We start from the raw sequence: 57,671 nt of genomic DNA on the forward strand, positions 1-57,671 counted from the left end.
CGGGTCAGCAGCACCGCTTCGCCGACAGTGAAATTCAACGTCCGCGAGTAGCTGACACGTTCCGGCGTGGAGCCTGCCGCCACCCTGAGGATTTCATACATCGCGTCCACAGTGCCGCCGCGATTGGGTTCGATGTGGGTCTGGACGAAGGTCGGGTTCAGGGTGAAATCGATGGCTTTGCCGGCATTGAGCGAATTGATCGGCACCGAGTCGCTGGTCTTGCCGGTTTTCGAGCCGCGCCAGGTATAGGTGACCTTGTCACCCGCTTTGGTGGGTTCGGCGGCAGCCGGGGCGGTCAGTTTGCTCGATCCGCCGGGCAGGTCGTCGGGTTCGAGTGTTCCGCCGGCCTCACCGAGGACGATGGGCGCGACCAGTTCCAGCAGCGGTTCACCCACCCGCAACAGGGCATGGTGCAGTGACTCGCGCCGAATGATGCCTCCATCGCTGCCCTCGGCCATCAGCACGTAGAACAAATCCAGCGTGCCGCCCTCGATGGCTTTGAGGTGTTTGCCTTCGACGATGATCGGGATCGGTTCTTTGTCGTCGATATCGCCCTTGCTAAGGGTGTGCCAGTTCAGTTCCGGGTCGTAGACGCCGAAATCCTGGCGGGTGCCGACCCAGCGCAGAATGATGACCATGCCCACCTGCATCATCGGGTCAAAGGGGATGACGGCGGTGGTGTACACCCGATCAGGGTCGAGTGCCCCTTGTTGCGCATCCACGGCAATCGGCGCGAGCAGGCGTCGGGTTGCTCCGATGATACTGACGAAGCGCCCCTTGGAGGCGCGATCATCAGACCCGCTGCGTTCCACGCGATAACTGAACACGGCCTGGGTTTTGGCCAGCAAACGTATGTCGGCGCTTGGCAGGGCCAATTCGTAGATGTTGCCCACGCTGATGAGCGGCTCGCCGCGGACTTCAACGCTGATCGGTTCGCCGTCCAGCGTGGTGCCCTTGCCCAGGCCGATGATCACATCACCGATCCGGAAGTCGGGTGCGTCGACCAATACCTGCAAGGTCAGCGGCGCATCCCCCAGTTTGTCCATGTCCACAACGCTATTGAAGGCCTCTTTGACCATGGGAGGCGACAGGCGCGTGTTGCCGGTATCGACGGCAATCCCTACTGCGGCGCACCAGTCTTCGGAGCGGTTGTCGACAATGTCGTGTACTTCAAAGGCTACGGCCAGGCTATCGGTATCGCCGGCGGCGAGGATGGTGGCCTTGTCGACATGGATGACCAGTGGATGGCCTTGCGGGTCATCGATGTGATCCTGGGTCACCCGTGGCGAATACACAAACCAGCCACCCCAGGTCAATTTGCAGCGGTCACCCACGGCCATGTTGGGGTAGGGCAACAGGCTGCTGCTGCCGGGTTTGGCCTTGATGATGATGTCGAGGCCGGTTTCGGCGGTTTCCTTGTCCACGCCATCGTTGATGATCCGCGGATCGATGTACATGTACAGCTCGGAATGCCCCGGGATACTGCCGTTTTCATCCTTGCCGCCGGGCCGTTCGAGTTTGACGAAGATATCGACCGGAGGCAGCGAAATTTCCGGAGTCTGTTCGAATACCTTGACCCGATACTGCAGCGTATAGGTCCCGGTCACGAAGCGCTGGGGCGGGACATACAGGGTGACACGCTCGCCGACATCCCCTGGCTTGACGAGGGTGGTCTGGTCGACCTGAATACCGTCGAGCAGCAGCTCGATGTGGTCACCTAAACCCATACGGTCCCAGGGTGGACAATAGACTTTCAGCCCCTTGTCGGGCGCCAGCAACTGCGCGGCGGCAATATTGATCCCCCACACCCCCCCCTCCAGGGCCGGCTGCGTACGGTCGGGTATTTCCAGCTGCCGCAGAGACTTTGGGGCCGGGAGGCGAGGGGGCTGAATAAGCATGCTGAAGACTCCAGAGTCGTGGGGGGCAAAGGCTCTGGGTTATTTAGGGGCAGGTGGCGAGCGTTGGCTACTGTCAGAAATTACAGGTAGGGAGGTATTTGCGATGAACGGTCGTGAGCCCTGGCCACTGGCTCGCCGCCTATCAATGTGGGAGCGGGCTTGCTCGCGAACAGGCCGGCACATTCAACATCACAGGTGACTGAACCGGCGCTTTCGCGAGCAAGCCCGCTCCCACAGGGGGTGGGTGTTTCAGATGAAGACAATTTCGTAGGGCAGGCGCATCCGTTCCAGGATCACCGGCGGCAGCATCGGCGCGATGCCGATCGCCGGTTCGCCCTTGAGCTGGCTGGCATAGGCGTGGGTGGCGTGGCTTTTGCGCGCCACGGTCCAGGTGTCGAGGCGCAGTTTGCGTGCACGATCCCAAGGGATCAGGCTCTGCTCGCGCTCCGGCCAGTGCCAGGCCCAGACCGCCACGTCGTGATAGGTGGCTCCGGCTTGCGCCGCCGCGTTGGCACTGGCACGTCCGACCGCTTCGTGGTCGTCGTTGCCGTCGTTGCGCCAAGTGCTGAACACCACGTCGCCGGGGCGCAGATAACGTGAGATGAAACTGCTGATTTCCGTCTCGCGCTCGAGCAGCGCGTTGTCGGTGAACCCGCCGCGCACCCATTTCAGACTGTGCATCGGCAGGCCGAGCCGACGCAGGGCTTCGACGCTCTCTTGCGGACGGAACACGCTCAGGCGTTTTTCCGACCACTGTCGCGAGCCGGGATGGCTGGCGCTGCCATCAGTGATCGACAGCAGTTGCAGCGGATGACCGAGGCTGGAGAGCAATTGCAGGAGCCCGCCACAGGTCACCACTTCATCACCCGGATGCGGGGCGACGACGACGGCGCGAGCACCGGGGGGAACGAGGCTATGGGTGTTGATGACGGGGATGTTGTCCAACTGCGGGGAACTGTTCCAGATCTGTACCGGCGGCGGGTTTTCGTTGAGGAATAACGGTTTCATGGGTGCTACGTCCTTGTCGAGTCAGGCCCTCAATCGAATCTGCACCGTAGAAAGGCAGGTGCGCTCGACCCGTGAAGGCGAATGGATTGCTGTGCGACGCTCCGAACCCTGGATTGCCGCGCAGCAGAGTATTGCTCATGAAAACCGGTTCGTCGCGTCACAGATCAATCTGATCCGCTTTTTTTATGTCTAACTGTACCAATTTTCGCAGGTAGTCCCCGAATCCGCCCCGGGCACGGCTGTCCAGACGGGCGCTGGTATGCACTTGCGGGCGATGGCTCCAGGCGATGTCGGCACCGAGCAATTCCAGTTGCCGCACCAGTTGCACGTCCTCATCACAGGTCAAGGGGGCGAACCCCCCGGCCCAACGATAAGCATCGGCACTGACCCCGAGATTGGCGCCGTGGATATGGCGATGCCCGTCCCGCGCCTGATAGTGACTGTGATAGCGGATTTGCGCGCTTTCGTCGAATGTCGGATCCCAATGTTCGACAGTTACCGTGCCGCACACCGCGTCCGCCCCCAGCCCCAACTGTGCCACCAGCCAGTCCTCGGCCACACGGCTGTCGGCGTCGGTGCAGGAGATCCAGCGCGCGCCACGCTCCAGCAACACCTGCGCGCCAGCGGCCCGGGCCTGGCCAACGTTACGCGCGTCGATGTGCAGACTCAGTACCGGAAAGCCGCTGACGATCTGCGCCGAGCGATCGGTGCAGCTGTCGAGCACCACCAGCACTTCAACCGGCTCGCCGGCCAGCAGCCCGTGTTTACTGGCGCGCACGGCGGCCGTCAGGCACTGCTCCAGCAGGTCTTGCTCGTTGTGCGCGGGAATCAGAATGCCGATCATCGCAGGCCCTCCAATGCGGCCACCGAGCGCGGCTCACGGCTCCAGACTTCAAGGATAAAGTCGGACTCCTGATGCAGCGCCAGACGCGGTAGCGGTAATTGCTCGTGAATCAGGTCATGTACCTGCCGCGCGTTGAGCGGGCAGCCATCGATGGGCGGGCGCCAGTGGCAGGCCAGCAACTGGCCGTCAGCCGTCAGGGATTCACTGATGCGGCGGATCACTTCTGTCAGATCCTGGGCATCGAGGTAGTAGCCGATTTCGCTAAATACAATCAGGTCGAATTTTTCCTCCGGCCAGTCACCGGGCAGGCGACTTTGGCGCACCTCGGCATGGTCAAACAGGCTCAACCGGGTACGCGCCAGATTCACCGCGGCACTGGCGGTGTCGCAACACAGCAGGCGGTCGCAGCGCTCGGCGAGTTCGGCGCTGAGTTCGCCATTAGCGCAGCCGGGCTCGAAGATCGCCCGATAATGCGCGCGGGGCAGGGCGGCGAGGGTGATAGCGCGTTTGCGCTGTTCGTACCAGCGCTCGCGGAAGGCCCAGGGATCATCGTTAGCGCTGAACAATCCGTCGAAGTAACGATCATCGACGCTCATAGGAACACCACTTCGAACGGTTGCAGCAGACGATCCAGCACGTACGGGGCCAATACCGGTTGCAGCCCGGCTTGCGGATCGCCCTCCAACTGACTGGCGAACGCATGCACCGCGTGGCGTTTGCGCGCCACTTGCTCGGCGGACAACAGAATTTTGCGCGCGCGCTGCCATGGCACCGAGGCGTCTTCGGGTGAGGCCCAGTGCCAGGTCCATACCGGCAATTCGTGGCAGGTGGCGCCAACCCGCCGTGCGGCTTCGATACTGGCGCGGCCGGCGGCTTCGTGATCGCAGTGGCCGTCCTCGCACCAGGTGCTGAACACCACGTCGCCGGGGCGCAGGTGGCGTTCGATGAACGCGACCAGCGACGGCTCATCTGCGGCGACCTGGCTATCGCTGAAACCGCCGCGCAGCCATTTCATCCGGTGCAATGGCACGCCGAGGCGGCGCAGGGCTTCAGCCGATTCCTGCGGCCGCACCACGCTCAGGCGTTCGACTGGCCAGCGCTCGGAACCGGGATGACTGGCGCTGCCATCGGTGACCGAAATCAGTTGCAACTGACGCCCGGCGGCGGCCAGCAACTGCAACATTCCGCCGCAGCCGAGCACTTCGTCGTCCGGGTGCGGGGCGACGATCACCGCCCGCGCGCCCGGTGGCACCAGACTGAGGACATCGACGCTGTCCAGCGCCGCCAGGTGCCGGGAATGTTGCCATTGCAGCAACGAAGTCCCTTGGTGGCCGATGATCGGATCGGGCTTATTAGCGGCATTCATAGCGTCCAGGCCTCCTCGGGGTGTTCAGCCAGCGTTTGGCCAAGGGCCGCCAGATCACGCTCGGCATGACTCTGGCGCAGGAACACCGGCAGATCGGCGCTCAACCGGGCGAAGTGCCGATCCTTGCAGAACGGAGCGGCACCCAGCGCCCGACCGGTCTCGCGCATCACTTGCTCAGCCGATTGCTCGACCACGGCGCGGGCACGTCGGGCTAACAGTTCGGCATTGGCTTCGGGATGCGTATCGATGTGCAACGCACTGAAACGCAGCACATTGGCGGCTGCGTACAGCGCCGCATCGACCGTGCCGAGGTGGGCGAGGGCGTGCGGCTCCTGACGTTGCGCGCAGTGTTTACGCAGCGCCTCGGCGATCTCCCTTGCCGCGCCGTACCAGCACGCGGCGATGCCGATCCCGCCTTGCCAGAAACCCGGACGATGCAGGTAGTCGCCGGGTTCGCCAATGGCCTGGGCTTCGGCGCCGTCGAAAAGCACTTCAACGCTGCCGGTGGCGCCCATGCCGACCGCTTGCCAGCCCTGATCGGTGATGGTCACGCCCGGTTGATCAAGTGCCACTGCGACCAGTTGCTGACGGTCCTCGGCGTCCCACGCGGTGAGCAGCGCATGGCTGAGCACCGCCGCCCCGGAGCACCAGGCCTTGCGCCCGTCGAGGCGCACCATGTGCCCGGCCGGTCGCACCTGCACCCGAGCCTGCGGTGGTTCAGCCGCCCACATGCCCCAAGTGCTGCCCGGTGTGGGCGAACCACCGAGCTGTTCGATGATCGCCAGTGCGTCGGTGTGACCTTCGTAGAGTTTGCACAAGCCCAGATCATGCCCGCCGACTTCCGCCAGACGTTGAAAACGCTCCAGCGTGCGGCCGCTGCCCGGTAACGGCAACTGATCCAGACCGGCCTCGACCAGCGCCCGCAGGCAATGGCCGAGCGCTGCGGTGTCGCGATAGTCCGGCGGGCGGCGCGCCAGATAACTGTGCAGGTCCATATCAGTCTTCTTCTTCGCGTTGCAGTTCGAACAGCAGCAGCGAACGGCCGGTGACCGAATACTCATGGCCGAACTCGAAGCGTTCCTGACCGCGAATCGACGGCTGATTGGTGTCGATCATGCAGGTCCAGAAACTGCCTTCCGGCACTTCCGGCAGGCTGAAGTTGACGATGTCGTGGTGGGCGTTGACCACCAGCAGCAACGTCGCATCGGCACCTTTGCGGCGGATCCCGGTTTCCTGCGCGCGACCGTCAAGGAGCATGCCCAGGCAGCGGTTGTGCGCGTCATGCCAGTGCTCGGTGGTCATCTCGGTGCCGTCCGGCGCGAGCCAGGTGACGTCCTTGACGCCAATGTCCTCGTTGTATTCGCCGACCAGGAAGCGCCCGCGACGCAGGATCGGATAAGCCATACGCAGCTTGATCAGGCGTTTGACGAATTTGAGCAGCGCCTTGCCGTCCTCGCTCAAGTCCCAGTTGACCCAGCCGATCTCGCTGTCCTGGCAATAGGCGTTGTTGTTGCCGTCCTGCGTGCGGGCGAATTCGTCACCGGCAACGATCATCGGTGTGCCCTGCGACAGCAGCAGCGTGGCGAAGAAGTTGCGCATCTGTCGGTGGCGCAGCGCATTGACCTCCGGGTCGTCGGTCGGGCCTTCGACGCCGTGGTTCCACGACAGGTTGTTGTTGCTGCCGTCCTGGTTGTTCTCGTCGTTGGCTTCGTTGTGCTTGTCGTTGTACGACACCAGATCGTTGAGGGTGAAACCGTCGTGGGCGGTGATGAAGTTCACCGACGAGTACGGCCGCCGTCCGCGCTGGTTGAACATCTCGCCGGACGCGGTCATGCGGCTGGCGAAGTCGGCAACCTGGCCGTCGTCGCCTTTCCAGAACGCGCGCACGGTGTCGCGGAATTTGTCGTTCCACTCGACCCAGCCCGGCGGAAAGTGGCCGACCTGATAGCCACCGGGGCCGCAGTCCCAAGGCTCGGCGATCATTTTCACCTGGCGCAGCACCGGGTCCTGACGGCAGGCGACGAGGAAGCTGTGACGCTCGTCGAAACCGTCGTGATAGCGCCCGAGAATCGTCGCCAGATCGAAGCGGAAACCGTCGACGTGCATCTCGCTGGCCCAATAACGCAGCGAGTCGGTGACCATCTGCAGCACGCACGGGTGACTGAGGTCGAGGGTGTTGCCGGTGCCGGAATCGTTGATGTAATAGCGCTTGTCGTCGGGCATCAGGCGGTAGTAGGAGGCGTTGTCGATGCCGCGCATCGACAGGGTCGGACCTTGTTCGTTGCCCTCGGCGGTGTGGTTGTAGACCACGTCGAGAATCACTTCCAGATTGGCCTCGTGCAGGTGCGCGACCATCTCCTTGAACTCGGCGATCTTGCCGCTGGCCAGGTAACGCGGGTCCGGGGCGAAGAAGGCGATGCTGTTGTAGCCCCAGTAGTTGGTCATGCCCTTGTGCAGCAAATGCTGGTCGTTGACGAAGGCATGGATCGGCAGCAGTTCCACACTCGACACGCCGAGTTTGCGGATGTGTTCGAGCACGTCGTCGACCATCAACCCGGCAAAGGTACCGCGCACGTTCTCCGGCACCGAAGGGTGACGCATGCTGATGCCGCGTACGTGGGTTTCATAAATGATGGTTTTGTCCCACGGCACGCTGACCCGATGGTCGTTGCCCCAGGTGTGCGCCGGGTCGATGACCTTGCACTTGGGCACAAACGGCGCGCTGTCGCGTTCATCGAAACTGAGGTCGGCGTCGGGGTGGCCGATGGTGTAGCCGAACAGCGCCTCGGACCATTTCAACTCGCCGACCAGTTGTTTGGCGTACGGGTCGATCAACAGTTTGTTGTGGTTGAAGCGATGGCCGTTCGCCGGGTCATACGGGCCATACACGCGGTAGCCGTAGATCAGCCCGGGATGGGCATCGGGCAGATAGCCGTGATAGATCTCATCGGTGTATTCCGGCAGTTCGATGCGCTCGAGTTCGACTTCGCCGGCATCGTCGAAGATGCACAGTTCAACCTTTGTGGCATTGGCGGAAAACAGTGCAAAGTTAACCCCCAGACCATCCCAGGTCGCACCGAGCGGGAAGGGCAGGCCTTCACGGATTCTCGAAGGTTCAGCGTGCGCTGCGGGCTCGGCATTCTTTGGACGGGTCATGATTGCTCCTGCAAAACGGGTTGGTTCGAATAACGGATCAACTGTGGGAACAGAATCTGTGGTGAGGGGATTTATCCCCGATGGGTCGCGCAGCGGCCCTGCGACTGCTTCGCAGCCGATCGGGGATAAATCCCCTCACCACAGACATCTGTCCCTGACAGGGGGTGTTTGAGGTTTCTTGAGGACGAGTTGTCCCTAATGTGGCGAGCGAACCCGCCACACGGTCATTCAGTTCAATAATCCGGGTGTGTCAGTTGGCCGGGGGCTTGCGTGGGGCGCGCGGCTTTTTCTCGGCGGCTTTTTCGCCCGGTGGAATCACTTTGGCGGCGCTGGAAGGCTTGGCTTTGGCGTCGGCAGGCGCCTTAGGCTTGGCCGCCGGGGTCTTGCTTTCGCTGGCTTTGCCGGTCGCAGTCTTGCCGGCGGTTTTACTGCCCGCAGCCTTTGGCGACTTCTTCGGCGCGAGGGCCTCGGCTTCGGCCAGTTTGCGCGCCATTTCCCAATGACGCGCTTCATGACCTTCAGGTTTGCCCTCCGATTCCCAGATCTGATAGGCGAACTCGCGGATGCGTTTATCGTCGGTACTCATCGCAATGCTCCTGAACTGAACTCGTCGTTACGTAAAGAGTTGGGTAAACAGATTGACCGGGAAATCCCCCAGCGCGGCGCTGACGTTCAGCTCCCTGTTTTTTGTGACTGCGCTGCTGTGAAAAAGTCCCTTCAGGTTTGTGTCAGAGGCGGCGAACGGTAAAACCACCCGTGTATCGCCCCAGCGCAGCGCATCCACCTGTGGCACGGCACTGTTTTCCAGCAACGTCGCGCAGCGGATCGGCACGATCACGATGGCGTAGCGGCCCTCGTGCTCACGGGCGAATGCGAGCACGTTGTGCGCCTGCTCGCCCAGCACCTCCAAGGCCTGATACGTGCCCCGGCGAAACAGCTCGGCGTGTTCGGCGCGCAGGTTCAACACCTGGGCGATCAACGCTTGCTTGATACGCCCGTCACGCCAGTTCGCCAGCAGTTCCTGGAGCGGCGCTTGTCCGTCCAGAGCCTGCGCGCGCGCGGCGTAATCCACCGGCCGACGGTTGTCCGGATCGACCAGGCTGAAGTCCCAGAACTCGTTGCCCTGATACAGATCCGGTACCCCCGGCACGGTCATGCGCAGCAAGGTTTGCGCCAGACTGTTGAGGGCGCCGGCCGCAGCAATGCTGTTGACGGTCTTGCTCAGCGCGGCGCGCAGCAGCTCGCCTTCTGCACCGGTGAGCAGGCGTTGGGTGAACGTCTGCGCAGCGTTTTCGTAGGCTTCGTTGGGCGCGCTCCAGCTGCTTTGCAACTTGGCTTCGCGCAGGGCTTTCTGTTGCCATTGCCAGATGCGTTCGGCGTAGTCGCTGAAACCTGACTGATCGTCATCGCTCAGTTGCAGCGGCCAACTGCCGAGCAACGCCTGATACAGGATCAGTTCATCACCGGACGACGGCACTTGGTCATCGTCGCGCAACGGCCGGGCGAGGGCGCGCCACAACTCGACCTGCTCGGCGTACCAGTGGCTGCGTTCACTGAGCACCGCCAGTCGTGCACGGGTGTCTTCGCCACGTTTGTGGTCGTGAGTGGCGGTGGCCAGCAAGTTGTCGGGGAACGCGTCCAGGCGTTGCTGATTGACCGCATGGAAGTCGCTGACCGGCGCGCTGAACTGCTCGGTGTTATAGCCGACGTCGTTGCGCGACAGCAGCACCGCCGAGCGATACAACGCGGTGTCTTCCACGGCTTTGGCCGCTGCCGGCGACGTCAGTTGCTGGAAACGCACGCAGGCGTGCTTGAGGATCTTGCGCGAGCGCCCGCGCGGCTTTTGCCGCCAGGGCGTGCCACCGAGCCAGGCCGCCACACAGTCAAGCACCGGCCAGTCGCCTTCGCCCAGCGCCTGCCGCGCGCCGTCCATGGCCTGCTGGAAGAACTGTTCATCCTGCGCCGCGCGACCCAGCGCATTGATGTAAGTGCGATACACCGGGAAATGCACGATCAGCGCCTGCAACACCCGACGGATCGCGCCGAGGGTCAGGTCACGGGTCATCAGGTCATCCCGGGCCACTTGCAGCAGCGCCTGGGCGACGCTTTCAAAATCGCTGGCCAGCGAGCCGTTGAGGATCTGTTGTCTCGCCAGTTGCGCTTCTTCAATGAACGCCGCCGGACGCTCGGTGCGCCGCTGCCACAGGTCGCCGAGGACATGTTCGCCATCGGGGTCGTGTTGCAGCAACGACAGCTGATTCATGAACTCGTAACCGGTGCTGCCATCCACCGCCCAATCGGTACGCAGGGTTTCGCCGGCACCGAGAATCTTCTCGACGTAGATCGGCAAGTGCCGGCCCGGCGCAAGCAAGTCGAGGCGCCGGCGTAACTTGCGGCAGTAACCGCGCGGGTCAGCGAGCCCGTCGATGTGGTCGATACGCAAACCGTCGACCAGGCCTTCGGCGATCAACTCAAAGATCTTGCCGTGAGTCGCTTCGAAAACGGCGGGGCGTTCGACGCGCAGGCCCCCGAGCTCGTTGATGTCGAAAAAGCGCCGCCAGTTGATGTCGTCCGCAGCGGTACGCCAACTGGCCAGACGGTAGCTCTGGCGTTCGAGCAATTGATGCAGCTTGTCGAAGCCTTCTGCAGTCGTGGAGTCGTAATGCGCGAGACTTTCCTCGATCGCGGCGAGAATTTGCGGATCGCTTGCCAGCTCCTTCAATTCAGCCTTGAGCGGCATCGCCAGCGCATGGGCGTCAGTCTGGTAGCTGAGGGTGCTGAAACGATCGGCCAGGGATTTCAGCGCTTCGACCGGTTTAAGCAACTCGCCGTAGTCATTCGGGCAGATCGGAAAGTGATGCTCGTAATGCTCGACGTGGAAGCGACCTTGCTGCGCATCGAAATGCAGTTTCAGCGTGCCTTCTTGCAGCGCGACGCCATAATCGCTGCCGAGAAACGGCAGCAACAACTGGCCTTCCATCAACGGGTCCGGTGAGTGCCACTGGATGTCGAAGAACTCGCCGTACGGACTCAGGCGGCCCCATTCCAGCAGATCGAGCCACCACGGGTTGTCACCGCCGCCGACCGCCATGTGATTGGAGACGATGTCGAGGATCAGGCCCATGCCGTGTTCGCGCAGGGTGCTGACCAGACGCCGCAGCGCCGGTTCGCCGCCGAGTTCCGGATTGACCTGGGTCGGGTCGACCACGTCGTAGCCATGCATCGAACCGGCGCGGGCCGCGAGCAGCGGTGAGGCATAAATGTGGCTGATGCCGAGGCGGGCAAAGTACGGCACCAGCGGCACCGCCTGTTCCAGAGTGAAACCCTTGTGAAATTGCAGGCGCACGGTGGCGCGCAGGGGTTGGATGAGGGTCTGGTTCATTGGTCACGCTCGGCAGCTTGCAGGCGGGCACAGGCCAGCAGTTCCAGACGGCGCGCGGCATCGGCGCCATCAAGCAAGGCTTCGCTGTTGCCGGGCAGGCGTCGCGACCAGTTCGGGTGGCTGTCGATGGTGCCCGGCAGGTTGGCCTGCTCGTCGATGCCCAGCGCATCTTCCAGCGGCAGCAACACCAGCGGTGCGCGGGTATGACCGAGGAAACGCACGCTGGCATCGACCACTTGATCGGCTTCGTGGGATTCTTCGCGGAAGTTTTGCGGGTCTTGGCTCAAGGCCCCGCGCAGGCCTTCGCGCTCGCGCTGGCGATGGCGACGCCATTCGATTTCACCGTTGGGGTCGACAAATTCCAGACGCGCGTTCCAGTCGATATCGCGGCCATGCCACCAACCGTTGAGCGTCGGCAGATCGTGGGTGCTGGTGGTCGCCAGCGCGTTGTCCGGCCAGTCGAGGATCGGTTTGAAATACGTGTTGTCCTGTTCGAACAGCAGCACGCGCATGCCAAGAATCGCCCGCGCACTGAGTTTTTCCCGCAGACCGTCGGGCACGGTGCCGAGGTCTTCACCGAGGACGATCGCCTGATGCCGATGGGACTCCAGGGTCAGCAAGCGCAGCAGATCGTCAAACGGGTAATACAGATAAGCGCCATCGGCCGGGGCCGCGCCGTTTGGGATCACCCACAGGCGTTGCAGGCCCATGACATGGTCGATGCGCAGCCCGCCAGCGTGGGCGAAGTTGGCGCGCAGCATGTCGATGAACGCACGAAAGCCGTTGCGGATCAGACCTTCGGGGGAAAACGCGGAAATCCCCCAGCCCTGACCGGAGCGATTGAGAATGTCTGGCGGCGCGCCAACGGTGAGCGAGGCGAGCAGTTCGTCCTGAAAGCTCCAGGCCTGGCTGCCGGCGCCGTCGGCACCGACCGCAAGGTCAGCGATCAGGCCGATGCCCATGCCGGCGCTGCGCGCAGCCGTTTGCGCGCGCTCCAGGCAGCGGTGGATCAACCACTGGCAAAAGGCGAAGTAACTGATGCGTTCGGCGTATTCCTCGGCAAAGGCTTCGAGGGCGGCGCCGCGCGGCTCATGCCAGTGTGCCGGCCATTCGCGCCAGTCGAGGCTTTCGCCACGGGCGGCGCGCATTTCCTGAATGGCTTCGAAACGGCAGTGGTTTTCCAGGGCTTCGCCACCGGCATGGCGGAAACTGGCGAAGTCCGGATGCAACGGATGCTCGCCCGCAACGAAGCCGTCGTACAAGGCTTGCAGCAATTTCTGTTTGGCGTCGGCGGCGGTGGGCCAGTCGATCAGCTTCAAGTCTTCCAGTTGCCGGAATTGCTCGGCCAGACCGCTGGCGTCGATCGCATCGCGCAGTGCGCGTTCGCCAAGGATGGCGCCCGGTGCGGCATACAAGGCGTTGAGAAACAGGCGACTGGACGGCGAATAAGGACTGTAGCGCCCGGTGTCGGCGCTGAACATCGCATGCAGCGGACTGATTGCCAGCGCATCGGCACCGCGCTCGCCGGCCACCCGCGCCAGTTCTTCCAGCGCCTGGGTGTCGCCGAAGCCGCAGTCGCCGGGGCGGCGCAGACTGTACAACTGCGCGCTCAACCCCCAGACGCGAGGGATCGGGTTGTCTACCGCATCGCCGACGCTGAAGCAGCGCTCGGGGGCCACGGCCAGGGTGAAATATTGGTCGGCGATGTGCACCTGCTGATAACCGACCGGGATCAAACCGGGCAGTTTCGCTTCGGCGTCGAGTTTGAGGTTAAGCCGTGAACCGTCTTCAAGGTGGATTTCGCAAGGCGTTTCAGGCTCGAAATAGCGGGCCAGATCAACGCTGATTCCGACATCTGCGGTCAACAGCGGCGGCAGGTGGCGATCCTGTTGAACCTGTTGCAGTTGCAGCAGGCTGGCGTCGATTTCCTGTGCGGTATTGGCCGGATGACCCAGACCGGTGAGAACATTGCGCAGCACCGCCGGGGCGACTTTCTGCGGGCGGCCGTTGGCGTCGATCCAGTCGACGGCGAGGCCGGCGCGGCTTGCGAGTATTTCCAGTTGCGCATCGCTCATAGGCGCTCTCCATCCAGAGGTTGCAAGGGGGTTGCGGCCGTGAGGCTGACAAGCGCGCAATACGCGGGCAGTACGCCCGGTTCCGACAGGGCAACGGCGGGCGGCTGCTGAAACAGCCACACGGCGTCGGTCTGTGCAGGGTTGACCACTGGCGTATCGCTGAGGTTCAGGTCAATTCGCAGCTCGCTGCCATCACCCAGACGCCAGCGTGCACTGACCGCACCGAAGCCGAGCATGTGCGCCCCAAGCGCCTGGGTGCCGGACAGATGGGGAATGATGTAGCGGTGGCGCAATTGCAGCAGTTGCCGGTACAGCGCGAGGGTTTCCTGCTGTTTTGCGCTGCCGCTGCCGACCAGGCGAGGCTGCGAGGCGTGGAAGGTCTGCTCGGCATTCGGATCGGGAATTTTTTCGCGTTTGTGCGGATCGGCGAAGGCGCTGAACCCGGCGAATTCATTGCGCCGACCTTCGCGCACCAGATCCGCCAGTTCACCGTGGTGGCTGGTGAAGAACAGGAACGGTTGCTCGGCCGCGTACTCATCGCCCATGAACATCAGCGGAATCATCGGTGACAGCAGCAACAGCACGGTGGCGGCCTGCACCGCGCGTGGATCGGCCAGGTGATGCAGACGTTCGCCGAAGGCGCGGTTGCCGATCTGGTCGTGGTTCTGCAGGAACAGGATGAAAGCGGTGGAGGGCAGGTGTTCGCTGGGCTCGCCGCGCGGTTCGCCGTGGCGGGTGATGTGGCCCTGAAACACGAAGCCCTGGCTTAGGCAGCGCACCAGTTGTTCGGTGGGTTGCAGCGCATAGTCAGCGTAGTAGGCGTCGGTTTCGCCGGTCAGCAGCACGTGCAGGGCGTTGTGGCCGTCGTCGTTCCACTGCGCGTCGTAATCCTCTTCGAGCAGGCTCGACTGGTTTAGCTCGTTTTCCACGGTCAGCCAGACGTGGCGGCTCGGATCGATCTGCTGACGAATACGCTGCGCCAGTTCGGGCAGGAAATCCGGGCTTTCGATGGCGTGCACCGCGTCCAGACGCAGCCCGTCGAAGCGGTATTCGAGCACCCACATCAGCGCGTTTTCAATGAAGAAGTCCCGCACTTCACGGCGGCGGAAATCGATCGCCGCGCCCCATGGCGTGTGCTTGTCTTCGCGGAAAAAACCTTTGGCGTAGCGCCCGAGGTAGTTGCCGTCGGGGCCGAAGTGGTTGTAGACCACGTCGAGAATCACCGCCAGACCATGGCCGTGGGCGGTGTCGATCAGGTGTTTGAGTTGTTCCGGAGTGCCATAGGAGGCTTGCGGTGCGAATGGCAGCACGCCGTCGTAGCCCCAGTTGCGTGTGCCGGGAAACTGCGCCAGGGGCATCAGTTCGATGGCGGTAATGCCCAGCTCGACCAGACGCGCCAGATGCTGCTCGACTTCGGCAAAGCCGCCGAGCGCGCCGACATGCAGCTCGTAGATCACCGCTTCGCTCCACGGCCGGCCGTGCCAGGTGGTGTGGCGCCAGTCATAGGCCAGCGGATCGACCACCACACTGTGGCGGTCAAGGTCGCCGTCCTGGGCGCGGGAGGCCGGGTCGGGCACCTCCAGTTCACCATCGATGTTGAAGCGGTAGCGGGTGCCCGCCGGGCACCGGGTCTTGATCACGAACCAGCCATCGGCCTGCGGTAACATCGGCAAGGACTGGCCGTCTTCAAGTTCGACACTGACGTAAAACGCATCCGGTGCCCACAGCGCAAACTGAGTGTGTTCGGCGTCCTGCATGATCGCGCCGTGGGGCCAGTTTTCTTGGGTCCGTAACGGCATGGTGAAAAGCTCCCTGAGTTATTTGTGGCCGGCTTTACCCAGCGCCTTGGCGACCAGTTGTTCGTAGAGTTCGGCGTAGGGTTCGACCGCTTTGCACCAGTTGAACGGCGCGGCCATCGCTCGGCAGCGCATGGCATTGAGCAGTTCGGGAAAGGCAAAGACCTTGAATGCGCGGCTCAGCGCTTCGCGGTAGCTCTCGACAGTGGATTCGTCGAAGAGGAAACCGGTGACACCGTTTTCGATGGTGTCGGCCAGGCCGCCGGTATTGCGCGCCACGGGCAACGAGCCGAAGCGCTGGGCGTACATCTGGCTCAGGCCGCAGGGTTCATAACGCGACGGCATCAGCAGGAAATCGCTGCCGGCGAACATGCGCCGGGCGTCGGTCTCATTGAAGCCGATGCGCACGCCGATCTGCCCGGGGAAGCGCAGCGCCAGTTCACGCATGGCCTGTTCTTCTTCCGGCTCGCCACGGCCGATGATTGCGATCTGGCCGCCGTTCTGCACGATGTATTCGGACACTGCTTCAGTCAGGTCCAGGCCTTTCTGATAAACCAGACGCGAAACCACGGCGAACAGCGGGCCGCTGGAATCTTTCAAGCCAAACAGTTCACGTACATGGGCGGCATTGATCGCTTTGCCTTCCCAGTCGCCGATGGCGAACGGCGCGAACAGGTGTGGATCAGTCGCGGCGTCCCAGCTCTCATCGATGCCGTTGGGGATGCCGCTGAGCAAGCCTTGCTGGGTCTTGGCGGCGAGAAAACCGTCGAGACCGCAGCCGAAATCCGGGGTGGTGATTTCCTGCGCGTAGGTGGCGCTGACGGTGGTGATGTGGCTCGAATAGGCCATGCCGGCCTTGAGGAACGACATCTTGCCGTAGAACTCCATGCCTTCCTGTTGCAGGGCATGGGTCGGAATACCCAGCTCCGGGCACGAGCCGAGGCTGGTCACGCCTTGATAGGCGAGGTTGTGAATGGTGAACAGAGTGGGCGTGCGCTGCCCGCGCCAGTGCATATACGCAGGGGCCAGACCGGCGGGCCAGTCGTGGGCGTGCACCAGATCCGGGCACCAGTGAATTTGTGCGAGGTTGGCGGCGATGTCGGCAGCGGCCAAGCCCAGGCGGGCGAAACGAATGTGGTTGTCCGGCCAGTCGCGACCGTTGTTGGCACCGTACGGCGAGCCTTCACGCTCATACAGCTCGGGGCAGATCAGCACGTAGATCACCAAGCCGTCCGGCATGTCCATGCGCCCGATCTTGCACGGAGGCAATGCGGCATGGCCGCCGAGCTCACCGATGATGTGGATCGGGTTCTCGCTGTGCATCACCTGCGGGTAACCGGGGATCAACACGCGCACATCGTGCAGGTGCGCCATGGCGCGGGGCAGGGCGGCGGAGACGTCGCCCAGACCCCCGGTCTTCACCAGATCGGCGATTTCCGAGGTCACGAACAACACTTTCTTCTTGTTGGGATTCTGGCTGGCGACCGGCGTCAGCGTTTTGGTGCCCGGGACGTTGATCGACCGGCTGCCGGGAAGACTCACCGTGCTCGATTCACCAACCGCCTGCTGAGCACGCTCTCCCTGAATATCCAATGCCGCACTGATCATATGAATCTCCCGTGTCGTTGATCTGATTCTTGTATCGAACAAGCTGTGGCCAAATCCTGTGGCCGGGCGCAAACGCGCCACGCATCGGTGAGCAAACGCTACCCAACACGTGCAAGCAGAATGGGTGAAGGGGCCGTTGCAAGGATTGCACCAGTCGCGTTGACCCTGCCTTTCAGATGACCCGCCGCCATCTGCAAAAGTTTCGACAATTTTTCGGGTTTGTGACTGGCCGGTTTTAATCCGCGAAAGTCAGTCTAGGCCAGATGCTAGAGCGAGCGAGAGCAAACGGATAAATTGTTCGACAATCGGTTGGCAGGCAGCGAAATCCGTGGTGTGCAAGCAGGAACGCACCGACGAAGGGCAGGTTTTTTTGAGGGAGAGGGCTAAAACGGTGACTGAGCGGTCACGATTTTGTGCTAGCGGAAAGGCAGGGCGCACTGTTGTGGTGCGGGCAGTTTGTTGATGCGTTGTCTATTAAGGCCCCTTCGCGAGCAAGCCCGCTCCCACAGTTGATTTGTGTACGACACTTTTCCAATGTGGGAGCGGGCTTGCTCGCGAAGGCGTCAGTTGATTCAGCGCAATCGAAACGTTGCGATCAATTCAATAGGCGCAGCGGGCTCCCGGCGGCCCACCCCTGAATATCCTCGATCATCTGCGCAAAGAACTGCGCATAGTTCTGCCGGCTGACATACCCCACATGTGGTGTGGCCAGCACATTGTCCAATGTGCGGAACGGATGCAGTTCAGGCAGCGGCTCCTGATCGAACACATCCAGCGCCGCGCCGGCGATCTTCTGTTTCTGCAACGCCTTGATCAGCGCCGCTTCATCGACGATCGGCCCACGGGCGGTGTTGACCAGCAGCGCGGTGGGTTTCATCCAGTCCAGCGCCTGTGCGTCGACCAGCCCTCGGCTGCGCTCGCTGAGTACCAGATGCACCGAGAGCACGTCGGCCTGTTCGAACAATTCCTGCTTGCTGACGTAGGTCACGCCGGCCTGCTGTGCGCGTTCGGCGGTGAGGTTTTCGCTCCAGGCAATCACGCGCATGCCGAACACCTGGCCGAATTGCGCGACCTTCTGGCCGATGCTGCCCAGACCGAGGATGCCCAACGTCTTGCCGTGCAGGTCACCGCCCAGCCCTTGCTGCCAGCCACCGGCGCGCAGGGAATTGGCTTCGTTCAGCAGATTGCGCGTGGCCGCCATGATCAAGGCCCAGGTCAGTTCCGGCGCCGCGTGTTTGTAGCTGTCGGTGCCGCAGACCTTGATCCCGAGGCTGGCGGCCGCCGGCATGTCCAGCGCTGCGTTACGCATGCCGCCGGAGACCAGCAGCTTGAGGTTGGGCAGGCGCTGCAGCAGGTCCTGGTCGAAACGCGTGCGCTCGCGCATCACGCAGATCACCTGGTACTGGCCCAGTCGCTCGGCCAGTGTGGCGTTGTCTGCCGGGTAGTCATGCACAAACGTCACTTCGCCAATGCTGTCGAGCACCGACCAGTCGACCACGTCCCGTGCCACGTCCTGCCAGTCATCGATCACTGCAATCTGCACCGCCATCAGCCTTACCTCATCAACGAACGGGATTGGTGTTGTTCAGCCAGCCGAGCAAGGCCTGGTGAAACTTCGCCGGTTCTTCCATCTGCGGCGCGTGGCCGAGGCCGGGGAATTCCACCAGTGTCGATTGTGGAATCAGCTTGGCGACCTGCTTGCCGAGCACCTCATAGTGGCCGATTTTCGCCTTGACCTCGGGGGACGCGAGGTCCTTGCCGATGGCCGTGGTGTCGGACGTGCCGATCAACAGCAGGGTCGGCATCTTCAGGTCCTTGAACTCGTAGTACACCGGTTGGGTGAAGATCATGTCGTAGATCAGCGCGGAGTTCCACGCCACCTGGGTTTTGCCCGGGCCATTGCTCAGGCCGGCGAGCATGTCGACCCAGCGGTCGAATTCGGGTTTCCAGCGCCCGTCATAATAGGTGTTGCGCTCGTAGTCGCGAATGCCTTGGGCGGTGACTTTGAGTTCGCGCTGATACCACTGATCAACGGTGCGATACGGCACGCCGAGGGCTTTCCAGTCTTCCAGGCCGATCGGATTGACCAGCGCCAGTTGTTCGACCTGATCCGGGAACAGCAGCGCGAAGCGAGTGGCGAGCATGCCGCCGGTGGAATGGCCGAGCAGGGTGGCTTTCTGAATGCCGAGGGCCTTGAGCAGCTGTTGGGTGTTGGTCGCCAGTTGCTGGAAGCTGTACTGGTAGTGATCGGGTTTGCTGGAGGTGCAGAAGCCGATCTGATCAGGCGCGACGACCCGATAACCGGCCTCGCTCAAGGCCTTGATCGAACTGTCCCAGGTGGCGGCGCAAAAATTCTTGCCGTGCATCAGCACCACGGTGCGCCCGTTGGCCTTGCCGTGGGCGGCGACGTCCATGTAACCCATTTGCAGGGATTTACCCTGGGACTGAAAGGCAAAGTGTTTGAGCGTGTAGGGGTATTGGAAACCTTGCAGCTCCGGGCCATAGGTCTGGCCATCGGCGGGTGCAGTTTCAGTGGGCGCTGCAGCGTGGGCAAACAGCGGCAGCGCAGCGCTGAGGAACAGGCCGGGCAGCCAGCGGGATAGCGTGACGGACATAAGGGCAAACTCCATGGAAATCGGCCGATGCTGGAACGCCCGGATTAGGGCGACGTTAACCACAGGCAACGCCATGGCCGGAATGTTCAACCGAGCCAGCCCAGGGTCAGCATCGCCACCACGGCGTAACGCGCCGCTTTGGCCAGCGTGACGATCAGCAGAAAGCGCCCGAGCGGCTCGCGCATGACGCCGGCGATCAGGGTCAGTGGATCGCCGATCACCGGCAGCCAACTCAGTAGCAGCGACCAGTGACCATAGCGCTCGTAGTGTTTGCGCGCAGTGGCCATGTGGTTCGGGCTGACGGGGAACCAGCGTCGATCCTGAAAGCGTTCGAGGCCGCGCCCCAGCCACCAGTTGACCAGCGAACCGAGGACATTGCCCAGCGTCGCCACGCCCAGCAGGCCCCAGAGCCAGTAACGGTCGCTGGCGATCAGCCCGACCAGCAGCGCTTCGGATTGCAGCGGCAACAGCGTCGCAGCGCCGAACGCGGCGGCGAACAGCCCGACGTAACCGGCAGCCATCAGTGGGCCGGGTAGTCTGCCACCACCACATCTGTGCCGTCCTTTTTCAGGCCGATCACTTGATAGGCATCGCTCATGCCGTCCATTTCCATGCCCGGTGACCCCATGGGCATGCCCGGCGCGGCGATACCCAGCAGATCGTCACGCTTGCTCAGGGCCAGCACTTGTTCCGCCGGCACATGGCCTTCAACGAACTTGCCGTTGATCAGCGCGGTATGGCACGAGCCCAGGCGCGGTGGCACGCCGTGTTGCTGCTTGAAGCTGCTCATGTCGCTTTCGACATGGTCTTCGACTTTGAAGCCGTTGGCTTCGAGGTGGCTGATCCATTTCTTGCAGCAGCCGCAATTGGCGTCGCGGTGCACTTCGATCGGGATCAGCTCGGCGGCCTGGGCCAGGGAGGACAGGAGCAGGGCGCTGAGGGCGGCCAGTCGCAGGGAGGTTCGCATGGTGGGCTCTCGACAAGGATGACGGTCAAAAAGGAAAGTATTTTGACCGGATTATCCTGCCGGGCATCAACGGAGTGTTTCAAGTTGATACAAGGCAGGCTGGCAGGATGATCCTGGATCAAGCCTGACAGCCTGCTGAGCGGGAGATTACAAATCCGTCAGGCGGAATGGAGATGCGCTCTGTGGCGAGGGAGCTTGCTCCCGCTCGGCTGCGTAGCAGTCGCCAATCGGTCAATTTCGGCTTCCTGTTTATTGCGCTGCCAGAGTTGGGGCCGCTTCGCGACCCAGCGGGAGCAAGCTCCCTCGCCACAATAGACTGGTAGGGGAATCACCGAACCTTGAACCGCCCCATGATCGCGCTCACCCGGTTGTTGGCTTCCAGCAACTGGCGGGTGTTGAGTTCGCTGGCCTGGCCGCTGTGCACCAGTTCTTCGACCATGTGCCGGATCTGCACCATGCTGCGGTTGATCTCTTCGGTGACCGCACTCTGCTGTTCGGCAGCGGTGGCGATCTGGGTGCTGAGGCTGTTGATGTGGCTGACCGAACCGGCCATTTCATCCAGACCGGAGTTGACCCGCGCCGTGGCGTCAGCGGCGGACTGGCAGCTGGCCTGAGTGTTTTCCATGGCGCTGACCGAGGAACTCACGCCTTGGGTCAGGCGGGTCAACATCTCGTTGATTTCCGAGGTGCTGGCCTGGGTGCGAGCGGCGAGGGCGCGGACTTCATCGGCAACCACGGCAAAGCCGCGACCCTGTTCACCGGCCCGGGCGGCTTCGATGGCTGCGTTGAGGGCCAGCAGGTTGGTCTGCCCGGCGATTGCGCCGATCACCCCGAGAATCTCGGTGATGCGCTGCGCGTCTTGCTGCATGTTCTCGACTTTCTGGGTGGCGCTGGCCACTTCGTCGATCAAGGCCACTACGCTGTTGGTCGCTTCACCGACCACCACCCGTGAGCGGTCGGCGTTCTCGTTGGCGCGCTGGGTGAACGCTGCGGTTTCTGCGGCGTTCTGCGCGACGCTCTCGGCCGTCGAACTCATTTCGGTGATGGCGGTAACGGTCTGATCGGTTTCCGAAGCATGGCGCAGCAGAATCTGGCTGGTGTTGGCCGACGTACGCTGCAGGTCGTCCAGGCTCGAAGCCATGGCGCCGGTGGCCTGGGTGACTTCACCGATCATGTTCTGCAGGTAGGCAATAAAGGTGTTGACCGAGTGGCCGATGGCGCCCAGTTCGTCTTCGGCACGGATGGTGATGCGCCGGGTCAGGTCGGCATCGCCGCTGGACAGCAAGTCGATGTTGGCTTTCAGCGCTTTCATCCGCGACACCAGTTGGCGGATCGCATACACCTGCAACAACACCAGCAGAATCACCAGCGGAATCTGCAACAGGCTCAGGCTGCTGAGCACGTCGTCACGCTGGGCGGTGAGCATTTTCGTTGGCAGGGCGGTGGCGAGGAACCACGGCGTGCCTTCGATCGGGCGCATGAAGAAGGTGCTGGCTTCGCCGTTGTTGTCGAACTCGACGCGTTGCGCCTGATCGCGGTTCTGCAGGCCAGCCTTGACCTGACTGGCGAAGGTCGAGCCGGCTGCGAGTTCGCTGATGTTCTTCAGCACGATCGGGCCGCTGATGCGCGAGCTGTTGCTGATGATCTTGCCGTCGGCCTCGACGATCAGCATTTCGGCGTTGAGGTCTTTTTCCTTGCGCGCCACCAGATCGTTGAAGAAGCCCAGCGTCACGTCGATGGTCGACACGCCCCACGCTGCACCGTTTTTCTGGATCGCCATGGCGCAGTTGGTGCGCGGCTCGGCACTCGCGTCATCTTTATAGGCAGCGGCCCAGGCGCACTGGCCGCGCGGAGTCTGCATGCCGCCCTTGTACCAGCTCTGGTCGTAGTAGTTGGGCGCCGCGTCGCTGTTCCAGAAGGTATTCACCGCCAGTTTGCCCGAGGCGTCGCGGTGCCAGAACGTGCTGAACTTGTTGCGCCCGGCCTCACGCTGACCCGGCAGTGGCCAGATCCCGCCACCGAAGACTTTCAGCTCGCCGTATTGATCCACCAGGCCCGGCAACACTGTGTCGATGGCCGCGCTGTCGAGCAGGGGAATGGTCTGGGTGATGCTGCGCTGTTGCGCCTGGACTTTGTTCAGTTCGCCCTGAATCTGTTCGGCGACTTCGGCAATCCGGTTGAGCACCACCTGTTCTTCGGTATGCCGCAGCTTGGGGGCAACCAATTGGCTGATACCGACCACGGTCAGCACCGACAGCAGCAGGATGAACAGAACCAGAAATAACGTGTAGCGAGCCTGAATGGTGCGGAATGCGGGCATGGATACCGGTCCTTGAGCTGCGATTCTTATTGTGGGGTCGAGGGAAAAACGGCGGGGTCACACCAGCGTATCGTCGGCGAACGGGGAAGCTTTAAGTACTTTGGTGCAAGAAAGTGTCGGGCTGACGGAAGGTGCGTGTCGACTCCGATACAAATGGCTTGACCCTCTTGTCAGCCAGCGCAAAAAAAAGCTTCGCGAGCAATCGTCAAACTGCCATGAAACCGCGGCACCGTGAGCTTCTGGCAATTTGTATCGAGAATGTACAAAAATTGTAAGCGGCTGCATTAAAAGGGTTGGTGCCACCAGTTCGCCGGTAGATACTTCCCGGCATTCAAGTAGTCCAGCAAGGACATTTCATGGTTATTTCACAGGGAGTCTTCTCATGACGATCGGCATTGTCGGCGGCTGGGAGAGCAAGGCAGGGGTGCTGGTTCGCAATACAGGCGCGAAGAAGGAGGTCAAGCAAAGCCTCAAGGTGCAGCAGATGCTCGCCAAGGTCGGCACCAATCCGACCGCGCTGAACACTGCCGAAATGGACAAGCAGGGCCTGCGCAAAAATATCAAGGGGTTCGATCCGGCGAATGTCTCGGTCAAGCAACTGAGCAATCTGAGTGTTTTCCTGCGTGAGCGCGGGCTGATTTCCGACATCACCTCCTTTACATTGCTCAATGCCGGCGACAAGTTCGACCGTTTCGGCGTGACCAAAGACCCTGATGCAAAATTCAATGCGCTGGAGTATTTCGCCACCCAGCTCGACGCCATTCAGAACAATGGCCTCAATGGCAATGCCTACGGCAAGAACCTGATCCCTGAATACAAAAAGGCGATCTATGTGCTGCAGAACCTGAAAACCTACGGTGAAGGCAACGCGGCGAAACCGGTGGATCAAGGCGTCAAGTCCAAGGCCTGAGCCGGTCACCCACGGCCCACCCATTGATTGGGTGGGCCGTTTTCGTTTTTAGTCCTGATACCTTTCGCCGGCCTGCTGCGCCTGATCCTGCAGGTGCTGCATGTGTGGACAGTGCAGGCTCAGCGTGGAGGCCTGGTAGCCACGATGAAACAGTGCCAGCCAGCCGTCGCTGTGGTCATCGGGGACAATCCCGGTGAAAGCGAAACCGGCATCGGCCAGTTTGCGCAGCGAGCTGGAAAACCCTTGGGCGAGTCTGAGTCTGATCGAAATCAGCCAGTGCGCCGGCAGTTGTCCCAATTGCTCGAGCAGGTTGTCATCGAGGGCCTTGAGCAGCAGGTCGTAGCGCCCGGATACGTGATCGAAGCGGATCTTCGGGCCTTTCCATGGCACGGTATGGTCGGTGGTACCAAACACCGCCTCCAGACGCGACATCAGCTCGCGGCAATCCTGCGGCCAGGCGAGTGCCGGCAGCGGGCGCCGATAACCGTCGATGCTGCAGTGACCCACAACAATCGTCTCCCGCCCTGTTCCACCGAACGGCGAAGGCGCGTAATCGGGCAACAGACCACAGCTGTGAAACCCCAGGCCGGCGGCCATGCGCTGCGTATACGGGTGGTGCGTGACCTGCTTGATCGTCACGCCTCGGCAATCCAGCGCCTGGGCATGAATCAGCAGCTGCTGGCCCAACTGGGTGGCGATGTTTTGCCCGCGAGTGTCCGGGTGCACCACGGTCAGTGCCAGCTCCGCCAGTGCGCTTCGGCCAGATTGACGAAACAACGTGGCGTGCCCGCAGATATGCTCGTTGACCACCGCTACCAGCGAGTGCCAGCGACCGTCACTGTGGTTCTGGCTGATCATCCAGGGCAGATACACGTGGGGTTGAGGATAATGAACGCCGTAGATTTCTTCGAACAGGCGGCTGACTGCCGGCGCATCGGCGACGCGATAGCGGCGGATGATTGTCGTGTCCATCACGCTTGCCCCTGTTGCGGATGGTCATAAACCCGTCGATCCACGACCCGCTGATGTTTGCCGGAGCGTGGATGACAGGTCAGTTCATCGTTCGCACAGGCGATCACGTTCAGCTCCAGCAATTGATCGGACTGCAGCTTCTCGATCAGCGGGTATTGGTCGATCAGCGCACGGTGCAGGGTTGAGCTTGCCTGGCTGATGTCAGCCGTTCGCGTGCAGGGTACCCACTTGAGGCTCAGCAGATCTTTGCTTGCTCGCTGTTCGATGAGCAGTTGCCAGTCATCGCTGGCGGCGATCTTGCGCACCAGCTCGCCGATGTCACCGGTATCCAGACTCAACACGCTCACCCGCACGCGCTGGCTGTTCATGCTGCGGCCCATCAGGGCGAACTTGCGCATCGGCGTCTCTGCCGGTTCACGCCAGCAGGCGAGGTCGCCGACCGGATAGCGGATCACCGGCATCAGGCGCCGGGTGAGATTGGTCAGGACCAGCCTGCCGTTACGGTTGCACTCTTCGATGACGGCACCGCTCACCTCATCGATGATCTCCAGCACGCTGTGCCGCTCCAGCATCCGGTGTTCGCCCAGGGCGCAATCGCGGGTGCTGACGCCGATCAGTCCGGCATCGACACTGGCGTAGCCGATAGAGGCAATGCGTGCGTTCGGGAACACCCGCTGGAGCGTTTGCAACTGGGCGGCGAACAGGCTTTCGCCGCCGTAGAGCAGGGTCTCGACGCCCTCCAGGATCCGTGACTGGCGCTCAAGCCAGGCGGCGAATTTGAGCATTTGCGCCGGCAGACCGGCCAGCACATTGATCCGGTACGCAACGATCGACTCGGCCAGTACGGCGCTGTCGACGGCCCCGGTGAAGGGAAATTCGCTGACGGGAGTCTGGACATGGGCCAGCGCGTCGTGAAGAAAAATGAAGCTGGCATACAGGTCGCCGACGAAGAACAGATTGGCGACCCGGTCGCCGGGGTTCAGTTGCGCCGTGAGGTGGCTGCCGAAATCGCGCACCAGGGTTTGCCATTCTGCGCGGGTGAACAGCGAGAGTTTTCCTGAGCCGGTGGTGCCCCCGGTCTTGAAGACCATCGCGTCTTCCAACGGGCCTGACAACACTGGCCATTGGTGCGGATGCTGACTGTCACGCCAGTATTGTTCAGGATCGATCAGGGGCAGTTCAGTCAAAGCGCTGATGGGTGCCGCGACATCTTTGAAGTGTTCGCGGCAATAGGCCGAATGTTGGCGGGTGTAACCGAGCAAATTGTTCAATTCAACGATCGTGTTCATGATTTTTTCTTGTATGAAGTGGCGATGGGCCGCGTGCAGATAGCTGCTGTCAGCGGCGCGTATCAATCAGTAGGGGAGTCTTGCCGCTGTGCCGGTTTCGGGCGAACTGCTCGACGGCACACTGCTCGACGTCGAGCGTGAGCAAACCGGTCTGCACCAGCGTGATCAGCGTCGAATAATTCTGCAGTCGGCGGTGTACCTCGGCCGGCTCCAGAGGGCAGTGCAGGCGCATGCGTTCCAGGCCGTCAGGGCCGTGATCGAGGACCAGTTGAAACGGCATCTGAAGGTGCTGCTCCAGGATCGCCAGCGAAATAAAATCGGTGCCGATGCGCAGCAGGTTGCCGTGGCGTTGCAGCAGTTCGAAGCGCGGCGACGTCAGACCGCAGGCACACGGGCCGGGTAACCAGCGTCCGCTGTCGCCAATGTCATAGCGCTGCACGGACTGACCCTGACGCTCGCGAGAGGTCACCAGCAGACGACCGGATTCGCCGTCACCGACCGGCACGTCATGCTCGAAATCGACAATTTCCAGGTGCTGGATGTCGCTCATCAGGTGGAACACACCATCTGCCGTGGCCCGGCAGGCATGTCCCAGGGGACCGGCATCAACGCTGCCGTAAATCGCCGAGCGGATCAGGCTGACGCCGCAACTTTGCAAGAGCTCGCGGGTTTGCTCACTCAGGTGTTCGCCACCGAGAAAGACCTTGGCGACGCCACCGTAGCGCCGGAGTATTTGTTGTTCGTTGATAAACAACCGGTGCAGGGTGCCGGGCATGCCGATCAGCACGGTGATCCGTTGAGCCTCGATCATCTGCGCGATCTCACGGTAATCGTCGTCCGCAGGGGCGCCCATCGGCCAGTGTCGGGCCTGCAGTTGTTCCAGTACTTTGGCAAAACTGGAAAAGCCGCCGTACAGTCCGCCGCTGAAAAACAGGTTCATGACCCTGTCCTGCGCCGGGTCCAGTCCGGCTGCGAGCAAACCATCGGCGGCCGCCTGCATCTGGCGCTGGAAGTCGTGGTAACTGAAGCCGGAAAGCACGGGTGCGCCACTGCTGCCGCCGGAGCGAAAGAACAGCTGCGCCGCTGAATCCGGCGGCTGGCGGACGAATTGTCCTTTGTCCATGATCGCCAGACCGGTCAGTGGTGGTGGGGCAGGCAGCTGATCAAGCGTGGAGTGGCTGGTCAGTATGTTCGTCGGCAGACTGACCGATACGCGTCGACTCAGGCGTTGCAGCGCATAAACACCGTCGTGGGGTTCGCCGTCGTAGCCATCGTGAATAGTCTCGATCGGGGTAATGCGCGTCACACCGGCAGCAATCAGCGTTTGTGCCAGTTCGGCGATCTGCGCCTCGGGGCACAGCAAGGCGCAGCTCTGCAGCACGTTACGCCAGGGCAGCAATGTAGCGCTGAGCCGCTCGCGGGGCAGGGGTTTGAGCAACAGGCTGCGAAACAGCGCAGAAGGTTCGAGCTGGCGATCATGACTCCAGATCACCCGCCAGCCCGGCGCACTCCAGACCCGGCCGGTCTGCCCGGCAAAACTCTGGGCCAGCCGGGCCATCGCCGTGCAGGTGGTGATTTGCGAAGCCTCTTCAAGCGTCGGCGCAAGCGCCGGCCATTGTCCGGCACGGCGTTCGAATGCGGCGGCCAGTTGCTCCCCGATATCGTTCAGTACGCTCGCGTCGTCGCTGTCCACCAGCAACCACTGCGGGCTGGAGCAGGCTTGCTGATCGAGGCGGCAGACTTCATCGACAATCGCATCGAGGACGGCGGGCGATGCCGCGTCCGGGGTCAGGTAGGCGAAGCTGATGCGGTGCCCCCAGTCGATCCAGCGACAGCCTGGCGGGATCTGCTGGCGGATGGCTTGCAGCGCGGTTTCGCCACCCCAGGCCGCGACACCGTTGGCGTGCTTGCACAACTGGCCGATTTGTTCGGTGCGGGTCGGCAGCACCGCCACGTAACCATTGAGTTGTCCGCTTGTATCACAGGCAACCAACGCCTGAAGCAGGCGCGCGGTGAAGCCAGCGTCACTGCTGCTGGGACGCAGCCAGTTGACGTTGCCGCTCAGCAGACTCTCGACCACCGCACAGAACGCCAGCAGCGGCGCGTTGGCCGGAGTGATATGCACCACCAGGCCCAGCGGACTCCAGCGCTCGAAGCGTGACTGTCGATAGTCGATGCGACGCAGCGAATCGGGGCGCAAGCCCAGTTCACGATCCAGCTTGGCTTGCAGGGCGGCAGGCTGGCAGAAATCGATCAGTGCCTCGCGCTGACCGGGAGCCAGTGGCAGTTCCGTTTCTTCTTGTTGCAGACGTTCGGCGAAGGCCTTGGCAGTGGCAAGCAGTGTGCTGGTTTGCAGTGGAAGCTGTAACCTTCGTGGCAACTCCAGCTGAAGTTGGCGCAAGGCGCTGTCGAGGCTGCACTCGGTGTGCAACTGACCGTTGATCAAGTACATATCAGTGCCTCCCCAGCAGTTCGGACGCGGCCATGGCACAGCTCCTCGCGGCCGTGGTGCCGGCGCGGCCATGCAACTGGAACCAGTCGCTGGCCAGACCGCAGGCACAGCTGTTGCCGGGATGCAGCGTAGCCAGATCGCTCATGACCACGGCATGGGCCGGGCTTGAGGAAATGTAGGGCGAGACCAGATTCAGCAGGCCACGCTGGCCATAGGGCAGCACCGAAAAATCCACCGGGCTGCGTACATACACTTTCGCGTAGACCGGTACGTGAAAGTGATGGTGGGCACATTCGACGTAAGGCACCGCGTGTTCGACGGCGCCGTAACCGTCGCGACAGTCTTGGGTAGCGATGCCCAGGTGTTGCTGGATCCGTGCATATAAAGCTTGTCTGGGGACTTCTTCGGCGGCGCGGGTTTTCCAGCCGCCGCCGAAAAATGCCAATGATCCGGCCGTCAGTTGCAGGTCCGCCACGCCGGTGGCGCGCATGCGCTGCAGGGTTTCCCAGAGAAAGGCGGGAAAGCCGAAGATGCGTACCGGCAGACCTTCTTCGGCAAAGGCCTGCAAGGCGCTGATCACGCCGAACAGATCAAACTGGTGGCCGTCACCAGTGCGACGCAGGGCGTAAACCACCCGATTGGCGGGAGCAAAACTGCACAGGAATTGATCGGTGAAGGATGTGCCCAAGGTGTTTTTCTGCTCGGGCTCATAGCCGAGCAACAGGTAGTTGCACGGGACATGCGGGGCAATCCAGCCATATTGGGCGAAAATCCGTTCGACCATGTACTGCGCGGCGCCGAGGCTGCGCGCGTCGTAGCGCATGCGGCTCTTCTGGCCGCTGGTGCCGGAGGAAGTCAGTTCCAGGGCGTCTTCGCCCGTCGGACTGAGCAGCATCTGTTGCTTGAAGAAACTGGCGAAAATCGGTGGCAATTGCGACCAGTCGTCGAGCTCATCCAGGTCATCGACAGCGATTGCATGGGCGTTCAACCAGTGGCCATAACCGGGCGTATGGTGAGCGTGAAACCGGGTGATTTCGCTCATGGCCAGATTGAACAGCCCTTTGGGGACGGCCTCCTGGCAATAGGGCTGCGGCAATGCGCAAAGCGCATCGCTGTGGGGGAACAGAGTCATCGAATATCCTTATTGATGTGTGGTGGACGCGGCGGGTGCCGCAGAAGGCGGTAGAGCAGGGGCAGGCACAGCAGGCCGCCGAGGCCGGCGAGCAGGGAAAAGGATTGCAGGTTCGAGCCACCGCCGATGATGGCGATGAGCGAGCCGCCGCTGCCCATCACGGCAATCGACAGCATGCCGATCATGGCCGAGACCAGCCCCTTGCCCGCATCGCTGGAAAACAGCGCCAAGCGGTACAGCGCGGCGTTGCTCATACCAAGCCCCAGTGCATACACGGCCAGTGCGCAAACGGCCAATGGCAGCGCAGCCGAACTCAGGGCAGCAGCGATCAGCCCCAGCAGTCCGAGGCAAAACGGCCACAGGGCCAGACCGATCACCTGGGCGAGCGTGTGCCCGACGAGCAATCGATCCAGTAGTAAATTACCGAGGATCACCGCCGCAAACACCGGGATTTGCCACAGGCCATATTCCAGCGCAGACAGCTCCAGGCGTTGCATGAGCAGCACCGGCGCCAGTCCGATCCAGGCAATCAGCGGCAGGCTCATCAGGCCCAGTGTCAGACTGGCGCCGATGAATCGTCGGTTGCGCAGCAGCGCGAGGTAACCCAGGCCGATCTGCCTGAGCGAAAACGCCACTGGAGCCTGTCGCTGGCCGTCACGGCGCACGACGTCGATCGTTTCCGGCATCCAGACAAACAGAGCGAGCCAGACAACCACACTCGTTGCCGCCAGCCCCAGAAACATCTGTCGCCAGCTCAGCCATTCCAGCAGCAGGCTGCCGAGTAAAGGGCCGAGCAGCGGCGACAGTAGCGCCACGTTGCCCAGTAATGCCATGAGGCGCACGGCATCGGCCTCGCAGAACACTTCCTGCAGGGTCGGGTAGCTGACGGCGACCACAAAGCCCAGGCCCATGCCCTGGATCAGGCGCAACGCATTAAAGGCTTCAATGCGCTGCGTTATGACTGCGGCGCTGCACGCCAGGCCGAACAGCGCACAACCGAACAACAGCAAGCGACGCCGGCCGTAACGGTCGGAAAGGGGGCCGATCAGCCATTGCAGGCAAACGCCGCCAATCAGATACAGGTTGAAGGCGTTGGCTACATGCCGGGTATCGGCGTTGAACTCGCCGGTCACCGTCAACATGGCCGGCATGATCATGTCGCTGGCCATATAGGTGAGCAGTTCAAAAGCGGTAATGGCCAGGCAGAATCCGATAATCTGCACGGGCGTCATTACGATCAAGGTTCTCTGCATAAACATCCCTGTTTCAGTAAGCGAGAAAAGTTCGCAGAGACTAGAGGCAGAGTTGTCGCGGCAGCCAATCCTTTGCTGCGACATGAAATTTCAAATACTTACAGCGTATTTACTGACCCCCGCAGGCTGATCGAAAAGGCATTGGCTAGGCACAGGCGGGCCAACAAAAATGCCCGCTGGCGGGCGGGCATGGTTGGCATTGAAAAGGCTGGTGAGGTATCCCGACCGGTATTTCAGGCGCACCGGCGGGCGAACGATCCTGTTCTATCGATGGTAGTAACCGGGGCCTTCCTGATAACGATGGTGGCCATCATGCCAACCGCCGTGGGGGAAAATGATGCAGCCGCTCAAGGTCAGTACGGCAAGGAGGGGAATCAGCCAGGTGATTCGACGGAACATTTCAAAGATCCTCATGGTTACGCCGGCATGAAGCCAAAACTCTTCATCGGCTGTAACATGAGACCGCGTTCGGCCAGGCCCATCCCCGCAACACGGTATGTGCATGGCATGCAACCGGATACAAACCGGATACATTTGAAAGTTTCAGGAACCCGCAATGACCCAGAAGCAACGTTTGAAATACTCGATCCTGATCGCCCTGTCGGTGCTGGCGATCATGCTCGGCCTGTCCTGGCTGCAAAATGCCGGGATGATCAGTCAGAAGATGTTCCAGTACATCGCCATGGGTGTGGCGGTGGTCGTAGTGGTGATCAACGGGGTGATGCGCCGCAAGGTCAAGCCCTGACGGCGATCGCGGGACGCTTCAATCGTGATTGAGCACGGCAGCAGCCTGTGGATGCAGGCTGTAACTCTTGTCCGGGTTGAAGGTGACCACACCTTCGGCGCATAGACGCTTCAACACTTCGCGCACGCTGAGAAAAGACAACGGAATATCCAGGTCCAGCAGTTGACTGTGCACGCCGCGCACGCCCAGGCGTCGATCGCTTTGTGCGGCGACCAGCAGGGCGTCGATGACTTTCAGACGAATCAGGCTGGTGCGCAGGCCGAAGCTTTTCAGCAACAGACGAATACGCTCATTGCCCTGACGCTCGGGGCTGGGGGCGAAGCTGCTCGCGCGGGAACTCATGGAAGCTCCTTGTGACGCCTGGCTACCGTCCATTGGTAGTTGCGAGTTGTACATGGGGTTACTCCTTTTCAGAGCCCGATCAGGAAACGTTTTGACTGCTCTCAGTAAACAAGACGTTTCAGCACGACAAATCATGAAAGGAAATATGTAGAAATTTTGTCGGTTATTCGTTGTTTTCCCGTAATCAGTGAATTTCACCTTCCTCAATCGGGCTAAATTTTTTTTCTCGCATTCGTTTCCTGAACAGCCGTCTTGCGCCCAGGCGCATGAATCAATTTCAGAGTGGATCCGGCGCAAGCGCCGATCCTTGTCTTGTCGTTCAGGAGCGAGTGTGATTATTTCCCGACAGTTAACCGGACTGGCCCTCGCCGGTGCGTTTCTCGGACTCAGTCTGTCCGCCCATGCGTTCAGTCCCGCTGCACAAGCCAGTGCCGATATCCGCCGCACCTCCTTTGGTGTGCCGCACATCCGCGCGGAAAATGAACGCGGACTGGGTTTCGGCATCGGTTACGCCTACGCGCAGGACAACCTGTGCCTGCTGGCCAACGAGATCGTCACGGTCAATGGCCAGCGCTCGCGTTATTTCGGGCCGGAGCAGTTCACCGTCGAACAACGCGAGAATCGCGTCAGCGACCTGTTCTTCACCTGGCTCAATACGCCTGCGACGGTAAAGGCGTTCTGGGACGCGCAACCGGCGCAGGTGCGCGACCTGGTGGAAGGTTATGCCGCGGGCTATAACCGTTATCTCGCCGAACGCCGCCAGCAGGGTCTGCCGCAACAGTGCCAGGGTGAGTGGGTGCGTGATATCAGCGCCGAAGATCTGGTCAAACTCACTCGGCGCCTGCTGGTCGAGGGCGGTGTCGGGCAGTTCGCCGAGGCGCTGGCTGGCGCGACACCGCCGCAGGCCACGGCCCAGCTCGGCAGCAATGCCCAGGCCTATCAATTGGCGGACGCGCGCCTGCAGCGCTTCGCTCTGGATCGCGGCAGCAACGCCGTGGCGGTGGGCAGCGAGCGCTCGTTCAACGGGCGCGGCATGCTGCTGGCCAACCCGCATTTCCCGTGGGTGGGCGGCATGCGCTTTTACCAGATGCACCTGACCATTCCGGGCAAACTCGACGTCATGGGCGCAGCCTTGCCGGGGTTGCCGATGATCAACATCGGTTTCAATCAGCATCTGGCCTGGACCCACACGGTGGATTCATCCAAACATTTCACCCTGTATCGTCTGCAACTCGACCCGAAAGACCCGACCCGCTACCTGCTCGACGGCAAGTCGCTGCCGTTGAACAAGCAGACGGTCACTGTGCAGGTCAAACAGGCGGACGGTCAGGTGGTGCCGGTCTCGCGCGATGTCTACAGCTCGCAGTTCGGCCCGATCGTGCAATGGCCGGGCAAACTCGACTGGGATCATCAGTACGCCTACAGCCTGCGCGACGCCAACCTGGACAATGATCGCGTGCTGACGCAGTGGTACGCGATGAACCAGGCGTCGAGCCTCAAGGCTCTGCAGGATTCGGTGCACAAGCTTCAGGGCATCCCCTGGGTCAACACCCTGGCCGTGGATGACAAGGGGCAGACGCTGTACATGAACCTGTCGGTGGTGCCGAACGTCAGCGCCGACAAACTGGCCAAGTGCAGCGACCCGCGTATTGGCTTGCAGATGATCGTGCTCGACGGTTCCAACAGCGCTTGCGCCTGGGATATCGATCCGCAAGCTGCGCAGAAGGGTACCTATGCCGCCAGCCAGCTGCCGCAACTGTTGCGCAAGGACTTCGTCCAGCATTCCAACGATTCGGCGTGGCTGGCGAACCCGGCACAACCGCTGACCGGGTTCTCGCCGCTGATCAGTCAGGACGGCCAGCCGCTGGGCCTGCGATCAAGATTTGCGCTGGAGCGCCTGAACACACTCGGCAAAAAAGGGCCGCTGGCGGTGAAGGATCTGCAACAGATGGTGATGGACGACAACGTCTATCTGGCGACTCAGGTGCTGCCCGATCTGCTGAAGTTCTGCGCTGCGGATCTGGGTGCGGACGCGGCCGCGTTGAAGCTGGTTTGCGCCAGTCTCAAGGGTTGGGATGGCCGGGCGAATCTGGATTCGGGCATTGGTCTGGTGCATTTCCAGAACATCATGCAGGCGCTGCAAGCGTCGCCGGATGTCTGGCGTGTGCCGTTCGATCCAAAAGACCCGCAACACACGCCACGCGGGTTGGCGATCGAGCAACCGGCCGTGAGCAAGGCACTGCGTGAAGCGCTGCTGGCGTCGGCTGCCACTGCGCAGAAAATGGGTCTCAAACCTGAAACCCGCTGGGGCGATATTCAGGTGGCGAGCAGCGGCGCTCAACAAACCGCAATTCACGGCGGGCCGGGAACGCTGGGGATCTACAACGCGATCCAGAGCGTGCCGCGTGAAGACGGCAAACTCGAAGTGGTCAGCGGCACCAGCTACCTGCAAGTGGTGACCTTCGACGACAAAGGCCCGCACGCTCAAGGGTTGCTGGCGTTCTCGCTGTCCAGTGACCCTGAGTCGAAATACTCCCGGGATCAGACCGAGGCGTTTTCGAAAAAGCAGTGGAGTGTGTTGCCGTTCACTGAGCAGCAGATCGCTGCCGATCCGCAGTATCAGGTGCAAACGGTTCGCGAGGTGGCGGGCAAGGGCACCGAGGTGGTTGCGCAGTAAGTCAGGCTGAACGAAAAAGCCGCTGCTCCTTGACAGGAACAGCGGCTTTTTTGTTGCCCTGAGTTAACCGTGGCAGGTGGTGCCCGGTTTCAGGTTTTTGGTGGCTGCCGCGGCATCGAGTTGATCACCGGATCACCCTCGGTATTGCGCGTAAGGTAGACCGGCAACACCTTGGGCAGGGTGTTGACGAGGCCGCCGAGCTCTTTGATGTTGTAGACGCCGCCGACACGGATTGCGCCGGTACTGGCGTCGGCCAGTTTCAGCGGTTTGCTCAGGTAGCGATTGATCAGCGGCAAGGCTTCGTTGAGTGCCAGGTTGTCGAGTACCAGTTTGCCGCTGCGCCAGGCCAGGGCGTTATCGTTGGCGTAGGTCTGGCTGATCTGTGGCGTGTAGTCGCCATGCCGGTACTGCGCCTGCATGGCCGGCCCCAGGCGCAAACCGTCGCCCGGCAGGGCGGCGTTGCTGGTTACCAGCACCGAGCCTTCGATCAGGTTGACCCGCACCTGATCTTCGTAGAGCCAGACATTGAAGCGGGTACCGGTCACGCGGATCTTGCCTTCGCCGGCCCTGACCACGAACGGGTGGGAGAGGTCATGGCTGACTTCGAAAAACGCTTCACCCTTTTTCAGGGTGACCCGCCGCTCGTCCTTGTAATTGCTGAAGGTCAACTCAGTATTGAGGTTGAGCTCGACCTGACTGCCATCCTTCAAGGTGACCTGATGGACATTGTCGGTGGCTGCGAAATGCTGATAGCTGTTGGGCAACCAGCCCAGATTCCAGCCACCGTACGCCGCCAGTGGCAAGGCCAGGGCGCAGACGCTCGCGGCAATTGCGTAGCGCCGCCAGGCGGGCACCGCAGTGGTCATCGGCACATTGAGCGTTGGGGGCAGCGACGGACGCGGCAGATGTTCGGCAACGTCCCAGATTTCCAGCATCGCTTCGTATTCGAATGCATGCAGCGGATGCGCATCGCGCCATTGCTCGAAAGCCAGACGCTCCTCGGCGGAACAGTCTACGGCGTGCAGACGCATGCACCAGTGCGCGGCGGCATCGGTGATCGCATCGTATTCGGCTTCCGAGAGGGATTCTTGGGTCATTGACTCGTCCTGATTTGCTGCATTCTAACCTTGCGAGCCGGGTGCCGAGAACATCCGTCATGGCAATTGCCCATCAAAGTGGAACTTATTTTTCCGGCAGACGCCCAAAAACAGGACATCAGAGGAACATCATCCACAAATGGAGTGAAAAAATGATCAAAAAAACCTTAGCCGCTGCAATCGCCACCGCCGCTTTGTTCAGCGCCGGTGTCGCCATGGCTGATCGTCCCGGTGCGGGCTGGGTCACCATTGAAAAGGCTATCGAGATCGTGAAAACCAAGGCCGGTTACGTCGAAGTCTATGAAATCGAGGCCGACAATGACGGCTACTGGAAAGGCGAGGGCCGCAAGGCCGACGGTTCGGTATATGAGTTCCGCATCGATGGCGCCTCGGGCAATGTATTGCGTGACCAGAAAGACTGAGTTCACCCAGCGATAAACCATGCGCAGGCCAACCGCCTGCGCATTTTTTTTATCTCAGTTGAGCCCTCCGTGAGGTTGGGTTACCGAATCCAGCTGGCGGCCCATTTCGCAAATCAGAAAGGCGATCGAATCGGCATTGCGCAATATGGTGTCGATGCGTGGATGCGGGTTGGTCGGGCTGAGAAATGCCGTTCGCGCGTCCTCGAGATTCCTCGTCCCCGTGGTCTTGAGAACTTCCCTGCGCACATGTTCCATGCCCTCAAACTCGTCGATATCGAGCCACTCCTGAAGGTTGTCGCTCCAGCGCGAAAACAGCTCTTCACGGCGCGTGGACAGTGACAGTGCTTCGCGCTGAAATCGTGTCTGTACCTGTTTGCGGGCCGCTCCATAACCGGTCACCGTAGCAATCAGATCAGCAAACGGGCGCCGCGCTTCCAGGGAGGCAATGTCGACGGTCTTGCTGAACTGATGGGAAAACTCGTGGATCAGCGTCGCTGCCCGTGCATGACCGTCAACATTGAACGGTTCGGTCAGGCCTGTGTTGTACCAATCCAGCCCTTGATTGAAGAACTTTTCGGTGAAATGGACTTTCTTGAGTAAATCGCCACCCAGTACAAAGGCGATTACACCCGAGCTGCTGTGTCTGTTCGAACCGACCACAAAGCGACTGCTGTTCAACAGGTCTTCTGTTGGATCGACCAAGGCATCACAGATCGGCACGATGGCCTGCTTCAGCTTGTCGAGAATGTCGGCATCAATCCGTTGCACGTCAAAAAAAGACTTGAGAAAAGTATCGAGGCGGGTGCCCGGCACATAGTTTCTCAGCTGCGCAAGATTGTGCAGGCTGTTGAACGCGTAATGCCTGGCCAGATCAATTGCCTCGATCAACATGCGGGCTTTTTCCGGATGGCGGGCGCGGATTTCTTCCATGCCTTGCGCTTCGATATTCAGCATGTACCGCGCCTGGCGATGGGTGGCGTAATGGTTGAACATCGTCGACATGGCCTTGCCGAAATGCACGGTATGGCGATCCGGGTCCAGCACCAGTTGCCGGGAAGCGGTGTGTTGTAACACCGGGCCTGGCTGCTCGGCGCCTTTGATCTGCCAGACGGCTCCCGGCCGCTCCACGGGATAGACTTTGCCGGCGATAGGGGCGTAAGTCGCTTTGGTTGTCAGATCCTGATACGTGCCCTCGGCAGCATCGTGAGTCAGATCCTTCAGGGCGATCGTCGGAGCTTCGAATGTCTGCAGCGAGGTGCGCAGCGGATCGGTCGGCTTTGTCTGCGCAAGGACGGGGGCGCTCAGCGTGGTTGGCTGCGGTGTTTGCGGCGCTGCCACGGCTTGAGATTCCAGACGTGACTCCAGCGCCAGTCGCCCGAGACTGATCATCTCCGCTGCGCCGGCGACAAAGGTTTGCAGCGCACGTTTCCAGTGGTGATCCTGCAACGCTTCGGCCGAGTCCAGAAAATCCTGGTAGCTTTGCCAGAGAAACTGCACATAGGCGAGTTTGCCCGGCAGCAGGCCCCGGATCTGCTGGATGCCGGAACTGAACAGGTGCTTCGCGGCGTCCCAATCCGCCTGCGCCGATGGCAGCGAATGGCTGCTCAGCAAGTGCGGCAACAAGGCCAGATTGTCGTCGAACAACTGCAGCAGCAAGTTGCCGTTGATCGGGGTGGTGGCCAGGGTCATCTCGCTCGTCTGGCCGCTGCTCGCCTTGAACAACGCGCTGAAGATCGAACGCTGACCTTCCGGCAAGCGGCGCAGCAGCAGGTCCTGCAGTGAGCCCGGCGTATTCAGCGCGGCGATCACTGCCGCCTCGTCCTCGAACTCACTGAATGCGTGTTCTCCATGGTAGGGCGCATAAAGCACCTGAGGGCCGGGTTTTTCCGCAGGGCCGATCAAGTACAGCCCCAGCGCCTTGATCGCGGATGCCTCGGCGGTCTTGATCAGCGCCAACGGCCGGACAATCGCATCGGCCCCTTGCACGGTCGCACGAGCGACGGCATCGGGCATGTCGAGCACCTGTGTAATCAAGTCGAAGGCTTTTGTCGACAAGCGTTCCCAGCGTGTAGTGTTGATGGAACCTCAGGTGCAGGGGTGATAGGTTTTCCAGCAGCGCCAGGCGTTTTTGCGGATCCAGCAGCCGCTGGCTCAAAACCTGTCTGGCGTGCTCGATCGAGCGGAAGACTTCCAGGCCCAGAGCCGGGGTCCACAAGATCGCGCGTCCGGAGTGCTGCGTATCGAGGCCACCGCGTTCCGTGAGCAGGACGCAGTTGGCCAGCGGCAGCACTTCGCTCTCACCGGCGATCTGTAACGTCAATGACCAGGCATCCGGCCGAATCCCGTTGAGTGCCTTGCGGCGGGTGCGATCCGGGTGATCCGGATTGAACACGGTGTCGACCAGGGTTTGCGCATGACGGCTTAGCGTTCCGTCCAGGACTCTCAACCGTGCTTCGCCATTGATGCCGACAGACAGGGCGTGCGCCAGCTTCGCTGCGATACCTTGCAGGTAGGTACGCTGCAGCGCTGTGACGGTCAACGGCTGGGCGGCGAAGTCTGCGGCGATGGTTGGCATGATGCTGGCGAACTTGCGCACTTCGGCTGCGGCGGTGTCCGCCAGCACCCTTGAAGGCAATGGGTTGCCGGTGAGCATCGGCCGGGTGCTCCAGCGCCCGCGAGCATCCAGGGTGACAAGGCGCTCGTGGAGCATCGAGCGGATGTCCAGGGCCTTATCGAACAGTGCGCGGATATCCACGACGCCGTCGCTGTGCCGGTACAACTGCAAGGCATAGTCGATGTTCTGTCGTTGCTTGGTGATGATCAATTCGAGCAGTACGCTGAACACGTCTCCGGCGATCGATTTGCCGGAAACCTGCGGCCGGTCGAAACCGAGGAAGCGCTGGCGCTCGTCGAGACTCAGCAGACCATAGAGTTCGTCTTCGTGCCCGGGGCTGGCGAACTTGCCGAGCAGCATGGATTTTAGATCTGCGTAGTCCTTGAGCACCTGCAAGCCGTGCGTCGGGGTATACAGGCAGCTTTCGGAATGGCCGATCATCAGCGCGCCGGCCAGCTCCACGAAGTTTGCCTGGTGCTCCCATAAACGCACGGTTTCCACGGCCGCGCGAGGTGCCAGACTTTCACTGAAACCCAGCGACGTCAGCAGGCTGTCGAATTGGCGCTGATCGATGATGCCCGCCTCGCGTTTGAGCAAAAAGTCCGCCAGCGCCTGCTGTCGAATGATCTGCGCCAATACGTCGCGCCGCGAGGCCCCGTCAGCACTGGGCCCATTCCAGTAGCGCTCCATTTGCTGGTACAGCAACACCAGCAGTTTGCCTGAAGCCGTGGTGATGGCTGTTTCCCAGTGTTGCTGATCACTGGCCAGGAATGTCCGACTCGGGTGCGAAAACTCATGGGTCTGGCCAACCGGCCATCCGGTGTGGCGATAGTGCAACAGCAGCGCATCGCCAAGTGACAGCGCTTCAACCCCGCACCGTGAAGCAAGGTCGGTCGATGCCGGGCCGGTGGCAGTCGTGGTCGCGTACAGGTTCACGCGCGTGCGTGTCTGGTCGACGTCGTGCATCGTCGGCGTCAGAAGTTCGTCGGTAATGGTCTGAAGCAGGCTGCCAAGTTCGGGCAGTTGCATCAGCTCATCGAGCATCGCCTGCGCGTTGAGCTGCTGGCAGTGCTCGATGGCGGCGCGTTGATCTTCGAAGATATCGCCCTCGACAAGCTGATAGGTCACGCTGATACCGTGCTGTTCTGCCAGTCGTTTGCGTTGGGAAAGGGTGAGAAACGCCAGCAGCCGGTCGTCCTCGCTGGCGCTGTTCAGCTGCTGTTCCAGGTGCGCGGTCAGGGCGGTGAGGCTGGCGTGTTTTTTCAGCCCGGCGAACGGTGTGTACAACAGGATGCCGCGATCATCGGGGGTGGTACTGAGAATGAAACTGCCGGCTAGAGGCACCGCTGGCGCACCATTGGTATTGAGCAGGATGCGCTGGGCAAGCATGGGCGGGGTCTGCTGACTGCGCAGTGCGTGGGTCGCCAGTTGCACGTGGCTCAGCCATTGGAAGTCCGCGCTGGACAAGTGATGGAGATTGCCGAGTTCGCGCCACGATCCGGGGGAGTTGAGGATGGGCTGGAACAGCAGGGGAGGAATGGGAGCAGGCATCATCGGGTCTCGTTCAGGGCACCGTCCGGTGCACCGGTAAATTGAGACACGAGACTAAAGACCGGATCGATTACAGAGGTGGTACATAGTTACCGCACCAGCGGCAGCGCAATGTGCTAGCCGCGACAAGCCGGCACCACAACGGTTGACAGCACCCGTACCGGGCGTGGTTAATCGCTGGGCAAGCTGTTCGTACGCTGTTGTTCCCTCCAATAATTAGTCTGGAGCTTCAGATGTCTGCGCCACACGATTCCGTGTCTTCCCCCGTTGCGTCCACACTCTCGCTCGAAGCGCTGACGCAATTGCTTGAAAAGGTTTTCCTGCGCCACGGTACGTCGGCGTCCGTCGCCCGCACTCTGGCTGCCAACTGCGCCGGTGCCGAACGCGACGGTGCGCACAGTCATGGCGTGTTCCGTATCCCCGGATATGTTTCGACCCTCAATAGCGGTTGGGTCAATGGACAGGCTGTGCCGCAAGTCGAGGACGTAGCCTCGGGTTTCGTGCGAGTCGATGCCGGCAACGGTTTCGCCCAGCCGGCGCTGGCCGCTGCTCGTTCGTTGCTGGTGGAGAAGGCGCGCAATGCCGGGATCGCGGTGTTGGCGATTCGCAACTCGCATCACTTTGCGGCGCTGTGGCCGGACGTCGAGCCGTTTGCCGAAGAAGGGCTGGTGGCGCTCAGCGTGGTCAACAGCATGACCTGCGTGGTGCCGCATGGCGCCGATCGGCCGCTGTTCGGCACCAACCCGATTGCCTTTGCCGCGCCGCGGGCCGGTGGTGCGCCGATTGTCTTCGATCTGGCGACCAGCGCCATTGCTCACGGTGATGTGCAGATCGCGGCGCGCAAGGGCGAACGTCTGCCCGCCGGAATGGGCGTGGACGGTCTCGGTCAGGCGACGCAGGATCCGAAGGCCATTCTTGAGGGCGGCGCACTGTTGCCATTCGGCGGCCATAAAGGTTCGGCATTGTCGATGATGGTCGAGTTGCTGGCGGCGGCGTTGACGGGTGGCAATTTTTCCTTCGAGTTCGACTGGACGAACCATCCCGGGGCCAAGACCCCGTGGACCGGGCAGTTGCTGATCCTCATCGACCCAAGCAAATCCGCCGGGCAAAGTTTTGCCGAGCGCAGCGAAGAACTGGTGCGGCAGATGCATGGGGTGGGGTTGAAGCGCTTGCCGGGTGATCGTCGGCATTTGCAGCGCGCGCGGTCGCTGGCCGAGGGGATTGTGCTGGAGGAGCAGACGCTGGCGCAGTTGCGCGAATTGGCCGGGGAATAATTGTCAGATAACCCATGTGGCGAGGGAGCAAGCTCCCTCGCCACAGGTTTTTTGTCAGACGTCGATCAACGACGACCGAGCAACAAGCCCACCACCAGACCGAAACCGGCGGAAATCGCTACGGTCTGCCATGGATGACCGCCAATGTAGCTCTCGGTGGCCTCGACCGCCGGTTTGGTGCGGTCGCGCACGCTCGACACGGAATCCAGTGCCTGTTGCAGTTTCAGGGCGATTTGTCCGCGCAGGGTCTCGGCTTCTTCGCCCACCAGTGAGGCGCTGCTCTTGAGCAGTTTGTCGGACTCTTCGATCAAAGCCTGAAGTTCGCTGAATGCCTGATCCTTGATTTGGTCTTCGACGGCTTGCACGCGGGATTTGCGGGCCATTGGGTGACTCCTTGCAGATGGATGAACAGTGATCAATGGAGTGTGGCGCTGACTGAAAAGTTGCACTGATTTTAGGTGCGAAAGAAAAACCTGCGCGGGAGATTTCCGCCGAGCGTGTAAGATGTCGCCATTTTACGCAGCAGGTATTTCCCCATGAGTTTCAATCTGGCCGACAAATCCCTCGCCGAGCGCGCAGCGCTGGAAGACGAGAAATCCCGTCTGTTCGAACTCTGGCAGAACAATCTGGGCAAAGCCAAAGGCGAAGCCGCGCGGTTGTTCGGCGAACGCTCCAAGCGCAAGGGCAAATGGGCCGAGTGGGTGCGCGCCGAGCTGGATGGCATGTCCCCGCCGGAATTCGCCAACATGGTGCGCAGTGAGGTCAATCGACTGATGGCAGCCAACAAGTAACACCCGCCTCAGTCCGCATTGAAACATCCGACAATCGCCTCACGCACCTTGATCACCACCGGATCGATCTGCGTGCTGGTGCGCCAGCCCAGTTCGATCGGGTAGCGCGGCAGCGCCAGCGGGCAGGGCAGCAGTACCAGTCCGCTGAGCTCGGCAATGGCTTGCGCGGCATGGCGGGGGATGGTTGCCACCGCGCCGCTGCCCTTGAGCAGATGCGGCAGCGCGGCAAAGTGCGTGGTCGAGGCGCAGACCCGCCGGCTCAGACCCAGCGCCGCCAGGCCTTCATCGGTGATGCCGATAAAACCGCCCGAGGACACCAGAATGTGCTCGCGCGCGACGAACTCCGGCAAATCGATGCGCTGCTGGCCGGGCGCCAGACTGCCCGGATCGACCAGACACGCATAATCCCCTTCACCCAACACCTGGCGACTGAGCAGACGCTCGGCGAACCCACCGGCGGTGATCGCCAGGTCGATGCTGCGCTCCATCAGGGCGCGGGCGACGATCTGGCTGTGGGTCTGGCGGAAGATCAGCCGCAGTTTGGGCGCGCTGCGAGCGATGGCTTCGATCAGGCGCCGGCCATAAGCGATTTCGAAATCATCCGACAGGCCCACGGTGACTGATCGGCCGTCATAGTGGTGGGCCGCCGGATCGACCATCGCCAGGCTCTGCCGACATTTGTTCAGCGCCTCGCTGACCACCGGTTTCAGTTGATTGGCCTTGAGCGTCGGCGCCAATCCGCGACCGGTGCGCACGAACAATTGATCGCCATACACCTCGCGCAATCGACGCAAGGCAGCGCTGACCGCCGATTGCGTCACACCCAGGCGCAGCGCCGCACGGCTGGCGCTGGACTCCTCATGCAAGGCTTCGAAGACTTTCAGCAGGTTTAGGTCGACGGTTGCGATATTCATTTGGCTCATATCATTCAGCAGTGAATCGGTGTTTATTCATGATCCCGCGCCGCCGCAGAATCGGCAACACTTGAACCCGATGGAGTGACCGCAATGCCCAAATCAATCGTCGCCGCCCTGCAGATCGGCGCCTTGCCCGGTGGCAAGGGTGAAACTCTGGAACAGATCCTGAGCTGGGAAGACGCGATCAGCGAGTCCGGCGCGGCACTGGTGGTGATGCCTGAAGCGTTGCTCGGTGGCTATCCGAAAGGTGAGGGCTTCGGCACGCAGTTGGGCTATCGCTTGCCCGAGGGGCGTGAGGCCTACGCCCGCTACTTCGCCAACGCCATTGACGTGCCGGGGGCAGAAACCGAGGCACTGGCCGGTTTGTCGGCGCGCACCGGGGCCAATCTGGTGATCGGCGTAATCGAGCGTGCCGGCAGCACGTTGTATTGCACGGCGCTGTATTTCGATCCGCAGGCGGGGCTGGTGGCCAAGCATCGCAAACTGATGCCGACCGGCACCGAACGGCTGATCTGGGGCAAGGGTGATGGCTCGACGCTGCCGGTGCTCGACACCCAGGTCGGCAAACTTGGCGCGGTGGTGTGCTGGGAAAACATGATGCCGCTGCTGCGCACGGCGATGTACGCCAAGGGCATTGAAGTCTGGTGCGCGCCGACCGTGGACGAGCGCGAGATGTGGCAGGTCAGCATGCGTCACATCGCCCACGAGGGCCGTTGCTTTGTGGTCAGCGCCTGTCAGGTACAGGCCTCGCCGAACGAGCTGGGCGTGGAAATTGCCAACTGGCCGGCGGATCGGCCGCTGATTGCCGGCGGCAGTGTGATTGTCGGGCCGATGGGCGATGTGCTGGCCGGGCCGTTGCGCGGGGAGGCCGGGTTGCTGACGGCTGAGATCGATACTGATGAGCTGGTGCGGGCTCGGTACGACTATGACGTGGTCGGCCACTATGCGCGGCCGGATGTGTTTGAGCTGAGTGTCGATGAGCGGGCCAAACCCGGCGTACGCTTCACCGCATAACTTCGGGACTGACACATACCCTGTGGGAGCGGGCTTGCTCGCGAATGCGTCAGATCATCCAACATCATCGTTGAATGTCACACCGCTTTCGCGAGCAAGCTCGCTCCCACAGGGGATAGGTGTGTGCAGTGGGTTACCACGTCGCAGCAGTGGCCTTCGGCAAACTCAGCTTGCCACTGTCGACAAATCGCATGGTGCCGAACACGCCGCCCGCGAGTTTGCCGCGCAGCACGTAGGGCAGGTTGTCGAGGGTTTGTGTCTGGCTCAGGCCGAGGGTCTGGCGCAGTACCGAGAACGCGGAAACGCTGACCGGCACGCTGACCACGGTTTCCGAGAAGCGCGGGATCGAGCCGACCTGATCGCTGACGCCCGAGGCCAGTGGACGGCCATTGACCTCCAGATCCAGGGCGATGCCGTTGTAATCGATGGCCGTCTCATTGGGGTTCTGCACCCGCAACTTGATCGCGAAACGCACTTCCAGATCCTGGCTCGGCAACGGTTCGAGGCCGACCACGTTGATGTTCACCGGATCGCGGTTGGGAAACAGCGCGCAGGCGCTCAGGGACAACAGCAGCAGGGACAGGATGACGGCGTGGACGCGGCGCATAAACAGTCTCTCAACGAAAAAGGGCTGAACCGTTGCCGGCTCAGCCCTTTTTTCATGGCGCAGCGTCAGCGGTTCAACTGTGCGACCGCCGCTGCCGATGCAGGTTCAGCTTTGGCCGGCAGATCGGGGTTTTCCATGACCTGCAGAATCGACGCTTCCGGATCGAAATCGTCTTCCTCCAGCTCAATGAATTCTTCCGGCAGGAAGATATTCAGCACGATAGCGCACAACGCACCGACGGTGATCGGCGATTCGAAGATGTTACGCAGCGCTTGCGGCAACTCGCGCAGCACTTCCGGCACGGCGGCGATGCCCAGGCCCATGCCCACGGAGATCGCCACGATCAACATGTTGCGCCGATGCAGGCCAGCCTCGGCGAGGATCTTGATCCCGGCCACGGCCACGGTGCCGAACATCACCAGTTCAGCGCCACCGAGCACCGGTTTGGGCATCAGTTGCAGCACCGCGCCGATCATCGGGAACAGCCCCAGCAGCACCAGCAGGCCGGCGATGAAAAACGCCACGTAGCGGCTGGCCACGCCAGTCAACTGGATCACACCGTTGTTCTGCGCGAACGTGACCATCGGCATGCTGTTGAACACCGCTGCCATCGCCGAGTTGAGGCCATCGGCGAGCAGACCGGATTTTATTCGGCGGATGTACAGCGGACCCTTGACCGGTTGCCGCGAGATCATCGAGTTGGCGGTCAGGTCACCGGCTGCTTCCAGCGGCGAAACCAGGAAGATCACCGCCACCGGCACGAACGCCACCCAGTCGAAATTGAAGCCGTACTTGAACGGCACCGGCACGCTGACCAGCGGCACGTCGGGCATCGAGGCGAAATCCACCGTGCCCATCAGCCAGGCGACCACGTAGCCGAGGGTCAGGCCGATGACGATCGCACCCAGGCGCAGAAACGGCACGTCGACGCGGTTCAGCACAACGATAGTGCCGATTACCAACGCGGCCAGAAACACATGGCTGGCGGCGCCCAGATCGGGCGCGCCGAAGCCGCCGGCAATGTCGGTCATCGCCACTTTGATCAGCGACAGGCCCATCAAGGTGATGATGGTGCCGGTGACCACCGGGGTGATCAGCATCCGCAGTTTGCCGATGAACTGGCTCAGCACCACTTCGATGAACGCGGCGAAAAAGCACACGCCGAAAATCGTCGAGAGGATTTCATCGGTACCGCCGCCCCGGGCCTTGACCATGAACCCGGCGCTGAGAATCACGCTGATAAAGGAAAAACTGGTGCCTTGCAGGCACAGCAGACCGGAACCGACCGGGCCGAAACGCTTGGCTTGAACGAACGTGCCGAGGCCCGAAACGAACAGCGCCATGCTGATCAGGTACGGAATTTCACTTTGCAGACCGAGGGCGCCGCCCATGATCAGGGTCGGGGTGATGATGCCGACGAAGCTCGCCAGCACGTGTTGCAGCGCGGCGAAGACGGTGGCGGTGAGGTGCGGACGGTCGTTGAGGCCGTAGAGCAGATCGTTGTTGCGCGGGACTTTTTCAGAGGCGGTCATGGTGTTTTGCGCGCCGTAAGGCGGGGCCGGGTCAGAAAATGGAGGCGCAGGATGCCGCAAGAGGGCGGCGAGGGCAACGAGCAAAAATTGCCTGAAAGGTCAAGAAAAACGGGGTTTGAACTGGTTGCCGTTTCTGTGGTGAGGGGATTTATCCCCGATGGACGCGAAGCGTCCCGGCTTTTTGGGCTGGGACTGCTACGCAGTCCATCGGGGATAAATCCCCTCGCCACAAAGTTATTTGCTGGCATTCAGGTGAAGGCTGCGAGCAAATCCTCCTCAAACGCCTTCTGCGCATCCCCCGGCACCTGAGCGCGATGCCGGGCCAGATGAAACGCCACCTCGAAACTCAACTCACCGGGTCGCAAAGCACGCAACAAGCCTTTGTCCTCCCAGACCCGCGCATAGTGATCCGGCAGATAGTCGACATGCTTGCCGGAAAGAATGAAGGCGAGGGTGCCTTCGACCTGCTCCGAACGCGCAGAAAAGCGCTTGTCCGGGAACGGCTCGCCCGTGCGCATGAACCGATACGGATGATCCACCCGGTCGCAGGCCCGCAACGCCGCGTCATCCGGCGCATCGACGCTGAACAGCGGATGCCCCTGCGCGCAATACAAATGCTGGGTTTCCCGGAACAGTTCGCGGTAATCGAACGCGCTCTGCACTTGAGAGAAATAACCGATGGCCAGATCCAGTCGCTGTTGCAGCAGCAAGCGCTCCATCTCCCCAGGCATCGCGCTGATCAACTCGATGCGCACCGACTCATCGCGCTCGCGAAAGCGCCGGATCGCGTCCGCCACCCGCAGCAGCACCGACTGATCAAGCGCCTCGGACAGGCCCAGCCGCACCTCACCGATCAGCCGTCCAGCGACGCCGTTGGATTGATGCCGGAACGTCTCGATGGATTGGAACAGTGCACGAATCGCGATAAGCAGTTGCTCACCCTTGGGCGTGACGTTGAAACCGCCTTTGCCGCGGCTGCACAGGCGATAGCCGAGACGGGTTTCCAGTTTGGCCATTTGCTGGCTGATGCTGGACTGGCTCAGGCCCAGCTCACCTTGCGCCGCGCTGAAGCCGCCACATTCCACGACTCGCACAAACAGGCGCAGCAACTGCAAATCGAGGTCGTGAAGCTGACCGAGCATTACATTACTCCGGGATAAAGTCAGGTTAACAAACTTGATATTTCTGCAATGTATCCGACGGCGCATCCTGCCACCACTTCCTCCGGTCAGGTGTTCGTCATGGCTCCCGTGTTCAAGCTGTGTTTTCCCGCGCTGTTGTTGTCCGTAGTCATCCAAGCAAAGGCCGAGGACAAGACCCTCAATCTTTACAGCTGGGCCGATTACGTACCGGCGCAGACGCTGCAACGTTTCGAGCAGGAAACCGGTATTCATGTGCGCTACGACACCTTCGATACGTCCGAGGTGTTGGAAACCAAACTGCTGACCGGCGGCAGCGGTTATGACGTGGTGGTGCCGTCGTCCAGCGTACTGGCCCGTGGCTTGGCAGCAGGCGCGCTGAAGGAAATCCCGCATCAAGGCCTCAAGGGCTACGCCAACCTTGATCCCGATCTGCTGGAAAAACTCGCCGCCGTCGATCCCGGCAATCGCTACGCCGTGCCCTATACCTGGGGCACACTCGGTTTGGGGCTGAACGTCGAGGCGGTGAAAAAGCGCTTGCCGGACGTGCCGCTGAACAGTCTCGATCTGCTGTTCAAACCCGAGTACGCCAGCAAACTCAAGGACTGCGGGATTGCCGTGCTCGACTCGCCGCAGGAAGTTATTGGATTGGCGCTGCATTACCTCGGCAAGGATCCCTACAGCACCGACAAGCATGATCTGGCAGCCGCCGAAGCCTTGTTGCAGAAGCTCCAGCCGTCAGTGCTGTACGTCGCCACCGGCCGGCAGATCAACGATCTGGCCAATGGCAGTGTCTGTCTGGCGCTGACCTACAACGGCGACGTGAGCATGGCCGCCGATCAGGCGCACAAGGCCAACAAAACCTACGAAGTCGCCTACCGGATTCCGCGCGAAGGCACGTTGATCTGGCAGGACAATCTGGCCATTCCCAAGGACGCGCCAAACCCGCAAGCGGCGCGGGCGTTCATCGAATTCATGCTGCGCCCCGAGTCGGTGTCCGAGCTGACCAATACGCTGTTTTTCGCCACCGCCAACCAGGCCGCGACGCCGCTGGTGGATGAGGCGGTGCGCAACGATCCGGACATCTATCCGCCCGCCGAAATGCGCGAACGCCTGTACGCCGACCGCAGCATGAGCCTCAAGGACATGCGTCAGCGCACGCGTCTGTGGACCACTTTCCGTAGCCATCAATAACAAAAGGAGCACACCGATGGACGTGCCGATGCTCAATGACCAAGCCATGACCCGCGACAGCCTGTACGGCACGAGTGCCGAAAGCACCTACGCCGGGATCACCAGTTTCATGCGTCGCCGGTACAGCCGTGATTTGCGCGGCGTCGATGTGGCGGTCAGCGGGGTGCCGTTCGACACCGCCACCAGCAACCGCCCGGGCGCACGCTTCGGGCCACGGGGGATTCGCGCCGCCTCCACCGGGATCGCCTGGGAACGGCACTGGCCGTGGGCGTTCGACCCGTTCGATCATCTGGCGGTGATCGACTACGGCGATTGCGATTTCGATTACGGCTCGCCGCACACCATTCCGGAAAGCATCGAGGCCCACGCCGAGCGTATTCTTGATGCTGGCAGCGCGATGCTGACGTTTGGCGGCGATCACTTCATCACCTATCCGTTGCTCAAGGCCCATGCGCGTAAACACGGCGCGCTGTCGCTGATCCATTTCGATGCGCACAGCGACACCTGGCCGGACGAGGGCGGCAAACGCGTCGATCACGGCACCATGTTCTGGCACGCGGCCAGGGAAGGGCTGGTAGATCCGGCGCGATCGGTGCAGATCGGTTTGCGCACCACCAATGACGATCATCAGGGCTTTGCCGTGCTCGACGCCCGCCAGGTGCATCGGCGTGGCTGCGAGGCGATTGTCGAGGCGATTCGCGCGCGGGTCGGCGATCACCCGGTATACCTGACGTTTGATATCGATTGCCTGGATCCGGCCTTTGCCCCGGGCACCGGCACTCCCGTGTGTGGCGGGCTGAGCACGGTGCAGGCGCTGGAAATCCTCGGCGGGTTGCGCGGGATCAATCTGGTGGGCATGGACGTGGTGGAAGTGGCGCCGGCTTATGACCATGCGGACGTGACGTCACTGGCAGCGGCCACCCTGGCGATGGAAATGCTCTGCCTGTACGCCGCGCAACACAAAGTCGACCTTTAAAACACCGCAAAGCTAATGCGGGAGTGGGCTTGCTCACGAAAGCGGTGTGTCATTCAACGATGCTGCTGGCTGGCCTGACGCCTTCGCGAGCAAGCCCGCTCCCACAGGAGATTGTATTCCAGGCAGCTGCTGCACGCTGTTTTGAGGTCGCGAGATATACAGTCGATCTTTGCCCCCCACAAAGCCAATGCGGGAGTGGGCTTGCTCACGAAAGCGGTGTGTCATTCAACGATGCTGCTGGCTGGCCTGACGCCTTCGCGAGCAAGCCCGCTCCCACAGGAGGTTGTATTCCAGGCAGTTGCTGCACGCTGTTTTGAGGTCGCGAGATATACAGTCGATCTTTGCCCCCCACAAAGCCAATGTGGGAGTGGGCTTGCTCACGAAAGCGGTGTGTCATTCAACGATGCTGCTGGCTGGCCTGACGCCTTCGCGAGCAAGCCCGCTCCCACAGGAGGTTGTATTCCAGGCAGCTGCTGCACGCTGTTTTGAGGTCGCGAGATATACAGTCGATCTTTGCCCCCCCACAGAACCCATGTGGGAGTGGGCTTGCTCTCGAAAGCGGTGTGTCATTCAACGGTGATGTTGGCTGCCCCGACACCTTCGCGAGCAAGCCCGCTCCCACAAAAGGGCACCTGTTTTTCAGGGCCATCGTGGCATACTGCCGCGCATGACTTTCGACTCTCCTTTAAGCGCCTGGCAACACGCGATCGAGCACAAGGGTTTCATCCAGGATGAAGCCCAGGAGCATGCGGTCTGGGCGCTGCAAAAATGCCATGAAGCCTTGCACACCGGTGCCCGTTCGGTCACTGGCGTGTATTTGTGGGGCCCGGTCGGGCGCGGCAAGACCTGGTTGATGGATCAGTTCTATCAAAGCCTGCGGGTGCCGGCGCGACGACAGCACTTTCATCATTTCATGGGCTGGGTGCACCAGCGCTCGTTCCAGTTGACCGGCATCGCCGACCCGCTGCGAGCGCTGGCCAAGGAGCTGGCGGCGGAAGTGCGGGTGCTGTGTTTCGACGAGCTGTTCGTCAACGACATCGGCGATGCGATCATTCTCGGGCGGCTGTTTCAGGTGATGTTCGACGAAGGCGTGGTGGTGGTCTGCACCTCCAACCTGCCGCCGGATGAGCTGTACGCCGACGGCTTCAACCGCGACCGGTTTGTCCCGGCGATTGCCGCGATCAAGGCGCACATGCAAGTGGTGGCGGTGAACGGTGCCGAGGATCATCGCCTGCATCCGGGCGCGGGTCAGCAGCGCTATTTTGTCGCTGCGCCGGGACAGGGCAGTGCTCTGGAGCAGGTCTTCCAGTCACTCAACGCCAGGCAGCCCGCCAGCGCCGAGCCGGTGCCCGTCGGCCATCGTGTGCTGAACGTGGTGCAAGCCAGTGCGACGGTGCTCTGGTGCCGCTATGCCGATCTCTGCGAGCAACCATTTGCCGCGATGGATTTCATCGCACTGTGCGACAACTATCGGTCTATTCTGTTGAGCGACGTGCCGAACCTCAGCGCGCAGAAACGCGAAGGGCGCATCGCTCGCGGCACCGAGGACGGCTCGGCGCAGGTGGTGGCCGGTGACCGTGAGTTGCCGCAACTGTCGGTGCACGACGACGGCGTGCGTCGCTTCATTGCCTTGGTCGACGAGTGTTACGACCGTAAGGTGCCGCTGTACATTGAGGCCCAGGTACCGATGGAGGCGCTGTACACCGAGGGTTATCTGGAATTCCCGTTCCGGCGCACCCTCAGCCGGTTGCAGGAGATGCAGTTGCAGCGTTTTGCCGAATCCTGAGCGAAGAGGGCGCGAGTATGAGCCAACCGCTGTCGCATCATTTACTGACCATGGCCTACCAGAACGCGTGGGCCAATCATCGCCTCGGCAAAGCCTGGAATCAGCTCGACGCCACTGAGCTGGCGGCGCCGCGAACGAGCTTCTTTCCGAGTATCCGCCTCACCCTCAATCACATACTGACGTGCGACTGGTTCTACGTCGACGCTCTGGAACGCGAGTTGCGCGGTGACGAACCGCATCCTGATTGCTATGTGTTTTTCAACCATGACGAGCCATTTACCGAGGCCGCAGCGCTGCGTGAAGAGCAGGCACACGTGGACCGCCGCTTGATCGCTTATTGCGAACAACTGCGCGATGCCGATCTGGGGCGGATCGTCACCATCGCCCGGGAAACGCCGCAGCATGACAGTCGCTTGCGTATGCTGTCGCACCTGTTCGAGCACCAGATTCATCATCGTGGGCAGGTGCACGCGATGCTCAGCGCGACCACGGTGAAACCGCCGCAACTGGATGAGTTCTTCTGCGCCGGCGAGAGCGGGTTGCGTGCTCAGGATTTTGCCGAGTTGGGCTGGACGGAAGAGCTGATCTGGGGGCGCTGAAGCCTGGAAATCAAAAGATCCGGTTGTGGCCCGCAACATCCTCGCGGTAAGGTCGAACAGCCTTTCAGGTGCGCACTTTGCACGCCGGGGCCATGATCGGGGATGGAAATGGATTCCGCAGAAATTCTTGTGCTGCAAGCCAGTTACACCAATCCACTGCACGCCGAAGCCATCGGCATCGTGCTCAATCATTACGCAGAAGATCCCATGGGCGGCGGCCATTCGCTTGACCCGGAACTGCTGCGTCGCCTGCCAGAAGAACTGGCCCGCAGGCCTCACGCGTTCAGCGTGCTGGCGTTCGTCGGTGGTGAGCCGGCAGGGCTGGTGAACTGCTTTGAAGGTTTCTCGACGTTTGCCTGCAAGCCGCTGGTCAATGTCCATGACGTGGCGGTCGTGAGCAAATTTCGCGGCCTCGGCCTGAGTCAGAAAATGCTGCGCAAGGTCGAGGAAATCTGCCGTCAGCGCGGTTGCTGCAAGATCACCCTGGAAGTGCTCGAAGGCAACGAGGTGGCACAGAACTCCTACCGCAAGTTCGGTTTCGCCCCCGGCATGTTCGACCCGGAACATGGCCGTATGCTGTTCTGGATCAAGGATCTGCAGGCATAAAAAAAGGCGCCCCGGACAGGGCGCCCAACTGTCGTCTCCGAGGCCAGAGCGGAGCCATCGGAGGTCCATCGGTTGCTCGGTGAATCAGTCGCGATAAGACTCGGTGACTTGCGCGGTCTGATCGTTCGGAACCTTCAGTTCCGCTGCTTTGCTATCGGTCGGCTGTTCGCTTGGCGCGTGGTGGACCGGGAAGTTGTCGTAGTAATGCCGCATGCGTTCGGCGCCGCCCTCGGCAAAGGCGCTGGCGGAACCGAGGGCGAGTAGCCCGGCAAGAATGGCGGTGGTGGTTTTCATGGTGCCTCCTACTGAAAAACGTCGGAGCCGTTCGTCCATGAAGCAGATCTCGGGGCACAGTGTCCCGGCGGGGAATTAACTCGGGGTTAACAGCTGTGGTGAGGGGCTCTGACGGTATGCCCTTGGAAGAGTGGGGCCGCTTTGCGACCCGTCGGGGATGAATCCCCTCACCACAGGGGGGTGTTTGAACCGGTGCGCTCAGAGCTTCCAGTCCAGGCTCAGGGTCACCGTGCGCGGGTCGCCCCAGTACACGCCGTTGTAGAAGCCGACGTTGTCGTAATACTTCTTGTCGAACAGGTTATCGACGTTCAGCGACGCCGACAGATGCCTGTCGAACTCATAGCGCGACATCAGCTTGACCACGGTGTAGGCCTCCTGGTTGATCCGCGCCGGTTCGGTGATGATCCGGCCGTTGGCGCCGCGCCCGACCGGGCGGTTAGCCGCGCCATAGACGTCGCTCTGCCAGTTCACCGCGCCACCCACGGTCAATGCGTGCCAGTTGCCCGGCAGGCGATAGGCCGTGGACAGCCGCAGCATGTTCAGTGGTTGAGCGGTGTTGCTGCGCTGTTTTTCGCCGTCGACGGAGTGGGTGTAGGTGTAGCCGGCGGTCATGTTCCAGCCGCTGAGAATTTCCCCGGACACTTCGGCCTCGAAGCCATTGACCTTGTTACCCTTGCCGCCGGACTTGAAAAACTCCTCGCCGCTCACCGGGTCCGGGGGTACCGAGTTGTCACGCTCGGCGACGTTGTCCTGTTTGCTCCAGAACACTGCCGTCGCCAGGTTCAGGCGTTCGTCTAGCAGGCTGCCTTTGAGCCCGACTTCGTAGTTGCTGCCGATCACCGGGTCGAGGTAATTGCGGTTGCTGTCGCGCTTACTCTGCGGTTTGAAAATGTCGGTGTAGCTGGCGTAAACCGTGTACTCCGGCGTCAGGTCGTAAAGCAGGCCGGCGTAGGGTGTCCAGATATCATTCTGGCGTTGATGGGTGGCATCGGTGCTGGTCAGTTTTTGCTGCGCATCATAGTAGTAATCGGTGCTGGATTCGTCCCAGCTGCCATAGCGGCTGCCGATGACGGCATGCAGCTCATCGGTCAGGCTCAGGCGGGTCGCGAGGTAACCGGCCTTTTGCCGAGTGATGCCTCGCGCGCCCGGCAGGCCGGTAACGGTGTCGGCGAATTTGCCGATGTCACCCATGTATTTCCAGTCGCGGATCTTGCCGTAGTCGGCGGCTTGGGGACTGTTGAAGGCGTAGGGCGAAGTCGAGCGGTTTTCCGCCTCGCCGTAGCCGAACATCATCTCGTGTTCGCGGCCGAACAGCTGGTACGGCCCTGACAGGTTGAAGTCGTAGACGGCCATTTTCTGCGTGCCGAGCATGTGCCCCATGTAGGCCGTCATGCCGCTGCGGTCGGCCTCGGGGAAACCGGAGCCGCCGTAATAGACCTTGCCGTCGGTATCACTTTCGCGGTGGGTGTAGGCGGCCTTCAGCTTCCAGCCATTACCCAATTGCTGGTCCAGGGTAACGAACGCGGTCTTGTCCTTCAGCGGCCAGGAACTCCAGGACGTCGCCATGTTCGTCGACCGCCCGAGGCCGGCCTTGCTGCCGTCAGCGTTCCAGTACGGCACGGTGCCCCAGGAGGTGCCCTGAACCTGCTTGTCCTGATAGTCGTAACCGACGGCAAGCACCGTGGAGTCGGTCAGATCAGCTTCGAGAATGCCGTAGCCGACCTCGCGCTGCAGCGCGTATTTGTCGCGGAACGACTGGCTGTCGCGATAGGCCAGCACCGTACGCCCGCGCAGCCGACCATCGAAGGCCAGCGGCCCGCCGACATCGACATAGCTGTAGTAGTTGTCGTAGCTGCCGCCACTGACTCCGGCCAGTGCCTGCCACTGGGCAGTCGGGCGCTTGCGCACCATGTTGATGGTGGCTGAAGGGTCACCCGCGCCGGTGGTCAGGCCGGTGGCGCCGCGTACCACTTCGATGCGGTCGTAGATGATGGTGTCCGAGTCTGACTTCATGCGCCCGAAGGTGTTGAGCATCCCGTCGATCTGGAAGTTGTTGATCGGGTAACCCCGCGCCGAATAGCTGACCCGATCAGAGTCGTTGTGTTGCACGACGATGCCGGTGGTCTGGCGCATGGCTTCGGACAAGGTACCGAGCTTGAAATCATCCATCTGCTGGCGCGTGACCACGGACACCGATTGCGGGGTTTCCTTGATCGACAGGTTCAGCCGCGTCGCGGTGCTCATCGCGCCAGTGGTGTAGGACTTGGTGTTCTCCGTGTTAACGCCGAGGCCTTCGGCGCTGACGCTGGTGGCGTCCAGTTCCAGCGCCTGGGCGGCGGATTGTGGCGCTGTTTCAGGATCGGTTTCAGCCAGCAGATCGGGACTCAACGCCATGCTGAACAAGCCGACAGTCAGGGTCATGGAACGGGTAATGGGCGCGAACATCGCAGCCGACTCCTTGTCTTCGAGGGAAAAAATCCGTTGGTTCAAAGACGAGGTGCAGGCCGGCGATTTAGTCACAAACAAGAAATATTATTATTTGGAGATATTTCCCGACTTCGCCGAGACGGGCGAAAAGCTGCTCACGGCGCTTGCCCAATAGACGGCGGCGGGTATGCTGTTGGCCTGCCGAGGAGATAGCAATGGCCTACGATTTTGACCTTTATGTGATTGGTGCCGGTTCCGGCGGTGTACGTGCAGCGCGCTTCGCCGCCGGTTTCGGTGCGAAAGTGGCGGTGGCCGAGAGCCGTTACCTGGGCGGCACCTGCGTCAACGTCGGCTGCGTGCCGAAGAAACTGCTGGTGTACGGCGCGCATTTCGCCGAAGACTTCGAACAGTCGTCCGGTTTCGGCTGGAGCCTGGGCGAAGCGAATTTCGACTGGGCGACCCTGATCGCCAACAAGGACCGCGAGATCAATCGCCTCAACGGCATTTATCGCAACCTGCTGGTCAACAGCGGCGTGACCCTGCACGAAGCCCACGCGAAGATCGTCGGCCCGCACGAGGTCGAGGTCAACGGTGAGCGCTTCACCGCGAAAAACATTCTGATTGCCACGGGTGGCTGGCCGCAGATTCCGGAAATCCCGGGGCACGAACACGCGATCAGTTCCAATCAGGCGTTTTTCCTCAAAGAGCTGCCGAAGCGGGTACTGGTGGTCGGTGGTGGTTACATCGCGGTCGAGTTCGCCGGGATTTTCCACGGTCTGGGCGCGAACACTACGCTGCTGTATCGCGGTGATCTGTTCCTGCGTGGTTTCGATAGCTCGGTGCGCAAGCATCTGCAGGAAGAGCTGACCAAGCGCGGTATGGATCTGCAATTCAACGCCGACATCGCGCGCATCGACAAACAGCCTGACGGCAGCCTGAAAGCGACCCTCAAGGATGGCCGCGTGCTGGAAGCCGATTGCGTGTTCTACGCCACGGGCCGGCGTCCGATGCTGGACAACCTGGGGCTGGAAAACACCGATGTGCAGCTCACCGACAAAGGTTTCATCAAGGTTGACGAGCAATACCAGACCAGCGAGCCGTCGATTCTGGCGCTGGGTGATGTGATCGGTCGGGTGCAACTGACGCCAGTGGCACTGGCCGAAGGCATGGCGGTGGCGCGGCGCTTGTTCAAGCCTGAGCAATACCGTCCCGTGGATTACAAGATGATCCCGACCGCCGTGTTCAGTCTGCCGAACATCGGCACTGTCGGCCTGACCGAAGAAGAGGCGCGGGAAGCGGGGCATGAAGTGGTGATTTACGAGAGCCGCTTCCGCCCGATGAAGCTGACGCTGACCGAGTGTCAGGAGAAAACCCTGATGAAACTGGTGGTCGACGGCAAGACCGACAAGGTGCTCGGTTGCCACATGGTCGGCCCGGACGCGGGGGAGATCGTCCAAGGCTTGGCGATCGCGCTGAAGGCTGGCGCGACCAAGCGTGACTTCGACGACACGATCGGGGTGCACCCGACGGCCGCCGAAGAGTTCGTCACCATGCGTACGCCGGTCGGCGCTTAAGCGTCCTTCGCTTTGGCTGTGTCTGGCGCTGCCGCAACGGTAGCCGCCAGACGCAGGCTGTCTTCGAGGCTGGCCTGAGTTTTGGTCAGTTCCTTTTCCAGTGACTGATTGAGCTGCCGCTGTTCGTCGGCATCCTGTTTCAGCGTCTGACTTTCCAGCAGGGCCACGCGCAGGCGTTCCTGGAGGAGGGTGCGTTCGTTGTCGACGCGAGTGGCTTGCTCCAGCAACTGATCCTGACGCTGGTTGCTGTGCTTGAGCTGATCCTGCATCAGGCTCAGTTCGCGCTGGGTGCCACGGTTTTCCGTGAGCAGGCGTTCGTTATCGCGATGCAACTGAGTGATCTCGTCCTGACGCACCAGTGCACTTTGTTGCGCCTGGCGCAATTCCATCTGCAACTGCTGCAGCTGTCCTTCGTGACGGGCCTGCTCCTGCTCGCGCTGCTCTTTAGTG

Annotated in this window: 47 protein-coding genes and 1 pseudogene (1 of these 48 running past the window's edge); 14 read left to right on the top strand and 34 right to left on the bottom strand. The window is 61.6% G+C overall.

Annotated features, from left to right (window positions below; translation table 11 throughout):
• From QRN61_RS15345 to QRN61_RS15425, 17 genes and pseudogenes are all read right to left on the bottom strand, one after another.
• Positions 1-1,808: pseudogene (locus tag QRN61_RS15345) on the bottom strand (hypothetical protein); the annotation flags it as partial.
• 339 nt (positions 1,809-2,147) lie between these two features.
• Positions 2,148-2,906, bottom strand: a complete 759-nt coding sequence (locus QRN61_RS15350; protein WP_027612047.1) for a PIG-L deacetylase family protein — start codon at positions 2,904-2,906, stop codon at positions 2,148-2,150.
• Between the two features lie 157 nt (positions 2,907-3,063).
• Positions 3,064-3,750 carry a glycosyltransferase family 2 protein gene (locus tag QRN61_RS15355; protein ID WP_097089608.1) on the bottom strand — a complete coding sequence of 229 codons (687 nt, stop codon included), beginning with the start codon at positions 3,748-3,750 and terminating at the stop codon, positions 3,064-3,066.
• The gene (locus tag QRN61_RS15360; RefSeq protein WP_097089609.1) at positions 3,747-4,346 is read right to left on the bottom strand and encodes an SAM-dependent methyltransferase; all 600 of its coding nucleotides are present in this window, start codon (positions 4,344-4,346) and stop codon (positions 3,747-3,749) included. Before QRN61_RS15360 ends, QRN61_RS15355 begins: the two co-directional genes overlap by 4 nt.
• Positions 4,343-5,116, bottom strand: coding sequence for a PIG-L deacetylase family protein (locus QRN61_RS15365; RefSeq protein ID WP_027612045.1), 774 nt, complete (start codon positions 5,114-5,116; stop codon positions 4,343-4,345). Before QRN61_RS15365 ends, QRN61_RS15360 begins: the two co-directional genes overlap by 4 nt.
• Positions 5,113-6,111: an acyl-CoA dehydrogenase family protein gene (locus tag QRN61_RS15370; protein ID WP_150370489.1), complete on the bottom strand. Its 999-nt coding sequence runs from the start codon at positions 6,109-6,111 to the stop codon at positions 5,113-5,115. The genes QRN61_RS15365 and QRN61_RS15370 overlap by 4 nt, the downstream gene beginning before the upstream one ends.
• Position 6,112: 1 nt before the next feature.
• Positions 6,113-8,272, bottom strand: a complete 2,160-nt coding sequence (gene glgX, locus QRN61_RS15375) for a glycogen debranching protein GlgX (RefSeq protein ID WP_150370490.1) — start codon at positions 8,270-8,272, stop codon at positions 6,113-6,115.
• Positions 8,273-8,522: 250 nt separating this feature from the next.
• Entirely contained in the window at positions 8,523-8,858 is a 336-nt protein-coding gene (locus QRN61_RS15380; RefSeq protein WP_027612042.1) for a DUF2934 domain-containing protein, read from the bottom strand.
• Between the two features lie 27 nt (positions 8,859-8,885).
• Positions 8,886-11,654, bottom strand: coding sequence for a malto-oligosyltrehalose synthase (locus tag QRN61_RS15385; protein ID WP_285374116.1), 2,769 nt, complete (start codon positions 11,652-11,654; stop codon positions 8,886-8,888).
• A complete protein-coding gene (malQ, locus tag QRN61_RS15390; protein ID WP_097089616.1) occupies positions 11,651-13,729 on the bottom strand; it encodes a 4-alpha-glucanotransferase in 2,079 nt (692 codons plus the stop codon). Before malQ ends, QRN61_RS15385 begins: the two co-directional genes overlap by 4 nt.
• Positions 13,726-15,528 carry a malto-oligosyltrehalose trehalohydrolase gene (gene treZ / locus QRN61_RS15395; protein WP_285374117.1) on the bottom strand — a complete coding sequence of 601 codons (1,803 nt, stop codon included), beginning with the start codon at positions 15,526-15,528 and terminating at the stop codon, positions 13,726-13,728. Before treZ ends, malQ begins: the two co-directional genes overlap by 4 nt.
• Before the next feature lie 18 nt (positions 15,529-15,546).
• Positions 15,547-17,133 (bottom strand): glycogen synthase GlgA, encoded by a 1,587-nt coding sequence (gene glgA, locus QRN61_RS15400; protein ID WP_095135607.1) that lies wholly within the window; start codon positions 17,131-17,133, stop codon positions 15,547-15,549.
• A 595-nt stretch (positions 17,134-17,728) separates the two neighbouring features.
• Positions 17,729-18,682 carry a D-2-hydroxyacid dehydrogenase family protein gene (locus QRN61_RS15405; protein ID WP_150370495.1) on the bottom strand — a complete coding sequence of 318 codons (954 nt, stop codon included), beginning with the start codon at positions 18,680-18,682 and terminating at the stop codon, positions 17,729-17,731.
• Between the two features lie 13 nt (positions 18,683-18,695).
• Positions 18,696-19,748, bottom strand: a complete 1,053-nt coding sequence (locus QRN61_RS15410) for an alpha/beta fold hydrolase (protein WP_027612036.1) — start codon at positions 19,746-19,748, stop codon at positions 18,696-18,698.
• 86 nt (positions 19,749-19,834) lie between these two features.
• Positions 19,835-20,269, bottom strand: a complete 435-nt coding sequence (locus QRN61_RS15415) for a YqaA family protein (protein ID WP_097089622.1) — start codon at positions 20,267-20,269, stop codon at positions 19,835-19,837.
• Entirely contained in the window at positions 20,269-20,715 is a 447-nt protein-coding gene (locus tag QRN61_RS15420; protein ID WP_103369533.1) for a DUF411 domain-containing protein, read from the bottom strand. The genes QRN61_RS15415 and QRN61_RS15420 overlap by 1 nt, the downstream gene beginning before the upstream one ends.
• Positions 20,716-21,043: 328 nt before the next feature.
• On the bottom strand, positions 21,044-23,035 hold the full coding sequence (locus QRN61_RS15425; RefSeq protein WP_098963936.1) for a methyl-accepting chemotaxis protein: 1,992 nt from the start codon (positions 23,033-23,035) through the stop codon (positions 21,044-21,046).
• A 382-nt stretch (positions 23,036-23,417) separates the two neighbouring features.
• Here QRN61_RS15425 and QRN61_RS15430 point away from each other — a divergent pair, with 382 nt between their 5' ends.
• Entirely contained in the window at positions 23,418-23,945 is a 528-nt protein-coding gene (locus QRN61_RS15430) for a hypothetical protein (protein ID WP_027612032.1), read from the top strand.
• 48 nt (positions 23,946-23,993) lie between these two features.
• On the opposite strand, the gene QRN61_RS15435 is transcribed toward QRN61_RS15430, so the two are convergent.
• The 6 genes from QRN61_RS15435 to QRN61_RS15460 all read right to left on the bottom strand — a co-directional run bounded on the left by QRN61_RS15435 (position 23,994) and on the right by QRN61_RS15460 (position 31,442).
• On the bottom strand, positions 23,994-24,917 hold the full coding sequence (locus tag QRN61_RS15435) for a GNAT family N-acetyltransferase (protein ID WP_150370497.1): 924 nt from the start codon (positions 24,915-24,917) through the stop codon (positions 23,994-23,996).
• Complete coding sequence (locus QRN61_RS15440; protein WP_150370498.1) at positions 24,917-26,206, bottom strand: phenylacetate--CoA ligase family protein; 1,290 nt, start codon at positions 26,204-26,206, stop codon at positions 24,917-24,919. The genes QRN61_RS15435 and QRN61_RS15440 overlap by 1 nt, the downstream gene beginning before the upstream one ends.
• A 49-nt stretch (positions 26,207-26,255) precedes the next feature.
• The gene (locus tag QRN61_RS15445) at positions 26,256-28,658 is read right to left on the bottom strand and encodes an aldehyde dehydrogenase family protein (protein ID WP_285374118.1); all 2,403 of its coding nucleotides are present in this window, start codon (positions 28,656-28,658) and stop codon (positions 26,256-26,258) included.
• A 1-nt stretch (position 28,659) separates the two neighbouring features.
• The gene (locus tag QRN61_RS15450; RefSeq protein WP_285374119.1) at positions 28,660-29,790 is read right to left on the bottom strand and encodes a LuxE/PaaK family acyltransferase; all 1,131 of its coding nucleotides are present in this window, start codon (positions 29,788-29,790) and stop codon (positions 28,660-28,662) included.
• The gene (locus QRN61_RS15455; RefSeq protein ID WP_150370501.1) at positions 29,787-31,043 is read right to left on the bottom strand and encodes an MFS transporter; all 1,257 of its coding nucleotides are present in this window, start codon (positions 31,041-31,043) and stop codon (positions 29,787-29,789) included. The genes QRN61_RS15450 and QRN61_RS15455 overlap by 4 nt, the downstream gene beginning before the upstream one ends.
• Before the next feature lie 264 nt (positions 31,044-31,307).
• Positions 31,308-31,442 (bottom strand): hypothetical protein, encoded by a 135-nt coding sequence (locus QRN61_RS15460; protein WP_256214187.1) that lies wholly within the window; start codon positions 31,440-31,442, stop codon positions 31,308-31,310.
• A gap of 157 nt (positions 31,443-31,599) precedes the next feature.
• On the opposite strand from QRN61_RS15460, the gene QRN61_RS15465 reads away from it, so the two are divergent.
• Positions 31,600-31,788, top strand: coding sequence for a hypothetical protein (locus QRN61_RS15465; RefSeq protein WP_007961862.1), 189 nt, complete (start codon positions 31,600-31,602; stop codon positions 31,786-31,788).
• An 18-nt stretch (positions 31,789-31,806) separates the two neighbouring features.
• Here the strand turns inward: QRN61_RS15465 and QRN61_RS15470 are convergent, their stop codons facing one another.
• On the bottom strand, positions 31,807-32,184 hold the full coding sequence (locus tag QRN61_RS15470; RefSeq protein WP_027612026.1) for a fe2+ zn2+ uptake regulation protein: 378 nt from the start codon (positions 32,182-32,184) through the stop codon (positions 31,807-31,809).
• A 277-nt stretch (positions 32,185-32,461) separates the two neighbouring features.
• On the opposite strand from QRN61_RS15470, the gene pvdQ reads away from it, so the two are divergent.
• Positions 32,462-34,807, top strand: a complete 2,346-nt coding sequence (pvdQ, locus tag QRN61_RS15475) for a bifunctional acylase PvdQ (RefSeq protein ID WP_150370502.1) — start codon at positions 32,462-32,464, stop codon at positions 34,805-34,807.
• 89 nt (positions 34,808-34,896) lie between these two features.
• On the opposite strand, the gene QRN61_RS15480 is transcribed toward pvdQ, so the two are convergent.
• Positions 34,897-35,904, bottom strand: a complete 1,008-nt coding sequence (locus QRN61_RS15480) for a FecR family protein (RefSeq protein WP_150370503.1) — start codon at positions 35,902-35,904, stop codon at positions 34,897-34,899.
• A 152-nt stretch (positions 35,905-36,056) separates the two neighbouring features.
• Here QRN61_RS15480 and QRN61_RS15485 point away from each other — a divergent pair, with 152 nt between their 5' ends.
• Positions 36,057-36,326, top strand: coding sequence for a PepSY domain-containing protein (locus QRN61_RS15485; RefSeq protein WP_150370504.1), 270 nt, complete (start codon positions 36,057-36,059; stop codon positions 36,324-36,326).
• 1,828 nt (positions 36,327-38,154) lie between these two features.
• Here QRN61_RS15485 and QRN61_RS27625 read toward each other — a convergent pair.
• Complete coding sequence (locus QRN61_RS27625) at positions 38,155-40,494, bottom strand: hypothetical protein (protein WP_350310353.1); 2,340 nt, start codon at positions 40,492-40,494, stop codon at positions 38,155-38,157.
• A gap of 230 nt (positions 40,495-40,724) precedes the next feature.
• Between QRN61_RS27625 and QRN61_RS15495 the strand changes: the two genes are divergently transcribed.
• On the top strand, positions 40,725-41,765 hold the full coding sequence (locus QRN61_RS15495; protein WP_103368973.1) for an Ldh family oxidoreductase: 1,041 nt from the start codon (positions 40,725-40,727) through the stop codon (positions 41,763-41,765).
• A 65-nt stretch (positions 41,766-41,830) separates the two neighbouring features.
• Here the strand turns inward: QRN61_RS15495 and QRN61_RS15500 are convergent, their stop codons facing one another.
• Positions 41,831-42,148 (bottom strand): ElaB/YgaM/YqjD family protein, encoded by a 318-nt coding sequence (locus QRN61_RS15500; RefSeq protein WP_047602264.1) that lies wholly within the window; start codon positions 42,146-42,148, stop codon positions 41,831-41,833.
• 153 nt (positions 42,149-42,301) lie between these two features.
• On the opposite strand from QRN61_RS15500, the gene QRN61_RS15505 reads away from it, so the two are divergent.
• Positions 42,302-42,556: a hypothetical protein gene (locus tag QRN61_RS15505; RefSeq protein ID WP_003224595.1), complete on the top strand. Its 255-nt coding sequence runs from the start codon at positions 42,302-42,304 to the stop codon at positions 42,554-42,556.
• An 8-nt stretch (positions 42,557-42,564) separates the two neighbouring features.
• Here QRN61_RS15505 and QRN61_RS15510 read toward each other — a convergent pair whose 3' ends face one another.
• Entirely contained in the window at positions 42,565-43,479 is a 915-nt protein-coding gene (locus QRN61_RS15510; RefSeq protein ID WP_150370506.1) for a LysR family transcriptional regulator, read from the bottom strand.
• An 84-nt stretch (positions 43,480-43,563) separates the two neighbouring features.
• Here QRN61_RS15510 and QRN61_RS15515 point away from each other — a divergent pair, with 84 nt between their 5' ends.
• Positions 43,564-44,487, top strand: a complete 924-nt coding sequence (locus tag QRN61_RS15515) for a carbon-nitrogen hydrolase family protein (protein WP_097089638.1) — start codon at positions 43,564-43,566, stop codon at positions 44,485-44,487.
• A 133-nt stretch (positions 44,488-44,620) separates the two neighbouring features.
• Here the strand turns inward: QRN61_RS15515 and QRN61_RS15520 are convergent, their stop codons facing one another.
• The 3 genes from QRN61_RS15520 to QRN61_RS15530 all read right to left on the bottom strand — a co-directional run bounded on the left by QRN61_RS15520 (position 44,621) and on the right by QRN61_RS15530 (position 47,768).
• Positions 44,621-45,094: an LEA/WHy family protein gene (locus tag QRN61_RS15520; protein WP_007966053.1), complete on the bottom strand. Its 474-nt coding sequence runs from the start codon at positions 45,092-45,094 to the stop codon at positions 44,621-44,623.
• 65 nt (positions 45,095-45,159) lie between these two features.
• Positions 45,160-46,626 (bottom strand): nucleobase:cation symporter-2 family protein, encoded by a 1,467-nt coding sequence (locus QRN61_RS15525; RefSeq protein ID WP_115989856.1) that lies wholly within the window; start codon positions 46,624-46,626, stop codon positions 45,160-45,162.
• 248 nt (positions 46,627-46,874) lie between these two features.
• Positions 46,875-47,768, bottom strand: a complete 894-nt coding sequence (locus tag QRN61_RS15530) for a LysR family transcriptional regulator (RefSeq protein ID WP_150370507.1) — start codon at positions 47,766-47,768, stop codon at positions 46,875-46,877.
• 99 nt (positions 47,769-47,867) lie between these two features.
• Here QRN61_RS15530 and QRN61_RS15535 point away from each other — a divergent pair, with 99 nt between their 5' ends.
• The 5 genes from QRN61_RS15535 (at position 47,868) to QRN61_RS15555 (ending at position 52,926) form a co-directional block, all read left to right on the top strand.
• On the top strand, positions 47,868-48,959 hold the full coding sequence (locus tag QRN61_RS15535; RefSeq protein WP_150370508.1) for a polyamine ABC transporter substrate-binding protein: 1,092 nt from the start codon (positions 47,868-47,870) through the stop codon (positions 48,957-48,959).
• Between the two features lie 16 nt (positions 48,960-48,975).
• On the top strand, positions 48,976-49,935 hold the full coding sequence (gene speB, locus QRN61_RS15540; RefSeq protein WP_150370509.1) for an agmatinase: 960 nt from the start codon (positions 48,976-48,978) through the stop codon (positions 49,933-49,935).
• A 667-nt stretch (positions 49,936-50,602) separates the two neighbouring features.
• Complete coding sequence (gene zapE / locus QRN61_RS15545; RefSeq protein WP_150370511.1) at positions 50,603-51,721, top strand: cell division protein ZapE; 1,119 nt, start codon at positions 50,603-50,605, stop codon at positions 51,719-51,721.
• 17 nt (positions 51,722-51,738) lie between these two features.
• Entirely contained in the window at positions 51,739-52,320 is a 582-nt protein-coding gene (locus QRN61_RS15550; RefSeq protein WP_098963951.1) for a DinB family protein, read from the top strand.
• Positions 52,321-52,428: 108 nt separating this feature from the next.
• Positions 52,429-52,926 carry a GNAT family N-acetyltransferase gene (locus tag QRN61_RS15555; RefSeq protein WP_097089853.1) on the top strand — a complete coding sequence of 166 codons (498 nt, stop codon included), beginning with the start codon at positions 52,429-52,431 and terminating at the stop codon, positions 52,924-52,926.
• Positions 52,927-53,010: 84 nt separating this feature from the next.
• On the opposite strand, the gene QRN61_RS15560 is transcribed toward QRN61_RS15555, so the two are convergent.
• Together QRN61_RS15560 and QRN61_RS15565 are read right to left on the bottom strand one after the other, a co-directional pair.
• The gene (locus tag QRN61_RS15560; protein ID WP_097089648.1) at positions 53,011-53,220 is read right to left on the bottom strand and encodes a hypothetical protein; all 210 of its coding nucleotides are present in this window, start codon (positions 53,218-53,220) and stop codon (positions 53,011-53,013) included.
• Positions 53,221-53,418: 198 nt separating this feature from the next.
• Positions 53,419-55,665, bottom strand: coding sequence for a TonB-dependent siderophore receptor (locus QRN61_RS15565; RefSeq protein ID WP_150370512.1), 2,247 nt, complete (start codon positions 55,663-55,665; stop codon positions 53,419-53,421).
• Here QRN61_RS15565 and QRN61_RS15570 point away from each other — a divergent pair.
• Positions 55,652-55,822 carry a hypothetical protein gene (locus QRN61_RS15570; protein WP_155953488.1) on the top strand — a complete coding sequence of 57 codons (171 nt, stop codon included), beginning with the start codon at positions 55,652-55,654 and terminating at the stop codon, positions 55,820-55,822. The two genes, QRN61_RS15565 and QRN61_RS15570, sit on opposite strands and share 14 nt — an antisense overlap.
• Before the next feature lie 40 nt (positions 55,823-55,862).
• Complete coding sequence (gorA, locus tag QRN61_RS15575) at positions 55,863-57,221, top strand: glutathione-disulfide reductase (RefSeq protein WP_150370513.1); 1,359 nt, start codon at positions 55,863-55,865, stop codon at positions 57,219-57,221.
• Here gorA and QRN61_RS15580 read toward each other — a convergent pair.
• Positions 57,218-57,671: the 3' end of a DNA-binding protein gene (locus tag QRN61_RS15580; RefSeq protein WP_027612008.1), read on the bottom strand. It continues 563 nt past the right edge of the window; 454 of the gene's 1,017 nt are visible here — the last part of the coding sequence; its start codon lies beyond the right edge, outside the window; it ends in the stop codon at positions 57,218-57,220. The genes gorA and QRN61_RS15580 overlap by 4 nt on opposite strands.

Source organism: Pseudomonas sp. lyk4-TYG-107 (assembly GCF_030209055.1).
In the GTDB taxonomy this organism is placed as follows: domain Bacteria; phylum Pseudomonadota; class Gammaproteobacteria; order Pseudomonadales; family Pseudomonadaceae; genus Aquipseudomonas; species Aquipseudomonas putida_A.

Coding starts and splice junctions, on each gene's coding strand:
- QRN61_RS15350 (WP_027612047.1), bottom strand. CDS start 2,906: ATGAAACCGTTATTCCTCAACGAAAACCCGCCGCCGGTACAGATCTGG.
- QRN61_RS15355 (WP_097089608.1), bottom strand. CDS start 3,750: ATGATCGGCATTCTGATTCCCGCGCACAACGAGCAAGACCTGCTGGAG.
- QRN61_RS15360 (WP_097089609.1), bottom strand. CDS start 4,346: ATGAGCGTCGATGATCGTTACTTCGACGGATTGTTCAGCGCTAACGAT.
- QRN61_RS15365 (WP_027612045.1), bottom strand. CDS start 5,116: ATGAATGCCGCTAATAAGCCCGATCCGATCATCGGCCACCAAGGGACT.
- QRN61_RS15370 (WP_150370489.1), bottom strand. CDS start 6,111: ATGGACCTGCACAGTTATCTGGCGCGCCGCCCGCCGGACTATCGCGAC.
- glgX (WP_150370490.1), bottom strand. CDS start 8,272: ATGACCCGTCCAAAGAATGCCGAGCCCGCAGCGCACGCTGAACCTTCG.
- QRN61_RS15380 (WP_027612042.1), bottom strand. CDS start 8,858: ATGAGTACCGACGATAAACGCATCCGCGAGTTCGCCTATCAGATCTGG.
- QRN61_RS15385 (WP_285374116.1), bottom strand. CDS start 11,654: ATGAACCAGACCCTCATCCAACCCCTGCGCGCCACCGTGCGCCTGCAA.
- malQ (WP_097089616.1), bottom strand. CDS start 13,729: ATGAGCGATGCGCAACTGGAAATACTCGCAAGCCGCGCCGGCCTCGCC.
- treZ (WP_285374117.1), bottom strand. CDS start 15,528: ATGCCGTTACGGACCCAAGAAAACTGGCCCCACGGCGCGATCATGCAG.
- glgA (WP_095135607.1), bottom strand. CDS start 17,133: ATGATCAGTGCGGCATTGGATATTCAGGGAGAGCGTGCTCAGCAGGCG.
- QRN61_RS15405 (WP_150370495.1), bottom strand. CDS start 18,682: ATGGCGGTGCAGATTGCAGTGATCGATGACTGGCAGGACGTGGCACGG.
- QRN61_RS15410 (WP_027612036.1), bottom strand. CDS start 19,748: ATGTCCGTCACGCTATCCCGCTGGCTGCCCGGCCTGTTCCTCAGCGCT.
- QRN61_RS15415 (WP_097089622.1), bottom strand. CDS start 20,269: ATGGCTGCCGGTTACGTCGGGCTGTTCGCCGCCGCGTTCGGCGCTGCG.
- QRN61_RS15420 (WP_103369533.1), bottom strand. CDS start 20,715: ATGCGAACCTCCCTGCGACTGGCCGCCCTCAGCGCCCTGCTCCTGTCC.
- QRN61_RS15425 (WP_098963936.1), bottom strand. CDS start 23,035: ATGCCCGCATTCCGCACCATTCAGGCTCGCTACACGTTATTTCTGGTT.
- QRN61_RS15430 (WP_027612032.1), top strand. CDS start 23,418: ATGACGATCGGCATTGTCGGCGGCTGGGAGAGCAAGGCAGGGGTGCTG.
- QRN61_RS15435 (WP_150370497.1), bottom strand. CDS start 24,917: ATGGACACGACAATCATCCGCCGCTATCGCGTCGCCGATGCGCCGGCA.
- QRN61_RS15440 (WP_150370498.1), bottom strand. CDS start 26,206: ATGAACACGATCGTTGAATTGAACAATTTGCTCGGTTACACCCGCCAA.
- QRN61_RS15445 (WP_285374118.1), bottom strand. CDS start 28,658: ATGTACTTGATCAACGGTCAGTTGCACACCGAGTGCAGCCTCGACAGC.
- QRN61_RS15450 (WP_285374119.1), bottom strand. CDS start 29,790: ATGACTCTGTTCCCCCACAGCGATGCGCTTTGCGCATTGCCGCAGCCC.
- QRN61_RS15455 (WP_150370501.1), bottom strand. CDS start 31,043: ATGCAGAGAACCTTGATCGTAATGACGCCCGTGCAGATTATCGGATTC.
- QRN61_RS15460 (WP_256214187.1), bottom strand. CDS start 31,442: ATGTTCCGTCGAATCACCTGGCTGATTCCCCTCCTTGCCGTACTGACC.
- QRN61_RS15465 (WP_007961862.1), top strand. CDS start 31,600: ATGACCCAGAAGCAACGTTTGAAATACTCGATCCTGATCGCCCTGTCG.
- QRN61_RS15470 (WP_027612026.1), bottom strand. CDS start 32,184: ATGTACAACTCGCAACTACCAATGGACGGTAGCCAGGCGTCACAAGGA.
- QRN61_RS15480 (WP_150370503.1), bottom strand. CDS start 35,904: ATGACCCAAGAATCCCTCTCGGAAGCCGAATACGATGCGATCACCGAT.
- QRN61_RS15485 (WP_150370504.1), top strand. CDS start 36,057: ATGATCAAAAAAACCTTAGCCGCTGCAATCGCCACCGCCGCTTTGTTC.
- QRN61_RS27625 (WP_350310353.1), bottom strand. CDS start 40,494: ATGATGCCTGCTCCCATTCCTCCCCTGCTGTTCCAGCCCATCCTCAAC.
- QRN61_RS15495 (WP_103368973.1), top strand. CDS start 40,725: ATGTCTGCGCCACACGATTCCGTGTCTTCCCCCGTTGCGTCCACACTC.
- QRN61_RS15500 (WP_047602264.1), bottom strand. CDS start 42,148: ATGGCCCGCAAATCCCGCGTGCAAGCCGTCGAAGACCAAATCAAGGAT.
- QRN61_RS15505 (WP_003224595.1), top strand. CDS start 42,302: ATGAGTTTCAATCTGGCCGACAAATCCCTCGCCGAGCGCGCAGCGCTG.
- QRN61_RS15510 (WP_150370506.1), bottom strand. CDS start 43,479: ATGAGCCAAATGAATATCGCAACCGTCGACCTAAACCTGCTGAAAGTC.
- QRN61_RS15515 (WP_097089638.1), top strand. CDS start 43,564: ATGCCCAAATCAATCGTCGCCGCCCTGCAGATCGGCGCCTTGCCCGGT.
- QRN61_RS15520 (WP_007966053.1), bottom strand. CDS start 45,094: ATGCGCCGCGTCCACGCCGTCATCCTGTCCCTGCTGCTGTTGTCCCTG.
- QRN61_RS15525 (WP_115989856.1), bottom strand. CDS start 46,626: ATGACCGCCTCTGAAAAAGTCCCGCGCAACAACGATCTGCTCTACGGC.
- QRN61_RS15530 (WP_150370507.1), bottom strand. CDS start 47,768: ATGCTCGGTCAGCTTCACGACCTCGATTTGCAGTTGCTGCGCCTGTTT.
- QRN61_RS15535 (WP_150370508.1), top strand. CDS start 47,868: ATGGCTCCCGTGTTCAAGCTGTGTTTTCCCGCGCTGTTGTTGTCCGTA.
- speB (WP_150370509.1), top strand. CDS start 48,976: ATGGACGTGCCGATGCTCAATGACCAAGCCATGACCCGCGACAGCCTG.
- zapE (WP_150370511.1), top strand. CDS start 50,603: ATGACTTTCGACTCTCCTTTAAGCGCCTGGCAACACGCGATCGAGCAC.
- QRN61_RS15550 (WP_098963951.1), top strand. CDS start 51,739: ATGAGCCAACCGCTGTCGCATCATTTACTGACCATGGCCTACCAGAAC.
- QRN61_RS15555 (WP_097089853.1), top strand. CDS start 52,429: ATGGATTCCGCAGAAATTCTTGTGCTGCAAGCCAGTTACACCAATCCA.
- QRN61_RS15560 (WP_097089648.1), bottom strand. CDS start 53,220: ATGAAAACCACCACCGCCATTCTTGCCGGGCTACTCGCCCTCGGTTCC.
- QRN61_RS15570 (WP_155953488.1), top strand. CDS start 55,652: ATGGGCGCGAACATCGCAGCCGACTCCTTGTCTTCGAGGGAAAAAATC.
- QRN61_RS15565 (WP_150370512.1), bottom strand. CDS start 55,665: ATGTTCGCGCCCATTACCCGTTCCATGACCCTGACTGTCGGCTTGTTC.
- gorA (WP_150370513.1), top strand. CDS start 55,863: ATGGCCTACGATTTTGACCTTTATGTGATTGGTGCCGGTTCCGGCGGT.